This window comes from Embleya sp. AB8, assembly GCF_049739465.1.
Lineage (GTDB): Bacteria > Actinomycetota > Actinomycetes > Streptomycetales > Streptomycetaceae > Embleya.
Window position 1 is genome coordinate 1 of record NZ_JBMHHY010000046.1, and the last position, 57671, is coordinate 57671.

The 57671-nt window shown below is 70.3% G+C and carries 50 protein-coding genes, 1 tRNA gene and 2 pseudogenes; 10 read left to right on the forward strand and 43 right to left on the reverse strand.

What is annotated here, in order from left to right; translation table 11 throughout:
* A pseudogene (locus ABIA38_RS42485) lies at window positions 1-138 on the forward strand (carbohydrate ABC transporter permease); the annotation flags it as partial.
* Window positions 139-225: 87 nt separating this feature from the next.
* On the opposite strand, the gene ABIA38_RS42490 reads toward ABIA38_RS42485, so the two are convergent.
* Window positions 226-1254 carry an NUDIX domain-containing protein gene (locus tag ABIA38_RS42490; protein WP_424644377.1) on the reverse strand — a complete coding sequence of 343 codons (1029 nt, stop codon included), beginning with the start codon at window positions 1252-1254 and terminating at the stop codon, window positions 226-228.
* Between the two features lie 168 nt (window positions 1255-1422).
* Here ABIA38_RS42490 and ABIA38_RS42495 point away from each other — a divergent pair, with 168 nt between their 5' ends.
* Window positions 1423-1821 carry a hypothetical protein gene (locus ABIA38_RS42495; RefSeq protein WP_424644378.1) on the forward strand — a complete coding sequence of 133 codons (399 nt, stop codon included), beginning with the start codon at window positions 1423-1425 and terminating at the stop codon, window positions 1819-1821.
* Window positions 1822-1967: 146 nt separating this feature from the next.
* Here ABIA38_RS42495 and ABIA38_RS42500 read toward each other — a convergent pair.
* Window positions 1968-2050, reverse strand: a tRNA-Tyr gene (locus tag ABIA38_RS42500).
* A gap of 175 nt (window positions 2051-2225) precedes the next feature.
* Here ABIA38_RS42500 and ABIA38_RS42505 point away from each other — a divergent pair.
* Window positions 2226-2714, forward strand: a complete 489-nt coding sequence (locus ABIA38_RS42505) for a YajQ family cyclic di-GMP-binding protein (protein WP_424644379.1) — start codon at window positions 2226-2228, stop codon at window positions 2712-2714.
* A gap of 299 nt (window positions 2715-3013) precedes the next feature.
* Here the strand turns inward: ABIA38_RS42505 and ABIA38_RS42510 are convergent, their stop codons facing one another.
* From ABIA38_RS42510 to ABIA38_RS42570, 13 genes are all read right to left on the reverse strand, one after another.
* On the reverse strand, window positions 3014-4012 hold the full coding sequence (locus ABIA38_RS42510; RefSeq protein ID WP_424644380.1) for a glycosyltransferase family 2 protein: 999 nt from the start codon (window positions 4010-4012) through the stop codon (window positions 3014-3016).
* A 151-nt stretch (window positions 4013-4163) separates the two neighbouring features.
* On the reverse strand, window positions 4164-4568 hold the full coding sequence (locus tag ABIA38_RS42515; RefSeq protein WP_424644381.1) for a YccF domain-containing protein: 405 nt from the start codon (window positions 4566-4568) through the stop codon (window positions 4164-4166).
* A gap of 562 nt (window positions 4569-5130) precedes the next feature.
* A complete protein-coding gene (htpX, locus tag ABIA38_RS42520; RefSeq protein WP_424644382.1) occupies window positions 5131-5991 on the reverse strand; it encodes a zinc metalloprotease HtpX in 861 nt (286 codons plus the stop codon).
* Between the two features lie 181 nt (window positions 5992-6172).
* A complete protein-coding gene (locus ABIA38_RS42525; protein WP_424644383.1) occupies window positions 6173-7693 on the reverse strand; it encodes an NADH-quinone oxidoreductase subunit N in 1521 nt (506 codons plus the stop codon).
* Window position 7694: 1 nt separating this feature from the next.
* Window positions 7695-9194: a complex I subunit 4 family protein gene (locus ABIA38_RS42530; RefSeq protein WP_424644384.1), complete on the reverse strand. Its 1500-nt coding sequence runs from the start codon at window positions 9192-9194 to the stop codon at window positions 7695-7697.
* 55 nt (window positions 9195-9249) lie between these two features.
* Window positions 9250-11139, reverse strand: a complete 1890-nt coding sequence (locus ABIA38_RS42535) for an NADH-quinone oxidoreductase subunit L (protein WP_424644385.1) — start codon at window positions 11137-11139, stop codon at window positions 9250-9252.
* Window positions 11136-11459 (reverse strand): NADH-quinone oxidoreductase subunit NuoK, encoded by a 324-nt coding sequence (nuoK, locus tag ABIA38_RS42540; RefSeq protein ID WP_424644386.1) that lies wholly within the window; start codon window positions 11457-11459, stop codon window positions 11136-11138. The genes ABIA38_RS42535 and nuoK (ABIA38_RS42540) overlap by 4 nt, the downstream gene beginning before the upstream one ends.
* 7 nt (window positions 11460-11466) lie before the next feature.
* Entirely contained in the window at window positions 11467-12069 is a 603-nt protein-coding gene (locus tag ABIA38_RS42545; RefSeq protein WP_424644387.1) for an NADH-quinone oxidoreductase subunit J, read from the reverse strand.
* Complete coding sequence (locus ABIA38_RS42550; RefSeq protein WP_424644388.1) at window positions 12066-12641, reverse strand: NuoI/complex I 23 kDa subunit family protein; 576 nt, start codon at window positions 12639-12641, stop codon at window positions 12066-12068. The genes ABIA38_RS42545 and ABIA38_RS42550 overlap by 4 nt, the downstream gene beginning before the upstream one ends.
* Window positions 12641-13597: a complex I subunit 1/NuoH family protein gene (locus ABIA38_RS42555; protein WP_424644389.1), complete on the reverse strand. Its 957-nt coding sequence runs from the start codon at window positions 13595-13597 to the stop codon at window positions 12641-12643. The genes ABIA38_RS42550 and ABIA38_RS42555 overlap by 1 nt, the downstream gene beginning before the upstream one ends.
* Window positions 13594-15099 (reverse strand): NADH-quinone oxidoreductase subunit C, encoded by a 1506-nt coding sequence (locus ABIA38_RS42560; RefSeq protein ID WP_424644390.1) that lies wholly within the window; start codon window positions 15097-15099, stop codon window positions 13594-13596. The genes ABIA38_RS42555 and ABIA38_RS42560 overlap by 4 nt, the downstream gene beginning before the upstream one ends.
* Window positions 15096-15683: an NADH-quinone oxidoreductase subunit B gene (locus ABIA38_RS42565; RefSeq protein ID WP_424644391.1), complete on the reverse strand. Its 588-nt coding sequence runs from the start codon at window positions 15681-15683 to the stop codon at window positions 15096-15098. Before ABIA38_RS42565 ends, ABIA38_RS42560 begins: the two co-directional genes overlap by 4 nt.
* Window positions 15674-16045 (reverse strand): NADH-quinone oxidoreductase subunit A, encoded by a 372-nt coding sequence (locus ABIA38_RS42570; RefSeq protein WP_424644392.1) that lies wholly within the window; start codon window positions 16043-16045, stop codon window positions 15674-15676. Before ABIA38_RS42570 ends, ABIA38_RS42565 begins: the two co-directional genes overlap by 10 nt.
* A 269-nt stretch (window positions 16046-16314) precedes the next feature.
* On the opposite strand from ABIA38_RS42570, the gene ABIA38_RS42575 reads away from it, so the two are divergent.
* From ABIA38_RS42575 to ABIA38_RS42595, 5 genes and pseudogenes are all read left to right on the forward strand, one after another.
* Complete coding sequence (locus tag ABIA38_RS42575) at window positions 16315-17652, forward strand: sensor histidine kinase (RefSeq protein WP_424644430.1); 1338 nt, start codon at window positions 16315-16317, stop codon at window positions 17650-17652.
* Window positions 17653-17781: 129 nt separating this feature from the next.
* Entirely contained in the window at window positions 17782-18426 is a 645-nt protein-coding gene (locus ABIA38_RS42580; RefSeq protein ID WP_424644393.1) for a response regulator, read from the forward strand.
* Window positions 18427-18704: 278 nt separating this feature from the next.
* Window positions 18705-20567, forward strand: coding sequence for a 2-oxoacid:acceptor oxidoreductase subunit alpha (locus ABIA38_RS42585; protein WP_424644394.1), 1863 nt, complete (start codon window positions 18705-18707; stop codon window positions 20565-20567).
* A gap of 67 nt (window positions 20568-20634) precedes the next feature.
* On the forward strand, window positions 20635-21633 hold the full coding sequence (locus ABIA38_RS42590; protein WP_424644431.1) for a 2-oxoacid:ferredoxin oxidoreductase subunit beta: 999 nt from the start codon (window positions 20635-20637) through the stop codon (window positions 21631-21633).
* A 123-nt stretch (window positions 21634-21756) separates the two neighbouring features.
* Window positions 21757-23712 (forward strand): annotated as a pseudogene (locus ABIA38_RS42595) (APC family permease); the annotation flags it as partial.
* Between the two features lie 427 nt (window positions 23713-24139).
* Here the strand turns inward: ABIA38_RS42595 and ABIA38_RS42600 are convergent.
* From ABIA38_RS42600 to ABIA38_RS42710, 23 genes are all read right to left on the reverse strand, one after another.
* Window positions 24140-24664: an ArsR family transcriptional regulator gene (locus ABIA38_RS42600; protein ID WP_424644395.1), complete on the reverse strand. Its 525-nt coding sequence runs from the start codon at window positions 24662-24664 to the stop codon at window positions 24140-24142.
* Window positions 24665-24743: 79 nt separating this feature from the next.
* On the reverse strand, window positions 24744-25013 hold the full coding sequence (locus ABIA38_RS42605) for a hypothetical protein (RefSeq protein WP_424644396.1): 270 nt from the start codon (window positions 25011-25013) through the stop codon (window positions 24744-24746).
* Between the two features lie 19 nt (window positions 25014-25032).
* The gene (locus tag ABIA38_RS42610) at window positions 25033-25578 is read right to left on the reverse strand and encodes a Uma2 family endonuclease (protein WP_424644397.1); all 546 of its coding nucleotides are present in this window, start codon (window positions 25576-25578) and stop codon (window positions 25033-25035) included.
* Between the two features lie 137 nt (window positions 25579-25715).
* The gene (locus tag ABIA38_RS42615; protein ID WP_424644398.1) at window positions 25716-26198 is read right to left on the reverse strand and encodes a hypothetical protein; all 483 of its coding nucleotides are present in this window, start codon (window positions 26196-26198) and stop codon (window positions 25716-25718) included.
* Window positions 26199-26319: 121 nt separating this feature from the next.
* Window positions 26320-27729 (reverse strand): S8 family serine peptidase, encoded by a 1410-nt coding sequence (locus tag ABIA38_RS42620; RefSeq protein ID WP_424644399.1) that lies wholly within the window; start codon window positions 27727-27729, stop codon window positions 26320-26322.
* Between the two features lie 65 nt (window positions 27730-27794).
* Window positions 27795-28730 (reverse strand): ABC transporter permease, encoded by a 936-nt coding sequence (locus ABIA38_RS42625; RefSeq protein WP_424644400.1) that lies wholly within the window; start codon window positions 28728-28730, stop codon window positions 27795-27797.
* Window positions 28717-29670 carry an ATP-binding cassette domain-containing protein gene (locus ABIA38_RS42630; RefSeq protein WP_424644401.1) on the reverse strand — a complete coding sequence of 318 codons (954 nt, stop codon included), beginning with the start codon at window positions 29668-29670 and terminating at the stop codon, window positions 28717-28719. The genes ABIA38_RS42625 and ABIA38_RS42630 overlap by 14 nt, the downstream gene beginning before the upstream one ends.
* Window positions 29667-30728, reverse strand: coding sequence for a DUF2092 domain-containing protein (locus ABIA38_RS42635; protein WP_424644402.1), 1062 nt, complete (start codon window positions 30726-30728; stop codon window positions 29667-29669). The genes ABIA38_RS42630 and ABIA38_RS42635 overlap by 4 nt, the downstream gene beginning before the upstream one ends.
* Window positions 30729-31072: 344 nt before the next feature.
* Window positions 31073-32083 carry a polyprenyl synthetase family protein gene (locus ABIA38_RS42640; RefSeq protein WP_424644403.1) on the reverse strand — a complete coding sequence of 337 codons (1011 nt, stop codon included), beginning with the start codon at window positions 32081-32083 and terminating at the stop codon, window positions 31073-31075.
* A 43-nt stretch (window positions 32084-32126) separates the two neighbouring features.
* Window positions 32127-33713 carry an NADH-quinone oxidoreductase subunit NuoN gene (gene nuoN / locus ABIA38_RS42645; protein WP_424644432.1) on the reverse strand — a complete coding sequence of 529 codons (1587 nt, stop codon included), beginning with the start codon at window positions 33711-33713 and terminating at the stop codon, window positions 32127-32129.
* 2 nt (window positions 33714-33715) lie between these two features.
* Entirely contained in the window at window positions 33716-35353 is a 1638-nt protein-coding gene (locus ABIA38_RS42650) for an NADH-quinone oxidoreductase subunit M (RefSeq protein ID WP_424644404.1), read from the reverse strand.
* Window positions 35354-35417: 64 nt separating this feature from the next.
* The gene (gene nuoL, locus ABIA38_RS42655) at window positions 35418-37412 is read right to left on the reverse strand and encodes an NADH-quinone oxidoreductase subunit L (protein WP_424644405.1); all 1995 of its coding nucleotides are present in this window, start codon (window positions 37410-37412) and stop codon (window positions 35418-35420) included.
* 10 nt (window positions 37413-37422) lie between these two features.
* The gene (gene nuoK, locus ABIA38_RS42660) at window positions 37423-37722 is read right to left on the reverse strand and encodes an NADH-quinone oxidoreductase subunit NuoK (protein WP_020549317.1); all 300 of its coding nucleotides are present in this window, start codon (window positions 37720-37722) and stop codon (window positions 37423-37425) included.
* Window positions 37719-38723 (reverse strand): NADH-quinone oxidoreductase subunit J, encoded by a 1005-nt coding sequence (locus ABIA38_RS42665; protein ID WP_424644406.1) that lies wholly within the window; start codon window positions 38721-38723, stop codon window positions 37719-37721. The genes nuoK (ABIA38_RS42660) and ABIA38_RS42665 overlap by 4 nt, the downstream gene beginning before the upstream one ends.
* Entirely contained in the window at window positions 38720-39310 is a 591-nt protein-coding gene (nuoI, locus tag ABIA38_RS42670) for an NADH-quinone oxidoreductase subunit NuoI (RefSeq protein ID WP_424644407.1), read from the reverse strand. The genes ABIA38_RS42665 and nuoI overlap by 4 nt, the downstream gene beginning before the upstream one ends.
* Window positions 39311-39314: 4 nt before the next feature.
* The gene (gene nuoH / locus ABIA38_RS42675) at window positions 39315-40649 is read right to left on the reverse strand and encodes an NADH-quinone oxidoreductase subunit NuoH (protein ID WP_424644433.1); all 1335 of its coding nucleotides are present in this window, start codon (window positions 40647-40649) and stop codon (window positions 39315-39317) included.
* A gap of 11 nt (window positions 40650-40660) precedes the next feature.
* Window positions 40661-43216, reverse strand: a complete 2556-nt coding sequence (locus ABIA38_RS42680; protein WP_424644408.1) for an NADH-quinone oxidoreductase subunit G — start codon at window positions 43214-43216, stop codon at window positions 40661-40663.
* Window position 43217: 1 nt separating this feature from the next.
* The gene (nuoF, locus tag ABIA38_RS42685) at window positions 43218-44555 is read right to left on the reverse strand and encodes an NADH-quinone oxidoreductase subunit NuoF (protein ID WP_424644409.1); all 1338 of its coding nucleotides are present in this window, start codon (window positions 44553-44555) and stop codon (window positions 43218-43220) included.
* Window positions 44552-45337 (reverse strand): NADH-quinone oxidoreductase subunit NuoE, encoded by a 786-nt coding sequence (gene nuoE, locus ABIA38_RS42690; protein ID WP_424644410.1) that lies wholly within the window; start codon window positions 45335-45337, stop codon window positions 44552-44554. Before nuoE ends, nuoF begins: the two co-directional genes overlap by 4 nt.
* Window positions 45334-46671, reverse strand: a complete 1338-nt coding sequence (locus ABIA38_RS42695) for an NADH-quinone oxidoreductase subunit D (protein ID WP_424644411.1) — start codon at window positions 46669-46671, stop codon at window positions 45334-45336. The genes nuoE and ABIA38_RS42695 overlap by 4 nt, the downstream gene beginning before the upstream one ends.
* Entirely contained in the window at window positions 46671-47414 is a 744-nt protein-coding gene (locus tag ABIA38_RS42700; RefSeq protein ID WP_424644434.1) for an NADH-quinone oxidoreductase subunit C, read from the reverse strand. Before ABIA38_RS42700 ends, ABIA38_RS42695 begins: the two co-directional genes overlap by 1 nt.
* A gap of 110 nt (window positions 47415-47524) precedes the next feature.
* Window positions 47525-48154, reverse strand: coding sequence for a NuoB/complex I 20 kDa subunit family protein (locus ABIA38_RS42705; RefSeq protein ID WP_424644412.1), 630 nt, complete (start codon window positions 48152-48154; stop codon window positions 47525-47527).
* 125 nt (window positions 48155-48279) lie between these two features.
* Complete coding sequence (locus ABIA38_RS42710) at window positions 48280-48639, reverse strand: NADH-quinone oxidoreductase subunit A (protein ID WP_424644413.1); 360 nt, start codon at window positions 48637-48639, stop codon at window positions 48280-48282.
* 723 nt (window positions 48640-49362) lie between these two features.
* Between ABIA38_RS42710 and ABIA38_RS42715 the strand changes: the two genes are divergently transcribed.
* On the forward strand, window positions 49363-49719 hold the full coding sequence (locus ABIA38_RS42715) for a hypothetical protein (protein WP_424644414.1): 357 nt from the start codon (window positions 49363-49365) through the stop codon (window positions 49717-49719).
* Window positions 49720-52099: 2380 nt separating this feature from the next.
* On the opposite strand, the gene ABIA38_RS42720 is transcribed toward ABIA38_RS42715, so the two are convergent.
* From ABIA38_RS42720 to ABIA38_RS42730, 3 genes are all read right to left on the reverse strand, one after another.
* Entirely contained in the window at window positions 52100-52576 is a 477-nt protein-coding gene (locus ABIA38_RS42720; protein WP_424644415.1) for a phosphotransferase family protein, read from the reverse strand.
* Window positions 52577-53490: 914 nt separating this feature from the next.
* Window positions 53491-53682, reverse strand: coding sequence for a DUF397 domain-containing protein (locus ABIA38_RS42725; protein WP_424644416.1), 192 nt, complete (start codon window positions 53680-53682; stop codon window positions 53491-53493).
* A complete protein-coding gene (locus tag ABIA38_RS42730) occupies window positions 53679-54521 on the reverse strand; it encodes a helix-turn-helix domain-containing protein (protein ID WP_424644417.1) in 843 nt (280 codons plus the stop codon). The genes ABIA38_RS42725 and ABIA38_RS42730 overlap by 4 nt, the downstream gene beginning before the upstream one ends.
* Window positions 54522-54748: 227 nt before the next feature.
* Between ABIA38_RS42730 and ABIA38_RS42735 the strand changes: the two genes are divergently transcribed.
* Window positions 54749-55342 (forward strand): ATP-binding protein, encoded by a 594-nt coding sequence (locus ABIA38_RS42735; RefSeq protein ID WP_424644418.1) that lies wholly within the window; start codon window positions 54749-54751, stop codon window positions 55340-55342.
* Window positions 55343-55863: 521 nt separating this feature from the next.
* Here ABIA38_RS42735 and ABIA38_RS42740 read toward each other — a convergent pair.
* Both ABIA38_RS42740 and ABIA38_RS42745 read right to left on the reverse strand, forming a co-directional pair.
* Window positions 55864-57036: a hypothetical protein gene (locus ABIA38_RS42740; protein WP_424644419.1), complete on the reverse strand. Its 1173-nt coding sequence runs from the start codon at window positions 57034-57036 to the stop codon at window positions 55864-55866.
* 16 nt (window positions 57037-57052) lie between these two features.
* A complete protein-coding gene (locus tag ABIA38_RS42745) occupies window positions 57053-57364 on the reverse strand; it encodes a hypothetical protein (protein WP_424644420.1) in 312 nt (103 codons plus the stop codon).
* Between the last annotated feature and the right edge of the window lie 307 nt (window positions 57365-57671).

Sequence of the window (57671 nt, forward strand, 5' to 3'; positions counted from 1 at the left end):
GTGTTCTTCAAACCGGACCAGAACGACTGGGGCGGCATCATGGCCGCCTCCACCCTGATGACCATCCCGGTCCTGATCTTCTTCGTGTTCGTTCAACGGCACCTGGTATCGGGGCTCGGCGGAGCGGTAAAGGACTGAATCGACTGTGGTTACCTCTGCTGTTGCCGGCGGAGGCGTTCCGGCCCGGGCGGATGCGGGCCGGTGGGCCGGGGCCCGCGTCGGGGGTCATTCGGGGTCGTAGACGACGCCTTCCGCGGGGATGTCGACTCGGCTGTCGTCGTCGAGGATCGGGATGCCGAGGCGTTCGTGGGCGATGCGTTGGGCGGCGAGGGCCTGGGGCAGTTTCGTGTCGTAGCCGCCGCCGAGCAGTTCGACGGCGCGGCGGGGCGGGACCAGGACTCGGCTCCAGGACCAGCCGGTGGCCGGGTCGGGAGCGAGTGGGCCGAGTGCGGCTATTCGGGCGGCGCTGCGGGAGCGGACGTTGCCGCCGTCGGGGTCGGCCAGGTAACCCACGTGGGTGACCCGGCCGAGCACCGCGTTGGCCTCCTCGGCCACTTCGCGGGCCAGCGTCGCGAGCGCGTCCACGTCCTGCGGCTCGGCGCCGCCGCCGGGCAGCGCGTACCCGCCGTCCGGGTCACCCACCAGGAGCACCCGGCCGTCGGGATCGAACAGCCAGCCCGCCGCGCGGAGCACCGGCACCCCGTCCGGGACGGCCTGGTCCTCGTGCCACACCCGCTGCTTCGGCGGCCGATACTCGCGCCCGTCGACCACGTACAGACAGGCGCCCGACGCGTGCGCCTCCAGTGCGACCGAGACCCGCCGCCGGGTGCGCGGCGGGATCCGCGGCAGCGCCTCGTCGGGGGTGAGCACGTACACCGCGGTCAACTCGGCATCGGCCGGCGCGAGTTCGGTGACCTGCTCGTCGGTGAGGGTCGGCCCGTCGAAGAGGAAGTCCAGGATGACCCGCCCGTACACCTCGGCCGAGGTGGTACACACCGCGAGCAACCGGCCGACGGGGACGTCGAGCCCGAGTTCCTCCCGCACCTCGCGCCCGGCGGCCTGGTGCGGGGCCTCCCCCGGCTCGGCCATCCCACCGGGCAGATCCAGGCCGGGCTTGTAGTTCGGCTCCACCACGACCAGCCCGCCGTGCCGGTCCCGGAGCAACACCGAGGTACCCACGACCACGCCCGGCAGGCCCGCGCAGTAGTCGATCAGCTCCCGCGAGGCCGGCTCGTCGATACCATCCGCGCTCATCCGCTCCCCCGTCCACGTGCGCCGTCGTCCCGGCCCCATAGTGGCCGACCACTCGACCGCCCCGAACACACGGGGGCAGCGGAATCGCCACCCGAAATCGCAACCTTTCGGGCTCTGCGACAGATATAGGGAGTGTCAGGCCCCACCCACGCAACCCGAGGAAGCACGATGTCGCACATCCATCCGCGTCGGCTCGCCCAGGCGGCCCTGCTCACCGCCGTCGGCGTCATCCCGCTGTTCTCCGCCGGCTCCGCCGTGGCCGCCGGCCCGCCCACCCCGCCCGGCCTGGCCGGCATCACCCAGCCGGACACGGAGCACTACGGCCTCCCGACCGTCCCCAACGTCCTGGAGGAACCCGCCACCGACACGATCGTGGCCCCGCTCAAGCAGAGCCTGGCACCCGGCGTGCTCGGCGCGGCCCCCGCCGCGGACCAAGGCCTCAACGCCCCGATGGCCGCCGCGGACACCTCCATCGGCCAGGGCACCCACCACCACATGGCCACCAACGCCGCCGACGCGATCCAGGGCGCCACCACCCCACTACGCGAACTCCCGGCCCAGTTCTGACCCACCGACACCGACCCACGGACCCAACCCCGAACAGCCCTCGAGCCAGGCCCCCACCCGGGGGCTGTTCACCCCTGCGGCCCCACTAGGGCAACAAAAAACAGCCCCTGACCAAATTCCCTGGTCAGGGGCTGTCCTTCATGGTGTGGCGGGTGTTGGGTTCGAACCAACGTAGGCATACACCGGCAGATTTACAGTCTGCTCCCTTTGGCCGCTCGGGCAACCCGCCTTGTGCGCCTTGCGGCGCGACGGGACAACAATAGCGGACCACCCCGGGTGCTTCGCCACTCGGTATCGGGAGTGGTGGGGCGGGGCGCGGTCGGGGGCTCGGTGGCGGGGGACGCTCTAGGCTGGAGGGGTTGCCTTTTCTCCCACTCAGATCCCACAGAAAGCGATACCGAGCCTTGGCTGACTCCTCTTTCGACATCGTGTCCAAGGTCGACCGTCAGGAGGTCGACAACGCGCTGAACCAGACCTCGAAGGAGATCGCGCAGCGGTTCGACTTCAAGAACGTCGGCGCGCACATCGGCTGGACCGGCGAGCAGATCGAGATGCGCGCCAACTCCGAGGAGCGTGTGAATGCGATCCTCGACGTGTTCCAGGGCAAGCTGATCAAGCGCAGCATCTCGCTCAAGTCGCTCGACGCCGGTGAGCCGAAGGCGTCCGGCAAGGAGTACAAGATCTTCGCGACGATCCAGGAGGGCATCTCCCAGGACAACGCGAAGAAGGTCTCCAAGATCATCCGCGACGAGGGCCCCAAGGGTGTCAAGGCGCAGATCCAGGGCGAGGAGCTGCGGGTCTCGTCCAAGAACCGGGATGACCTCCAGGAGGTCATCGCGCTGCTCAAGGGCAAGGACCTGGAGTTCGCGCTGCAGTTCGTGAACTACCGCTAGCCACGGTCGGTCTGCGGGGTCGAGGGCACGACGAGGGTTCTCGTCGTGCCCTCGCTGCTGCACGCCGGCCGGGTGGACGCGGATGTGGACGATGCGCGGTTGGTGGCGGGGTTGCGGCGCGGGCGGGTGGCGGACCGGGCCCGGGTGCGGGAGTCGGTCGGGTCGGGGGACGTGCGGGCTGCGACGGCGCTGGGCGCGGGGGGAACGGTTCGGCGACGGGTTGGTCTCCGTGGCGGTCCGGGACGGGACGCTGCACGCCGTCCCGGCCTTGTTGCTCGTCTGGTACGACGCGGGTCGACCTACTGCTGGACCCGCTCCACCAGCGGCCCGCACGCGTCGATGGCCGGCGTCCCCGCGCCGGTCAGTACGGCGGACAGGTGGGCCGCCACCGTGTCCTCCTCCAAGCGCCCCGTGAAGCCCGCGTGCAGCACTCGCAGCGCGTCCTCGTAGGCGAAGGGGGCCAACGGCGCGCCCGTGGCCAACTGCTCCCGGGCGATCGCGAACATGGTCAGCGCGTGTCGGCGGAAGCGGGCCACCCGGCCGGTGGGCGGGACCGGCCAGCGGGCCACGATCGTGCGGTAGGCGTCCTCGTACCGGTCCAGCCAGTCCAGCCGCGCCGCCACGCCACCCGCGGTGCCGCCACCCGCCGGACCCGCGTCGGCCGGCGTCCGGTGGCAGACCACGCCGGGCCCGGCCAGTCGGGCGAAGGACCAGCCCCGGTCGTGCACGAGGCGCAGCCACAACGACCACTCGACCAGCAGCGGCAGTTCGGGGTCGAAGCGGAACCAGGACGCGGGCGCGGTGTGCGCGGGGTTGCGCGCGACCACCGCCGTGGTCGGCACGAAATTGGCCACGGACAACATGTCCGGGTCGTAGGGGAAGTCGTAGCGGTCCGGGCCGGCCACGGGGATCTCGCCCGGCTTCGCGCGCACACCGGTGAGCACGCCGTCCGCGTAGACCGCGTCCGCCCCGGTGCGCTCCAGCGCGGTCAGGGCCCGGTCGAGATGGCCGGGCAGGTACAGGTCGTCGTCGTCGAGGAAGGCGACGAAGCGGCCCGTGGCGATCTCCAGGCCGGCGTTGCGCGCCGCCGCGGGGCCGCGGGAGCGCGGGAAGGACAGGAGCCTTACCGTCATGCCCCGGACGCCGAGAGGCAGTACGCCCGCGACGTCCGCCCCGCCGTCGTTGACCACGACCACCTCGATGCCCCGCAGGCCCTGGAGCGCCACGCTGCGCAGCGCCTCGGCCAGCAGGGCCGTACGGTCGCGGGTCGGAACGATGACACTGACCGTCGCCGCCACGGCAACCTCCGCGCTTCCCGGTGTGGGGTCCCACAACGTGATTCGGGTTGTGGTTCGGGTTGTTCGACGGATATCGACACACCGGGGGCGCGGCTACAGCGATCGGCGCGAGTCTCCCTCGTACGAGATCTCGCGATTGGCCTGTCCGGGCTCAGACGCCGACGTACCTCGAATCGTCGGTCGAGACGATCTCGCGGCCCAGCGGGGTGAGCGAGACCGGGATCATCTTGAAGTTGGCCAGGCCCAGCGGGATGCCGATCACGGTGATGCACAGGAGGAGGCCGGTGAACAGGTGCGCGAGCGCCAGCCACCAGCCGAACAGCACGATCCACAGGATGTTGCCGAGCATCGACCCGGCGCCGGCGTCGCGCCGCCACTCCACGCGCCGACCGAACGGCCACAGCGCGTAGGCCGCGATCCGCCACGCGGCGATGCCGAGCGGGATGGTCACCACCAGGAAGAAGAGGAGGAAGCAGACGAGGCCGGCGATCGCGTAGCCGATGGCCAACCAAAGACCGGAAAACACGAGCCAAATGAGGTTCAGGACAGTTTTCACGGACCTGTTCTACCCTCGCGCGGCACCGACCGACGTCCCCCACAGGACTGATCGAAAGCTGATCGCAGGGATGATTCACCCGCACGGGGCGGCGGGAGGCGGCGCGGGGCGCGGGCGCGGGGCGGCGCGGGCGCGGGGCAGGCGCGCCGGGGGCAGGCGCGGGAGAACGCAAGGCGGGACGCAGCGCGGGACGTGGGGTGAAGCGCGGGCGAAGCAGCGCGGTGCGAGGGGCGCAGCGAGGCGGGGCGAGGCCAAGCAGGACGCGAGACGACGCAACGCGCGGGGCAGCGCGCAGCGCGAAGCGCGGGACGCAGGGCAGGGCGCGGCATGGTCGCGGGTAGCGCGAGACGCGGCGGAGCGACACGGGGTGGCACAGGACGCGAGGCGAGGCAGGACGCGGCACGGCACGGCGCGGAGCGGGACGGTGCGGAGCGGCACGGCATGGCACGGCGCGGGGAGGCACAGCGCACGACACGAGGCGGCACAGTCCAAGGCGGCACAGCCCAAGGCGGCACAGTCCAAGGCGCGAGGCGCTGCGGCGCGCCTCACCACCCCCGTGCCGTCAGCGCCCCGCCATCGCCTCCAGCCGCGCGATTCGGTCGGCCATCGGGGGGTGGGTGGAGAAGAGTTTGCTCATGCCGCCTGCGCCTCGGCGGAAGGGGTTGGCGATCATCAGGGAGCTGGTGGTCTGGAGCTTCGGCTCGGGGGGCAGCGGGAGCGCCTGCGTGCCGGCATCCAGTTTGCGCAGGGCGTTGGCCAGTGCCAAGGGGTCGCCGGTGAGTCGGGCTCCGGAGGCGTCCGCCTGATATTCACGCGAACGACTGACCGCCAACTGGATGACGCCGGCCGCGAGCGGGCCCAGGATCATGATCGCCAACATGCCGAACAGGCCCGGACCTTCGTCGTCGTCGCTGCGCCCGAACGGGATCAGCCACGCGAAGTTGACCAGGAACATGATCACGCTGGCCAGCGCGCCGGCCACGGACGAGATCAGGATGTCCCGGTTGTACACGTGCGACAGCTCGTGCCCGAGCACCCCGCGCAGCTCGCGCGCGTCCAGGATGCGCAGGATGCCGGTCGTACAACACACCGCCGCGTTGCGCGGGTTGCGGCCGGTGGCGAACGCGTTGGGCGCCTCGGTCGGCGAGATGTACAGCCGCGGCATCGGCTGCCGGGCGTCGTTGGAGAGCTCGCGGACGATCCGGTACAGCTCGGGGTTCTCCGCCTCGCTGACCGGCCGCGCGCGCATCGAGCGCAGCGCGATCTTGTCGCTGTTGAAGTATGCGTAGCCGTTCGTGGCGAGCGCCACGATCAGGGCAATGATCAACCCGGTCCGGCCGAAGAAGCTGCCGATGACGAGGATCAGCGCCGACATTCCGCCGAGCAGGACGGCGGTCTTCAGTCCGTTGTGCTGGCCATGCACGGCAGGGTCCTCTCGCAAGCGTCCCAGGGGTGGCACAGGGATGGCACAGGGATGACATGCGGGTCTTTCCGCCGGCTTGTCGCCCTCTGCCCGTTGTCTCTTCTTTCGCAACGGAACAACGGCACGCAGAGTTCCCTCCCCGCGCCGGGGTAACCCCCCGCCCGGGAACCGGAACCGCAGGTCAGCCGAGCAGGCCCGGCACGGTGAGGACGTGCAGCACCAGTTGCGGCGCGACCGAGAGCAGCACCCCGAGCGCGCCCGTGACGGCCAGCGCGGCGACCAGCGCGGCGGGCATCCGGGCGGTACCGGTCCCGCCGCCGAGCGTGGGCAGCCCCGGGGCCTCGGGAGCGAACAGCTGCGCGGTCCAGACCAGGTAGTAGTACAGGCCGATCACCACGTTGACCGCCATCACCACCGCGAGCCACCCGGTGCCGGACCCGATCACCGCCTGAAACACCGTCACCTTGGCGAACAGCCCGGCCAGCCCGGGCGGGATGCCCGCCAGGCACAGCAGGAAGAAGGCCAGCCCCGCCGCCGCAATCGGATGCGCCCGGAACAGTCCCCGGTGGTCGGCGACCAGGCCGCCGCGCTCCCGGGCGACCAGCGTCACGACGGCGAACGCGCCCAGGTTCATCACCGCGTAGACCGCGAGATAGGCGACCGCCGCGGGCAGCGTGTCGGCGAGGTCCTCGCCGTGCCCGGCGGCGGTGCCGAACGGGACCAGCACGTAGCCCGACTGGGCGATCGAGGACCACGCGAGCAGCCGCACCGCGTCGGTCTGGCGCAGCGCGGCCACGTTGCCCGCGGTCATCGTCAGGGCGGCCAGTACCGCGAGGGCCGGGCCCCACAGGTGCGCGTAGGGGCGAAACGCGATGCCCGCGACCAGGAGCAGCCCGGCGAAGCCCGCCGTCTTGGACACCACCGACAGGTACGCGGCGACCGGGATCGGCGCACCGCGATAGGTGTCCGGCACCCAGAAGTGGAACGGCACCGCCGCCACCTTGAACGCGAAGCCGACCATGGTCAGCACCGCGCCGGTCGCGGCCACCGTGGTCAATTTCGGGTCGAGCCGGTCCAAGTCGCCCGCGATCCGGGCCAGATGCACACTGCCCGTGGTCCCGTAGACCAGGCTCACCCCGAACAGCAGCACCGCGGTGGCGGCCACCGACATCAGGAAGAACTTCAGCGCGGCCTCCCCGCCCGGCCCGTCCCGGCGCAGCCCGACCAGCGCGAACGCGGGCAGCGAGAGCGTCTCCAGGGCGACCACCAGGGTGAGCAGGTCGCGCGCGCCGGCCAGGGCGACCGCGCCGGCCACCGAGGACAGCAGCAGGAAGTGGTACTCCCCGCCCGGCACTTCCCCCTCGTCGCCGCCGGCAAGGGCGCGGGTCAGCGGCATCGACATCAGCACGACCACGAACGCCGAGCCGAGCAGCACCAGCTGGAGCACCAGGGTCAGGTCGGTGACCACATACGAGCAGCCCGACGGCGAGCAGAAGGTGCCACGCCCGCCGCCCCCGTCCGTGCGCAGCGGCAGCAGGAGCAGCAGCGCCGCGCCGAGTCCGGCCAGCGTGAGCCAGGGCAGCGCGGCCTTGCGCGCGCCGGTCAGGAACAGGTCGGCGAGCAGTACCACGAGTGCGGCGACCGCGACCGCGACGACCGGCCCGATCGCGAGCCAGTCGATCGACTGGACGTCGAACGGCATCTCAGCTGCCTCCCATGAGGGCCCGCACGGCCGGGTCGGTGATCGCAAGCAGCGTGGCCGGCCACAACCCGGCGAGCAGGGTCAGCGCGACCAGCGGGGTCCACACCACGAGTTCCGGGCCGGTGACGTCCACGCCGCGCGGCCCGTGCGCCGGGCCCATGCACAGCCGGCGGACCAGGCCCAGCATGTACGCGGCGGTCAGCACCGTGCCCAGGCCCGCCAGGGCCAGGAAGGTCCGGTAGCCGCCGGTGGACAACCCGGCGGCCGGTTCGTACGCGCCGTACATCGCGAGCAGTTCGCCCCAGAAGCCGGCCAGACCGGGCAGTCCGAGGCCGGCCACCGCGCCGAACGCGACCAGCGCGCCGAGCCGGGGGGTGCGTCCGTACATCCCGCCGCCGAGTCGGCCGAGCAGCGCGGTGCCGTGCCGGTCCTTGACCGCGCCGGCCAGGAAGAACAGCAGGCCGGTGACCAGGCCGTGGCCGATGTTGACGAACAGCGCGCCGTTGATCCCCTGCGGGGTGAGCGTGGCGATGCCGAGCAGCGCGAAGCCCATGTGGCCCACCGACGAGTAGGCGATGATGCGCTTGAGGTCGCCGTCCGGGTCGCGCAGCAGGGCCAGGCAGACCAGCGAGCCGTACACGATGCCGACCACGCCGAACGCGGCCAGATACGGCGCGAACGTCTCGGCGCCCTCCGGCAACATCGGCACCGCGATCCGGATCAGGCCGTACGTACCCATCTTGAGCAGTACACCGGCCAACAACACCGAACCGGCCGTCGGCGCCGCGGTGTGCGCGTCGGGCAGCCAGGTGTGCAGCGGCCACATCGGCACCTTGACCGCCAGGCCCAGGCCGATCGCCAGGAAGGCGAGCACCTGGACGCCGTGCGACATGCCCGCGCCGTGGCGGTCGGCGAGTTCGACCATGTCGAAGGTGCCGGTCTCGGCCTGGATCAGCAGGAAGCCGAGCAACATCACCGCCGAGCCGAGCAGCGTGTAGAGGATGAACTTGTAGGACGCCGGGCCGCGGTCGCCCGGACTTCCCCAACGGTTGATCAGGAAGTACATCGGGACCAGCACGACCTCGAAGGCCAGGAAGAACAGGATCAGGTCGAGCGCGGCGAAGGTGCCGAGCGTGCCGGTCTCCAGGAGCAGGATGAGCGCGACGAACGCGCGCGAGTCGCCGCCGGGCGGGATGTTCCACAGGCTGTGGACGGCGACCAGGAGGGTGAGCAGCGCGGTGAGCCCGAGCAGGGGCAGTGAGATGCCGTCGATGCCCAGGTGGAAGCGCAGGCCGAGGGAGGGCGCCCAGGACACGTCGGTCTCGAATTGCATGCCGCGGCCGCGCTCGAAGCCGCACGCGAGGACGACGGCGCCGAGCAGGACGGCGGCGGTGGCGCCGACGCCGATCAGTCGGGCGCCGCGATCACCGACGCCGGGGAGCAGGAGGGTGGCGGCGCCGAGGAGTGGCGCGAGCACGACGAGGATCAGTACGACGCTCACCGCGAGGTCTCCTGGGCGTGAGGGGTCGTCGGGGGATGCGCTCGGCGAGGGCGGGTCACGAGCCCACCGCCACCGCGACGGCGAGCACCACGACGCCGGCGAACAGGCCGGTCAGGTAGAGCCGGGTGTTGCCGTTCTGGCCGCGCCGGACCCCGCCGCCGAGCAGCCACGCGCTCTGCGCCGCGCCCTTGACGTAGGTGTCGATCACGGCGCCGTCGGCGAACCGGGCGGCCTTGGCGGCGAGGCGGACGGGGGTGAGCACGAGCACCGCGTACAGCCCGTCGACGTCGAAGCCGCGCAGCGCCGGGCCGCGCAGCGGGCCGAGCAACCGGGCCGGGTCGGCGGCCGGATCGCGCCGCCACAACACGGCCACCGCGCCGGCGCCGAGGACGAGGGCGACCAGGGCGAGGGTGGTGGTCAGGGGGTGTGGGGTCAGTTCGGCGTAGCCGAGATCGCTGCCGAGGGACGGCAGGCCGGGGAAGGCGAGGAGGCCGAACAGGGTGGTGGGGACGGCGAGCACGATCAGGGGCCAGGTCATCACGGCGGGGACCTCACCCACGTGAGTGACCCCCTCGGCCTCCGCAGCCACGTCGCCGGACACCGGCTCCCCCGCCCCCACCCCGCGCGCCGGTCCGAAGAACACCCGCAGCCACACCCGGGTCGCGTAGGCCGCGGTCAGTACGGCCGTCAGCAGCCCCGCCACCAGCACCAACCAGCCCGCCACCGCCGGTACCGACCCGTGTCCGTTCGCGGTGTGCTCGGCCGCGCCGAGCACCGCCTCCTTGCTGAAGAAGCCCGCGAACGGCGGGACCCCGGCGAGTGCGGCCAGGCCGGCCGTCATGGTCCAGAACACGATCGGCGCCCGCCGGCGCAACCCGCCCATCCCGGCCAACGCGCCCGTCCCGGCGACGTGGATGGCCACCCCCGCGCCGAGGAAGAGCAGCGCCTTGAACGCGCCGTGCGCGAGCAGGTGGAACACCGCGGCGTCGCGTCCGCCGACCGCGAGGCCGCCGGTCATATAGGCGAGTTGCCCGACCGTGGACCACGCGAGCACCCGTTTCAGATCGTCCTGGGCGAGCGCGGCCAGCGCCGAGCCGAGCATCGTCACGGCGGCCATCACCGCGAGCACGATCAGCGTCGGGTGCGCGGCCAGGAAGGCCGGGTAGAGCCGGGCCACCAGGTAGGCGCCCGCGGCCACCATCGTGGCCGCGTGGATCAGCGCGGACACCGGCGTGGGGCCGGCCATCGCGTCCGGCAACCAGGTCTGCAGCGGCACCTGCGCGGACTTGCCCGCGACGCCGCCGAGCAGCAGCAGGGTGCCGGCGGTGACCCAGCCGGCGCCGCCCTCGGGCACCGCTGCGAGCACGTCCCGGATCCGGAACGAGTCGGCGCCGGCGGCCAGTACCAGGATCCCGATCAGGAACGGCACATCGCCGAGCTTGGTGACCACGAACGCCTTGATCGACGCGGCGTGGGCGTCCTCCCGTTCCCAGTGGTGGCCGATCAGGAAGTACGAGCAGATGCCCATCACCTCCCAGCCGACCAGCAACACGATCAGATCGCCGGTGTAGACGACGAGCAACATCGCGGCGGTGAACAGCGACACCAGCGCGGCGTAGGACGAGTAGCGCGGGTCCTCGCGCAGGTAGCCGGCGGAGTAGACCTGCACGAGCAGCGCGACCACCGTGACCAGCACGGCGGTCAGCGCGGCCAGGCCGTCCACGCGCAGCCCGAGGGTGATGTCGAGCGCGCCGGTGGGGGTCAGCCGCACCGCCGACTCGCGTACGTCGTCCCCGATCCCGGCGGCCACGGCGATCGCGAGCGCCGTGGCGACCAGGGCGGCGGGTACGGCGATCAGCGCCGGGCGTACCCGGCGGCCGAACAGCAGCCCGAGCAGCGCGGCGAGCGCGGGCAGTCCGGTGGCCGTCGCGGCGGCGACCGTCATACCGATCCCTCCTTGTGCTCGGCGAGCTCGCGCAGTTCGGGGATGTCGGTGGTGGCCCGGTTGCGGAAGACGAGCAGCACGATCGCCAGGCCCAGGCCGATCTCGGCGGCGGCGATGGTGATCACGAACAGGGTCAGCGCCTGGCCGGCGTGCAGCGTGTCGCGCAGGTACATGTCGAACGCGATCAGGTTGATGTTGACCGCGTTGAGCATCAGTTCGACCGACATCAGCACGAGGATCGCGTTGCGCCGGGCCAGCACCCCGTAGAGGCCGATGCCGAACAGCAGTACGGCGAGGACGAGCGGATACACCAGATGCATCGCGGGGTCAGTCCTTCCGGCCCGGGCGTACGTCCGACCCGGAACGGGCGCCGGATCGGGATCGGGAGAGCACGATGGCGCCGATCAACGCGGCCAGGAGCAGCACCGACAACACCTCGAAGGGCAACACCCACACCTTGAACAGGCTCTCCCCGGTGACCCGGGTGCTGCCCACGGTGTCCTCGCCCAGATGCAGGTAGGCGGTCCGGAACGCGTCCACGATCACGGTGAGCAGGGTCGCGGTGGCGCCGAGGGCGACCACCGCGGCCGGGATCCGGGCGGCCCGGTCGGCGGGTTCGGAGTAGCCGATCGGCGCCTTGGTCAACATCAGGCCGAAAAGCAGCAGGACCACCACCGCGCCGACGTAGATCAGTACCTGGACCCAGGCGATGAACTCGGCGGTGAGCAGCAGGTACTCCGCGGCCAGGCCGCCGAGCGTGACCACCAGCCACAGCGCGGCGTGGACGACCTGACGGGTGGTCACCACGAGCAGCGCGGAGCCGAGCACGACCAGGCCGACCAGGACGAAGGCGAGTTCGGCGCCGGTGGGCGACAGGAAGCCGGATTCGGTGGCGGCGAGGTTCGTGGCGGGGTGCACGGCGAGGTTCATGGAGTCCCCTCCCCCGGTCCGGCCTGGGCGTCCCGGGCGGCCTGCGCGGCCTGCGCGGCCTGCGCGGCCTTCTCCGCCTTCTCGACCGCCTTGCGGGCCTGGAGCAGTTCCTTGGGGTCCTCGGCGTGCGGGTCGAGTGCGGGCGGTGGTGGGACCGTCCACATCCACTCGCGCAGCTTGTCCTTCTCGTGCGTGAGTTCGTGGATGTCGTCGGTCGCGTACTCGAACTCGGGCGACCAGAACAGCGCGTCGAACGGGCATACCTCGACGCAGATCCCGCAGTACATGCACAGCGCGAAGTCGATCGCGAAGCGGTCGAGCACATTGCGGGTGCGGTCGCGCGCGCCGGGTTCGCGGGCGGGCACGACCTCCTTGTGCGAGTCGATGTAGATGCACCAGTCGGGGCATTCGCGCGCGCACAACATGCAGACCGTGCAGTTCTCCTCGAACAGCGCGATCACCCCGCGCGAGCGGGGCGGCAGTTCGGGGAGGACCTCCGGGTAGGACTGTGTGACGGACCTCTTGGTGAGCGTCTTGAGGGTCACCGCGAGGCCCTTGGCCAGGCCCTTCATCAGGTCGCCACCTTTACCACGCCGGTCAGGACGAGTTGGCCGAGCGCCAGCGGGACGAGCACCGTCCACGCGAGCTTTTGCAGCTGGTCCTCGCGCAGTCGCGGAAAGCTGACCCGCAGCCAGATCACCACGAACGCGAGCGCGCCGGTCTTGAGCAGGGTCCACAACCAGCCGACCGAGTCCGACCACGGCCCGTGCCAACCACCCAGGAAGAGCACCGTGGTCAGCGCGCAGACGATCAGGATCCCGGCGTATTCGGACAGCAGGAAGAAGGCGAAGCGCAGGCCGGAGTATTCGGTGTAGGCGCCGAAGATGATCTCCGAGTCGGCGACCGGCATGTCGAACGGCGGGCGCTGGATCTCGGCCAGGCCGGCGGTGAAGAACACCACGCCACCGATCGCCTGCCAGGGCAACCACCACCAGTGGAAGCCCTCGACGATCCCGGGCAGCGACACGGTGCCGGCGGCCATCGCGACGGAGGCCGCGGCGAGCAACATCGGCAGTTCGTACGCCATCAGCTGGGCGGCGGAGCGAATGCCGCCGAGGAGGGAGTACTTGTTGGCCGAGGCCCAGCCGCCCATCAGCGAGCCGAGCACGCCGACGCCCATCACCGCGAGGACGAACACGATGCCGGCGTCGACGGTCCGCCCGACCAGGCCGTGCGGCCCGATCGGGATGGCGATCAGCACCACGAAGTAGGGGATCAGCGCGACGGCCGGCGCGAGCTTGAACACCCGCCGATCGGCGCCGGCCGGGACGATGTCCTCCTTCTGCGCGAACTTGACGCCGTCGGCCACGAGTTGCGCCCACCCGTGGAACGCCCCGGCATAGATCGGCCCGACCCGGGCCTGCATGTGCGCCATCACCTTGTGCTCGGTCTGCCCGATCAGCAGCGGCAGCAGCAAAAACGCCCCCAGCACGAGCGCGAGCCGGAGACACACATCGAGGACACTCACGGGGCGTCCCCTTCACTGGGTGAACCGGATGGAGCCGACGGATCGTTCTTGCGCGACGTGGGCGCGGGCGCCTCCGGCGAGGAGGCGGGCTCGGGTGGGGTGACGGGCTCGGGCGGGGTGGCCGACTCGGGCGACGCAGCGGGCGCGGGCGCCTCCGGCGAGGTGACGGGCTCCGGCGGGGTGACGGGCTCGGGCGAGGAGGTGGGCTCGAGTGGGGTGACGGGCTCGGGTGCCGGAGCCGAGTCGCGCGCGGGCCTGGGCGCGGGCGCCTCCGGCGAGGTGACGGGCTCGGCCCGGGTGGCCGACTCGGGCGACGCAGCGGGCGCGGGCGCCTCCGGCGGGGTGACGGGCTCGGGCGAGGAGGTGGGCTCGAGTGGGGTGACGGGCTCGGGTGCCGGAGCCGAGTCGCGCGTGGGCGCGGGCGCTTCGGGCCGCGTTGCGGGCTCGGGTGGTGCGGCGGCCGGCGGGGGTGCGACAGGCGAGTTGCCCGGCTCGGGCTTCGCCGCAGGCGCGGGCGCGGGCGGCCCGGGATCGGCCGGAGGCGTCGGCGTTGCCGGCTCGATCGGCGACGCCGAAGCTGTCGCGGGGGATCCCGGCCCGCCGGTCCGACCGGTGGATCCCTCTGACGCGCTGCGCGAACGGCGCGCGGGCGGGGCGCCCCCGGTGGACTGGCTCGCGGAACCCTCGGATGCGCTGCGGGTACGCCGGGCCGGAGGCGGCCCCTCGGCGGACTGACTCGCGGAGCCCTCGGATGCGCTGCGGGTACGCCGGGCGGGAGGCGGTGCCTCGCCGGACTGGCCGGCCGAGCCCTCGGATGTGCTGCGGGTGCGGCGGGGCGGTGAGGTGGCCTCGCCCGATTGGCTTGCCGAGCCGGCGGCAGCGCTGCGGGTGCGGCGGGGGCGGTCCTCGGGGGTGGGCTCGGCCGGTGTCTCCTCCTTGTGGGGGCCCCACGTGGCCGGGTCGGGGACGCCCGGCGGCAGGGTGCGGCGGCGGCCCGGGGCGCGGCCGGGGGCGGCGGCGTGGTCGGATTCGCCCGGTTCCTTGGCGCCCGGCCAGGCCTTGGCGACCCGCGAGGCCAGGATGAACTCCTTGCGCAACGGGTGGCCCTCGAAGCCGTCGGGGAGGAGCAGCGGGTCCAGGCCGGGGTGGTCGGTGAAGTCGATGCCGAACATTTCGTGGGTTTCGCGTTCGTGCCAGCGGGCGCCGGCGTACACCCCCGTCGCGGTTCCGAGTACCGGGGCCGCGCGCGGGACGCGGGTGCGCAGCAGCAGCCGAGGGCCGGTCGGGATCGCCGCCACGTGCGCGACCACGCCGAATCCGTCGGCGAGTTCGTCCACACCGGTGAGCCAGTCGAAGAACGCGCAGCCCAGACCGTCGCGCGCGGCGGTCAGCGCCGGCACCCAGTTCTCGGCCGCGACATCGACGGTGACCAGCCCGTACGCGTCCGACACCGCGAGGATCAGGTCTTCACCCAGGCCGGCGCGGATTTCGTCCGGAGTCATTCGGTGCCCCCGGGCGCGGCGGTGGGCGGTGCGACCAGCGGGCGGCTCAGTGCCGCGGCCGGCAGCTTGCGGCCGTAGCGCGTCGCCGGGTGCTCCACCGCGATCCGCTCCTGGAGCTTGAGGATGCCCTGGAGCAGCGCCTCGGGGCGCGGCGGGCAGCCGGGGACGTAGACGTCGACCGGGACGAGCTGGTCCACGCCCTTGGTGACGCAGTACGAATCCCAGTACGGCCCGCCGCAGTTGGCGCAGGACCCGAACGAGATGACGTACTTCGGCTCCGGCATCTGCTCGTAGAGCCGCTTGATCGCCGGTGCCATCTTGTCGCTGACCGTGCCCGACACGACCATCAGATCGGCCTGCCGCGGGCCCGGCGCAAACGGGATCACGCCCAGCCGGATGAAGTCGTGGCGGGCCATCGAGGACGCGATGAACTCGATCGCGCAACACGCGAGCCCGAAGTTGAATACCCAGAGGGAGTAGCGCCGCCCCCAGTTGAGCACCAGCCGGACCGGATCCGGCGCGAGCCGGGAGAGGATCCCGAGCCGCGGCTGCGGCAGGTCCACCGGTGCAGGTGTCAGGTCCATGCGAGGACGCCCTTCCGCCACGCGTACAACAGTCCGGTGGCCAGGAAGCCGACGAACACGAACATCTCCACCAGGGTGGTGGCACCGAAACCGGGCGCGTCGAACACCGTCGCCCAGGGGAACAGGTAGATCACGTCGACCGCGAAGATCACGTAGAGATAGGCGTAGAGGTAGTAGCGGATGTGCACCTGTGCCCACCCCGCGCCCACCGGGTCGACGCCGCACTCGTACGTGGTGAGTTTCTCGTACGTGGGTACGCTCGGTCGCAACAGTCGGCCGCCGGCGAACGCCGCGGCAACGAAGGCGGACGCGACGAGCAGCACCAGACCCACGAGCGCGTACGTTCCGTAGTAGCCCTCCACCCGGCGTTCGCCTCCCGATCGACATTGCCCGAACGTTGCGTGGTCGTTGCGTATCTTTGTGGCACGGGAGTCTAGGGGGGTTGCGCCGGACCTGTCCCCGGTGTCCAGTCCGGGCGACCCGCCGGATCGGCGATACCGATCGGACCGCGAAGGTGGTAGGGACAACCCCACCCCCAAGACACCGACCCGCGCCATGGGACCCGCCCGGGTCACCCGGCAGAGTTGACCCAACGGATCGGCTTCTCTCCCAGCGAGGCACCTCCATGTCCATGCCCTCACCCGCGACCGCCTACGACGGGTCCACAGGTGATGCCCCGGCGCGCGCACGGCCGGGCATCCTGCGCGCGCCGTTCACGGTGCGCACGTGGACCGACACGATCCATCTGGTGCTGAACCTGCCCGTCGGCATCATCGGATTCACCTATGCCGTGACGTTCGTCGCGCTCGGTATCGGTCTGGCTCCGCTGTTCCTGCTCGGGTTGCCGATGCTCGCGGTGACGCTGCTCGGCAGTCGGGGGCTCGGGCGCATGGAGCGGGCCCGAGCGAGCGCGCTGCTCGACGAACATGTGCGCGCGCCCGCGCCGCGCGTTCGGCAGCCGGGGTTCACCGGGTGGGTCAAGTCCGGGCTGACCGACACCACGGGGTGGCGGGCCACCCTCTATCTGTTCCTGCAACTGCCCTGGGGGGCCTTCACCTTCGTGGTCGGCACCGCGCTGTGGGCGGCCTCGCTGGGCATGCTGACCTATCCGCTCACCCAGCCGCTCTACCGTCGGGCCGACATGCCGGGCGCGATGCTTTGGGGCGACGGGCCGAACATGCCCGGCAAGGACTACTACGTGGCCGGTCCGGGTCCGGTGACGTTGACCGTGGTGCTCGGTGTGCTGCTGTTCTTCGCCACGCCGTGGCTGATCCGCGGGATGGCCAATGTGGACCGGGTGATGGTGCGCGGGCTGCTCGGCCCGGCGTTCCTGTCCGAGCAGGTGCGCGACCTGACCGTGTCCCGGGGGGCCGCGGTCGACACCGCCGCCTCCGATCTGCGCCGAATCGAGCGTGATCTGCACGACGGCGCGCAAGCCCGGTTGGTCGCGCTCGCGATGGACCTGGGCATGGCGAAGGAGAACCTGAACGCGGGTCAGGACACCGAGACCGCGCGGATGGTCTCCTCGGCGCACGACGAGGTCAAGCTCGCCCTGCAGGAGTTGCGCGACCTGGCCCGGGGCATCCACCCCGCGGTGCTCACCGACCGCGGCCTGGACGCGGCGCTGTCCTCGATCGCGGCCCGCTGCACGGTGCCGGTTCGGGTGGAGGTGGATCTGCCGGACCGCCCGCCCGCCCCGATCGAGTCGGTCGCCTACTTCTGCGCGTCGGAACTGCTGACCAACGTCTCCAAGCACGCGCGCGCCACCCACGCGTGGGTGACCGTCGGGCACGAGCACGACCGGATGTTCCTGATCGTCGCCGACGACGGCGCGGGCGGCGCGGCCACCGGCAAGGGCTCGGGCCTTGCCGGCCTGACCGAACGGGTGCGCGGCGTGGCCGGCACGCTGCACGTGGACAGCCCCGAGGGTGGTCCGACCCGGATCACCGTGTGGTTGCCGCTGGGCTGATCCGCCGCGGCCGAGCCGGCGTCCGACTGCCGGGCCGCCCGAGGTACGCCGCATCCGCCCGAATCCGGAAGACTGTAGCCGCGCCCGGTTCCCGGGTGCGGCTACCCGGATTTGGGGGATGTGAACGCTGTGCGCGTCGTCATCGCTGAGGATTCCGTACTACTGAGAGACGGTTTGTCACGCTTGCTGACCGCTCGCGGCCATCAGGTCGTGGGCGAGGTCGGCGACGCCGAGCAGTTGGTCGCCGTCGCGGCCGAGCTGCTCCCGGACGTGTGTGTCGTGGACGTCCGGATGCCGCCCACGCATACGGATGAGGGCATCCGGGCGGCAGTGCAAATGCGGGCAAGTCTGCCCAAGGTCGGCGTACTTGTCCTGTCACAGTACGTCGAGGAGCAGTACGCGACGGAGTTGCTCGCGGGCAACACCAGCGGGGTCGGCTACCTGCTCAAGGACCGGGTCGCCGACGTCGGCGAGTTCGTCGCCGCGGTCGAGCGGGTCGCGGCCGGCGGCACCGCGCTCGACCCCGAGGTGGTCTCCCAGCTGCTCGGCCGCTCGCGCAGGCGCGACGTGGTGGAAAAGCTCACCCCGCGCGAGCGCGAGGTACTCGGGCTGATGGCCGAGGGGCGCACCAACGCGGCGGTGGCGCAGGCCCTGGTGGTGTCCGACGGAGCGGTGGAGAAGCACGTCAGCAACATCTTCGGCAAGCTCGGCCTCGCACCCAGTGACACCGATCACAGACGAGTGCTCGCAGTACTCGCGTATCTCGGATCCTGACATCGTAGGGATCGAATTACTGGACCCATGCAATCATCCGGTCGATCGGAACCGCCGTCCCGTATCGGGGCGGTCTATCGGTTTGCTCGGATACCGCCGGATATGTCCGCCCTGCGGGCCATGTCCGAAGCGTGACGCCGCTCACGTCACGCACCAGGGCGAATCCTCGCCCGTTCCGGGGGGTGCCACGGCCCCCGGCTGTGCCGCCGTACGATGAAAACTGCGACATCCGCGCGGTGCGCGGACCAACCGCCGCAGCGCCGAGGAGGTCCTTCCCCGTGACCAAGCAGGTCAAGCAGCTCGACCGGGTAGTGATCCGGTTCGCCGGCGATTCCGGTGACGGAATGCAGCTGACGGGCGACCGTTTCACGTCCGAGACGGCGACGTTCGGAAACGATCTGTCGACCCTTCCCAACTTCCCCGCCGAGATCCGGGCACCCGCAGGCACCCTGCCGGGTGTGTCGAGCTTCCAGCTCCACTTCGCCGACCACGACATCCTGACCCCGGGCGACGCGCCGACCGTGCTGGTCGCGATGAACCCGGCCGCGCTCAAGGCCAACCTGCGCGACCTGCCGCGCGGGGCCGAGATCATCGTCAACACCGACGAGTTCTCCAAGCGCGCGATGGCCAAGGTCGGCTACGCGAACAATCCGCTGGAGGACGGCTCGCTGGACGCGTACAACGTGCACGCGATCCCGCTGACCACGCTGACCGTCGGCTCGCTGGCCGAGTTCGAGATCTCCAAGAAGGACGCCGAGCGGGCGAAGAACATGTTCGCGCTCGGGCTGCTGTCCTGGCTCTACCACCGCCCGACCGAGGCGACGATCGGCTTCCTGCGCAAGAAGTTCGCCAAGCTGCCGGTGATCGCCGAGGCCAACGTGGCGGCGTTCAAGGCGGGTTGGAACTTCGGCGAGACCACGGACGACTTCGCGGTCTCCTACGAGGTGGCACCGGCGAAGCTGCCGAGCGGGACCTACCGCAACATCACCGGCAACCTCGCGCTGTCCTACGGCCTGGTGGCCGCCGGGCAACTCGCCGAACTGCCGGTCTACCTGGGTTCGTACCCGATCACGCCGGCCTCGGACATCCTGCACGAGCTGGCCAAGCACAAGAACTTCGGCGTGCGCACCTTCCAGGCCGAGGACGAGATCGCGGGCATCGGCGCGGCGCTCGGCGCGGCGTTCGGCGGCGCGCTCGGGGTGACCACCACGTCCGGCCCCGGGGTCGCGCTCAAGTCCGAGACGATCGGCCTCGCGGTCTCCCTGGAGCTGCCGCTGCTGATCGTCGACGTGCAGCGCGGCGGCCCCTCGACCGGACTGCCCACCAAGACCGAGCAGTCCGACCTGCTCCAGGCGATGTTCGGGCGCAACGGCGAGGCCCCGGTGCCGATCGTGGCCCCGCAGACCCCGTCCGACTGCTTCGCCGCCGCGATCGAGGCGGCCCGGATCGCGCTGAAGTACCGCACCCCGGTCTTCCTGCTCTCGGACGGCTACCTGGCCAACGGCTCGGAGCCGTGGCGCCTCCCGGAGACTGCCGAGCTGCCGGACCTGCGGGTCGAGTTCGCCACCGAGCCGAACCACGAGAAGACGGACGGGACCAAGGAGTTCTGGCCGTACAAGCGCGACCCCGAGACGCTGGCCCGCCCGTGGGCGGTGCCCGGCACGCCGGGTCTCGAACACCGGATCGGCGGCATCGAGAAGGCCGACGGGATCGGGTCGATCTCCTACGACCCGGCCAACCACGACCTGATGGTGCGCACCCGGCAGGCCAAGATCGACGGCATCGCGAAGGACATCGACCCGCTGTGGGTGGACGACGCGACCGGCGACGCGAAGGTGCTCGTGATCGGGTGGGGGTCCACCTACGGCCCGATCGCCGCGGCGGTGCGCCGGGTGCGGGCGGCGGGCGGCAAGGTCGCGCAGGCCCACCTGCGCCACCTCAACCCGTTCCCGGCCAACACGGCCGAGGTGCTGAGGTCGTACGACAAGGTGATCGTCCCGGAGATGAACCTGGGTCAGCTCGCCCTGCTCCTGCGCGGCCGGTTCCTCGTCGACGCCATGTCGTACAACCAGGTGCGCGGTCTGCCGTTCAAGTCCGAGGAACTGGCGCACGTGATCCAGGAAGTGATCGAAAGTGTCTGAGTCTGCGAACGGCGCCGGCGGCTTCCCCTCGCTGTCGCTGATCCCGAAGGCCGACGGCAAGCAGTCCATGAAGGACTTCAAGTCGGACCAGGAGGTGCGCTGGTGCCCGGGCTGCGGGGACTACGCGATCCTGGCCGCGGTGCAGGGCTTCCTGCCGGAGCTGGGCCTGGCCAAGGAGAACGTGGTGTGGATCTCGGGCATCGGCTGCTCCAGCCGATTCCCGTACTACCTGAACACCTACGGCATGCACTCGATCCACGGCCGCGCGCCGGCCATCGCGACCGGCCTGGCCACCTCGCGCGAGGACCTGTCGGTGTGGGTGGTCACCGGTGACGGCGACGCGCTGTCCATCGGCGGAAACCACCTGATCCACGCGCTGCGCCGGAACGTCAACCTGAAGATCCTGCTGTTCAACAACCGGATCTACGGGCTGACCAAGGGTCAGTACTCGCCGACCTCCGAGACCGGCAAGATCACCAAGTCCACCCCGATGGGCTCGCTCGACCACCCGTTCAACCCGCTGTCCGTGGCGATCGGCGCCGAGGCGTCGTTCGTGGCCCGGTCGATCGACTCGGATCGTAAGCACCTGACCTCGGTGCTGCGCGCGGCGGCGGCGCACGAGGGTACCGCCCTGGTGGAGATCTACCAGAACTGCAACATCTTCAACGACGGCGCGTTCGAGCAGCTCAAGGACCCGGCGCGGCGCGACGACGTGACCATCCGCCTGGAGCACGGGCAGCCGATCCGGTTCGGCGCGGAGGGCCAGTTCGGCGTCATCCGCGGCGCGCGCGGGTCGCTGGACGTGGCCGAGGTGGCCGAGGTCGGCGAGGACGCGTTGCTCGTGCACGACGCGCACGCGGAAAACCCGGAGCTGGCCTTCGCGCTGACCCGGCTGGGCGATCTGACCAGCAACACGCACACCCCGATCGGCGTCTTCCGGGACATCGAGCGGCCGGTCTACGACCGGTTGATGTCGGCGCAGATGGCCGAGGCGGCGACCAAGCAGGGTCCGGGCGACCTGACCTCGCTGATCCGGGGCAACGACACCTGGACGATCAACCAGTAATACCGCTGTTCCCACCGCCGAGCGGGCCCGGTGGCTTTCGCCGCCGGGCCCGCTCGCGCGTGCTCCACCCCTGTTCGGCCGAGCGTGGGCATGTGCCGCGAGGACCGGGGGCAGCCGAGCGGGATGCAGTCACCCCCCGGCGCGCCCGCTCCGCTCAGCGTGGACATCCGGATTCCCGAGACGGTCGGATATCGGCTCAAGAAACGGCTGCTCGGCCCACCCCTGGTGAGCGCGCGGCTGCGCGGCGAGAAGTTGTCCAACCCGACCGCGCTCGGGGTGCTCGCGTCCGACTGCATCTCGTCCTCGGCCTACGGCACCGAGCAGATGTTGCGCGCCCTGGTGCCCTATGTCGGCGTCGCCGCGTTCACCCTGGTGTTGCCCGTCACCTACGCGATCCTCGCGGTATTGCTGCTGCTCACGCTGTCCTACTGGGACGTGGTGAGCCTGTACAGCAAGGCCGGCGGCTCCTACATCGTGGCCCGCGACAACTTCGGGCCGCGCGTCGCGCAGATCGCCTCGGTCGCGCTGCTGATCGACTACGTGGTCACCGTGGCGGTACAGACCGCGGCCGGGACGGACGCGATCGCCTCGCTGCTGCACCTGGTGTGGCACGCCGACATCAGCGGATGGAAGCCGGAGTTGTGCGTGGGCGTGGTCGCCGTGCTCTTCTACGGCAATCTGCGCGGGGTCCGCGAGGCCGGGCGCGCATTCGCGCTGCCCGCGTATCTGTTCATCGGCGCGATGGCGATGGTGTTCGCCGTCGCGCTGGTCCGCCGGCTCACCGACGGCTCGCTGCCGCAGGCGGACGTACACGCCGCCGGCGCCGTATCGCTGGGCCAGTCGGGCAGCGGACTGCTGTACGGCGCCTCGCTGTTCGTGGTGCTGCGGGCCTTCGCCAACGGCGGCTCCTCGCTGACCGGGCTCGAGGCGCTCTCGAACAGCGTGTCCACCTTCCGCGAACCGCAGGGCCGCAACGCGCGCAAGACGCTGGTGGCGATGTCGCTGGTGCTGGCCGTACTCGTGCTCGGCATCTCGCTGCTCGCCAAGCTCACCCACGCGATCCCCTATGTGGACGGCGACCCCACGGTGATCGCCCAGGAGGCGCACCTGGTACTCGGCGAGGGCACACTCGGGCGGGCCGGGTTGATCCTGGTGCAACTGGCCACCGCGCTGATCCTGTACACCGGCGCGAACACGCCGTTCAACGGCTTCCCGTTCCTGGCCGACTTCGTCGCCGAGGACGCGTTCCTGCCCAAGATGTTGCGCAAGCGCGGTCACCGCTTGGCCTTCTCCAACGGGATCATCCTGCTCGCGGTGCCGGCCGTGGCCCTGCTCCTGGTCACCCAGGCCAGCGTGGACTCGCTGGTCGCGCTGTACGCGATCGGCGTGTTCACGGGGTTCATGATGGCCGGCGCCGGCTTGACCAAACATCACTGGACCCGGCGCAGCGGCCACTGGCGGGCCGGGGTCGTGGTGAACGCGCTCGCGGCCGGGGTGTCGGCGGCGGTGGTGCTGATCTTCGCGGTCACCAAGTTCACCGAGGGCGCGTGGCTGGTGGTGGTGCTCTTCCCGCTGGGCGTATGGGCGTTGATCCGGGTCAACCGGCGCTACCGCGAGGAGGCGGCGGCGCTCGCGGCGGCGCCGGCCACGGCCGACTTCGGGATCCGGGACCGGTCGGTGGTGGTGGTCCTGGTCGACTCGCTCGACGTCGCGGTGCTCCAGGCGGTGCGCTACGCCCGTTCGTTGCGCGCCGACGATCTGCGCGCCGCGCACTTCGTGTTGGACAGCCGGCATGCGCGGGTGTTGCGCACCCGCTGGGAGGCCAGTCGCGCGGCGGACATCCCGCTGGAGCTGATCGAGTGCCCGGACCGGCGGTTGGCCCGCGCGGTGCTCGAACTGGCCGCGCGCGAGGTCGCGGACGGCGCGTCGGGGATCACCCTGCTGCTGCCCCGACGCACCTATCCGCCGGTGATCGGCCGACTGCTGCACGGGCGGACCACCGAGTCGATCGCCTCCGCGTTGACCCGGATGCCCCACGCGGTGGCCACCATCGTGCCGTTCGACGTGGGCGCGGCGATGGCACACCGACCACCGGCACCCGGCGAGCCGGCCGCGAAGTGTGTGCCCCGGCTGCTGCCCACGGTGGACGCGGAGCCGGCCGGGCGGGCGCCGGTCGCCACTCCCGTCGCGTCCGTCGCCGAGCTCAAGTGGCGGCAACGGGCCGAGGTGGTCGGCCGGATCCGGTCGGTGTCACCGGCGCCGGAGACCGCGCGGCCCGCTCTGGAGGTGGACCTGTACGACGACACCGGCGGCCTCAAACTGCTCTTCCACGGCCGCCGGCAACTCGCCGGCGTGGAACCGGGCCGCCGAATGCGGGTCCGCGGCGTGGTCGGCGAGGCGGAGGGCCACCTGGCGATGTCCGACCCCGGCTACGAACTGCTGCCCGAGGAGGGTGAGGACTAGTGCCGCGCACTGGGCCGTGGGGTGCCGCGTGGCCCGGCGGTGCTCACGGGCGGGCGGCGAACAGCACGACCAGGAGCGGTACGACGCGGATCGCCGGCACCTCGTAGTGGCCGCGGCCGACCGTGCGCAGCCAGCCGGCGGCGACCAGTTGACGCAGGTGGTGGTAGATCTGGCCGCTGGACCCCATGCCGTCGAGGGCGCCGAGTTCGGCCGCGGTGTCCGTACCGCGCAGGACCTCGCGCAGCAGGGACAGCCGTACGGGATGCCCGAGCGCGGCCAGGTGCTCCGCGAACGGCGCCCAGTCCTCGGCGAGCAACGCGTCGGCGTCGGCGGCCAGTTGCCACTCGACCGGCGGCCCCTGAGGCAGTTGTAGCGCGCCGGTGTACAACAGCGAACCGCTCCCGTAGTGCTCCTTGAGCCCGTCCAGCGCCCAGAAGGTCTCGTCGTCCCGAGCCGGGGCGGGCGCGGTGGGCGGCGGCGGGCCGGCCGCGGCTTCGAGCGCCGCGACGCGCTCGGTCAACGCGGCCAGCGCGGCCCGCGTGTCGTCGTCGTCCGCTCGATTCGCCACATCGCGAATCCTACGCAGTTACGTAATCCGGGTAATCGATCCGCGTAGTCGATCCGCGTATTCAAGCCGCGTGATCGCCTCAGTCCACCGACGAGTCGTCGGCCCGCACGGGTATCGCGTGGTATTCGACCTCGACGTAGAACTGACCGTTGGGCCGCTTCAGCCGGCGCACCGTGCGATGCCCGGTCGCACCCAGCTCGCGCAGCGCCTTCTGCACCCGATAGGGCCCCTCGGGCAACACGTCGGCGACATCCTTGCCGGTGAACTTGATCCCCTCCGGCACCGCCAACATGCACGCGAGCACCCGCCGAGCGAGGGGGCTGAGCCCACTGTCCGAGACATCCGACACGGGATCACGTCCCTACGGCTCAGTCGACCAGATCGGCCGTGTCGATGGTCATCGAGAACGGCTCCGGCAGTACCAACTCCTTGCCGAACGCCACCTCGTTGCTGCCCGCGTACGCGTCCCGCTCGGGGTCGGAGTAAAGGATCACCTTGCCGTATTGGCGATCGATCAACAGGTAAAACGGGATGCCGGCGAGCGCGTACGACCGGTACTTCTGCATTCGATCGCGGGTCGGGTCGGAGGACGTCACCTCGACCACGAGCAGGACGTCGTCCGGTGGCATCCACGGCCGTGCGTGTCTGAGGCTGCCGTCCGGCGCGTAGGTCGCGTCCGGCACGACGCGGTCGCCGTTGGGCAACTGCAGGCCCTTGTTGCCGGAGGCACTCAGCGCGATCGCGGAGCGCACCATCTGCAACCGGAGCCGGTCGATGATCGTCTCGTGGTCTCCGTCCGGAGGTGGTGCCACGTTGATGTTCCCGTCGATGAACTCCACCCGATCATTCTTCAGCTGCTCGGACAGCGCGAAGAATTCGGACAGCAGCGGCGTCGACTCCTCATCAGTTTCCACACGATGGGGATACACCGATCCGATGGTCGTCACACCCAGCCCTCCCCTCTCCGAGGCAACATCTGCAGACTAGTTTCCGGGCGTTGCGGACAGTAGCCCTACGAATCCGGTTCACCCGATCGGGAAAGGCGGGTCGGTCAGGCTGCGGTGACCACCGCTTCGCGGGCCGGCGGAGGGCGGATTGCCTTCGGAGCCTTCGGGGTCTTGTGCGCGAAGATCACCAGGCGCATGAAGGCGAAGCGGCCGATGCCGGCCAGGCCGGACGCGGAGAGGTAGACCGCCTGTTCGGCCAGGAAGCCGGCGTTCGGAGCGAGCGCCCGGAAGGTGAGCATCGCGGCCGTGGTGAACAGGTAGCAGACCAGTACGGTCAGCCCCGCCTTGACGTGGTCCGCCCGGCCGGGCCGGTTCCCGCCGAAGGTGAATCGGCTGTGCAGCTCGGTCGCGACCAGCGTCGAGCCCACCGTCACCAGCGCGTTGGCCACCGCGAACGGCACCTGGCCGGCGAGCAGAATCAGCGTCGCGCTGCTCGCCAGGCCGACACCACCGCCGCAGCCGACGAAGCGGGCGAAGGAGCCGACCACTCCGGGCGTCCTGGTGGTGGCGGTGCTCGTGGTGTCCATGCCGAGGAGCTTGGCGGGCAACGCTGACAGCCCCCGCACAGCCCGCTGACCGCCGCCGCCGGCCGCTGTCAGCGCCGGGGCCTGAGCCGGTTCGGTATCCCGGGGCGCGCACCACCGCCGCTCAGGGCCGTCCGGGGTCGGGTCGATCCGCCGGCTCCACCGCGCGCAGCGCGTCGACCAGGCCGTGGCCGTGGTACGAGTCCACGTTGCCCGATGTGGTGCATGGGGCCGCGCAGGGCAGGGGGTCGGCGGTGGCGTACAGGCGGGCGGTGATCTCGGCGGGGGTCCAGGTCGGGTGCCGGGCGGCGAGCAGCGCGGCCACGCCGGATACCGCCGGAGTGGCCATCGAGGTACCGGACTTGATCGCCCAGCCGCCGTCCCGGGCGGTGGACAACACACCCTCGCCCGCACCGCCGCCCGGGGCGGTCAGGTCGATCACCCCGAGGCCCGTGTTCGAGTAGCTCGCCCGGCGGCCGTCCGCGCCGAGCGCCGCGACGGTGATCACGCCCGGGAGTTCGGCGGGCAACATGCGGCACGCGGCGGTCACCGGGCGCGGGCGATCCGGCGCCCGGCCCGCGTCGTTCGGGCTGCGCCGGTCCACCGTCTTGTGCGCGAGGTCGTAGTCGTCGTTGCCCGCCGCGGCGATCGACAGGACGCCGTGGGCCGCCGCGTACGCCGCCGCCCGGCGTACCGCCTCCTGGATCACCGCCTGGTCCTCGTCGTCCGGACACAGCAGCCACCACGGGTCGTCGTAGTAGCTGTGGTTGGCGATCCGCAACCCCCGGTCCGCGTGTTCGGCCAGCCACACGAACCCGCACACGCTCGCCTCGCCGTGGAACAACGAGTCCGCGTCGCCCAGCCGCACGGCCGCGATCCGGGTCCGCGGCGCCACCCCCACCACGCCGCTCCCGTTGCGCGCCGCGGCGATCGTGCCCGCCACGTGCGTCCCGTGATCCGAGCGCGGCGCCCGCCACGCCGCGCCCGCCCGGATCGGCCGCCCGGTCGAACAGTCCACGGACAGCGCCGCGTCGAAGTTCGGCGCCAGATCGGGATGCCGGTCGTCGACCCCCGCGTCCACCACCGCCACCACCACGTCGGGGCTGCCCTCGGTGATCCGCTGCGCCTCGTAGGCGTGCACCATGGCCAGATTCCACTGCGGCGCCTCGCCCGGATCCGCCGCCGGCGCCGCCCCGACCGCCGGCGGGACCGGCGCCGTCGCCCGGATCGGCACCGTACGGGTGGCCCCCACCCGGGCCACCCCCGGCCGCCCCCGCAGCGCCGCCGCGAACCCGGGCCCACCGTGCGCCACGACCACCCCGACCGGCGCGTACGCCTGGACCACGACCCCGCCGGCCTGCCGCACCGCCGACTCGGCGAGCAGCGTCCCGGCCGCGCCGACCGACCGGGTCAACACCAGGTACGAATAGGTGTCCTGGGGCCCGTCCGCCCGCGCCGCCGGCACCGTCGTCCCGACCAACACCACCGCCGACACCACCGCCGACACCATCGCGATCGCCGCGCGCATCCTCATGTCGCCGTACATGCACCCGGCGCACCCGGGCCAACCGAGGCTTCACCCGTACGGGCAACCCGCGCTCACGTGGTGATGTCGCGCTCCGTCAGCCGGGCCCACGCCGCCGCGCCGAAGATCGCCGCATACGCCGCCTGGATGCCCAGGTTGCGCAGGATCTCGCCGGTGGGGATCGGATTCCGCAGCAGATCGCCGAAGCTCATCCACGCGTCGGTGAACAACCACGGATGGAGCGTGGACAGTTGCGGAATGTTGCTCAGGATCGAGGTCACGATCACCACGCCCACCGTGGTGGCCATCGCCGCCACCGGCACCGTGGTCAGCGTGGAGACGAACAACCCGATCGCGGCGAGCCCGACCAGCGAGGCCGCCACACACAGCGCGATCAACAACGCCCGCCAGGACGCCTCGGCCATCGAGATGTTGTCCCCGGTAAGCAGCGGCACATCACCCATCGGGAACAGCGCCGCGCCCACCACCAACGCGGACAGCGCCACGGTCAGCGTCGCGGCCAGGCAGAACGCCAGCACCCCCGCGAACTTCACCAGCAACAGCCGGGTCCGCCCGGCGGGCGCGACCAGCAGATAGCGCAACGTCCCGCCGTGCGCCTCACCGGCGATCGAATCCCCCGCGACCACCCCCACCGTCATCGGCAGGAAGAACGGCAGCGCGGCGGCCAGCGACGCGAAGACCAGGAACAGCCCATTGCCCGTCACCTGGTTGACGAAGTCGATCGGCCCACCGCCCCCACCGCCACCCCCCTTCGAGGGGTGACCGTCGTGGAAGTAGCGCAGCGCGACCCCGAGCATGATCGGTACGAAGGCCAAAAAGCCCAGCATGGCCGCCGAGCGCGGGCGCAGGAAGACCAACCGCAGCTCGCTGCGCATCAGTCCGCGCAGGCGCGGCAACCGCTCGGACCCGAACGCCTCGGTCTGCGCCGTCGAGTGCCCGAACGCGGGTGACAGGACACCGGTCTTGGGCAGTGCGTCAGTCGGTGACATCGAAGCCTTCTCCGGTCAGGGCGACGAACGCGTCCTCCAGGGACGGCCGCGCGAGGGTGAACGAACGGACCCGTACATCGGCGCGCACCAGCGCCGCGCAGATCTCGTCGGGCTCCAGCGGAGCCGGATCCGCCTCGACCCCGTCGGGTGTCGTGACGATGTCGGTCGCGCCGAGCCGGCCGAGCACCACGACTGCCGCCCCCGCGTCGGGAGTCGTGACGACCAGGCGGGCCCGGGTGCCGGCCCGCAACGATTCGACGGTGCCCTGGGTGATCAGCTTGCCGTGGCTCATCACCGCGACGTCCGTGCACACCTGCTCGATCTCGTCCAGGAGATGCGAGGACAGGAACACCGTGGTGCCGTCGGCGGCCAGCGTGCGGATCAGTGCCCGGATCTCCCGCATCCCCTGCGGGTCCAGCCCGTTGGTCGGCTCGTCCAGGACCAGCAGATCGCGCGGGCGCAGCAGTGCGGACGCGATGCCGAGGCGTTGCTTCATGCCCAGCGAGTAGGCCCGCGCCTTGCGGCCGGCCACCGCGCTCAGCCCGACCTTGGCCAGCGCCTCGTCCACCCGGGCGTTGCGCGTCCTGGGGTCGGAGCTGGGATCGGCGGCGTCCAGCCGATCCAGGTTCTGTCGACCCGTCAGGAAGCCGTAGTGCGCCGGGCCTTCGATCAGCGCGCCGACCCGGGGCAACACCTGCCCGACGGCCCCGGGCATGGGACCGTCGAGCAGGGTGACCGTGCCACCGGTCGGCCGGATCAGGCCGAGCAACATCCGGATGGTCGTGGTCTTGCCGGAACCGTTGGGCCCGAGGAACCCGAAGACGGAACCGGCGGGTACGGTCAGATCCAGTCCGTCCACGGCGAGCCGGTCCCGGCCGTAGCGCTTGGACAGCCCCTCGGTACGGATCGCCGCGGCACCGACCGCCGTGGACGCGCTCATCGCTGCGCCGCGATCCGCTGGAGCGTGTCGGCGTCGACCGCGCCGGCGAAGACCCGGCCCGTGTCGGTGGTCAACACGTTCAGCAGCCGGGTGTTGAGCAGCGTCCCGCCCGGCACCGGCTTGCCCAGCTTGCCGAGCAGACCGGTGGCGTCCTTGCCGCCGCCGCGGGGCAGTTCGACGACGGTGGACCAACCCTCACCCAGCAGACCCGGGGTCGCGTGGTCGCCGGTCGGCGCCGCAGGATCCCGTTTCGCCGCCGCCGGCTTCGCCTCGTCCGGCTTGACCTCCTTGACGGTGGCCCCGGCCAGCGTCTTGAAGTCGAACGTGCCGGCCGCCGGCTTGTCGTACGAGATGGTCTCGAAGGCGATGTCGATGGCCGGCTTGCCGCCCTTGACGCTGTCCACGGTGACCCGCAGCGGGACCCCGGTTCGGCCGTCCACGAACACCGTCGCGCCGGCGATCAGGCTGCCCTGGGTCTTGGGCGCGAAGCGCAGCTTGTACGCGTCGTGCCCGGCGACCCGGCCGGTGCCGTCCACCTTGACGTCGGTGGTCGGGCCGACCAGGTCGAGCAGTTGCCGGGCCGCGTCCTGCGGGGTGGTCGGCACGAGCGAGGCGACGTCGGGTCGACTCGTGTCCACCGTGCCGTGCGTCACGGCGTGCGCGCGGCTGTCGTAGGTCCACACGTCGCGACCGTTGTGGATGACGTTGTACTCGGCGAGATCGGACATGATGCCGATCCGTTGGCGGTCCGGGCCGTCCAGGGCCACCTGGATCCGGTTGGTGCCGGAGAGCAGCGCCTGCGGGCCGCCGCCGGCCGCCTTGCCCGGCAGGGTGGGCAGGCCGAGGTCGGTATCGATGCGGATGGTGCCGGTCAGCGCGTCGGCCCGGGCGGCGGCGACCTTGGCCGTCAACTGCTCCACGGTCTGGTCCGGCAGCCCCGGATGCGCGTCGTCGGCGAACGCGGCCGGCCCGAAGGTGACGGCGCCGACGGTGGCCGCGGCGATCGCGGCCGGTACGGCGTAGCGCCACGGTACGGATCGGCGGGTGGTGCGTGTCATTGCGGATGCCCCCTGATGCGAGTGTCCAGTGCGACACCCCAAGGGGACCATCGGAGGCGGGCCTTCGGCGTCGGCCGTACGTCAGTCGAAAACATCACCCTGTAGGGGCGCAACACCCCTCGCCGCACAGACTTGATGCTGACCCGAACCCCCCGCCGTACTCCCCCGGGAGCAGCCCCCACACCCCTCGCACGGGTGATCCCCGGGCCGACCCGCCACCCACACCCGGACAACGCGCCCCGAAACCGCCGGCCGAGCCCTCCAACCGCGCCCGATCACTCCCCGGGGTTCAAACCGCAGCGTGTCCACCCGACGCAACGGGTGGGCGGGCGGGCAAAAACCGACTACGCACTACGCTCCACGACCAACTCGCACAGCGACGACAACGCCCGCTTCGCACTGCAATCCGGCAGCGGCGCCAACACCTCGCGAGCCTCTTCGGCATAACGCCGAGTGTCCTCCCGCGCCTTCGTGAGCGCCGGATGCCCCCGCAACAACGAGAGCGCCTCCGCGTGCTCGTCGTCGTCGGTGATCGGCCCGTCCAGCAGATCGAGCAGTCGCCGGTCCGCCGACGCCGACGCCCCCGCCACCCCCGCGCGCAGGTGCAACACCGGCAGCGTGGGCACCCCTTCGCGCAGGTCCGTCCCCGGCGTCTTGCCGGACTCGGTGGCCTCGCTCGCGATGTCGAGCACGTCGTCCGCGAGTTGGAACGCGACCCCGAACCGCTCGCCGTACCGGGTCAGGATGTCCACCACGTGCTCGTCGGCGCCCGCGAACATCGCGCCGAACTGCCCGGACGCGGCGATCAGCGAGCCGGTCTTGTCCGCCATCACCGACAGGTAGTGCTCGACCGGGTCGTCGCCCGGGCCGGGGCCGACCGTCTCCCGGATCTGCCCGGTGACCAGCCGCGCGAACGCCCGCGCCTGGATCCGTACCGCCTCGTTGCCCAGGTCGGCGACGATCTCCGAGGCGCGGGCGAACAGGAAGTCGCCGGTCAGGATCGCCACCGAGTTGTCCCACCGGGAGTTCGCGCTGGGCGCGCCGCGCCGCAGCGGCGCCTCGTCCATCACGTCGTCGTGGTAGAGCGTGGCCAGGTGGGTCAGTTCGCACACCACCGCCGCGGGCACCACGCCCGGCGCCTGCCAGTCGCCGAACTGGGCGGCGAGCAGCACCAGCAGCGGCCGGAACCGCTTGCCGCCCGCCTCGACGAGGTGGCGCGAGGTCTGCGTCAGGTAGGGGAACTCGCTCTTGGTGGCCGCCAGGAGCTCCTGCTCCACGGCGGCCATCCCCGCCCGGATATCGGCGTCGAGAGTCTCGTCCGTGACGCTCAGCCCGAAGGGCCCCACGATCGCCATGACGGTTCTCTCCTGTCGATCACGCAGAGTCTCTGCGTCGTGCTCAATGGACGAACAAGGCTGCCTTGTCCGCGAGGTCCAGTACCGGCTGCGGCAGGATGCCAAGGACCACGGTAACGGCTACCCCGAGCGCGATGGCAGCGGTGGTCATCACGCTCGGTACCACCACGGTCGGACCGTCCACCTTGGGCTCCGAGAAGAACATCAACACGATGACCCGTACGTAGAAGAACGCGGCGATCGCACTGCACAGCACACCGACCACCACCAGGCTGCCCGCACCGCCGCGCGCCGCCGCCTGGAAGACCGCGAACTTTCCGGCGAAACCGCTGGTCAGCGGGATGCCCGCGAAGGCGAGCAGGAACAGTGCGAACACTCCTGAGACCAGCGGGGAACGCCTGCCCAGACCCGCCCAGTGGGACAGATGGGTCGCCTCGCCGCGCGCGTCCCGTACCAGTGTGACGACCGCGAACGCACCCAGAGTGACGAACCCATAGGCCACAAGGTAGAACATCGTGGACGACACGCCCGCATCGTTCATCGCGATCATTCCGGTCAGGATGAAACCGGCGTGCGCGATCGAGGAGTAGGCGAGCAGTCGCTTCACGTCGGTCTGGGTGATCGCGACGATCGCGCCGGCCACCATGGTCGCGATCGCGACGCCGATCATCACCGGCCGCCAGTCCCAGCGCATCCCGGGCATCGCGACGTAGAAGAAGCGCATCATCGCGCCGAACGCGGCCACCTTGGTGGCCGCCGCCATAAACCCCGTGATCGGGGTCGGCGCGCCCTGGTAGACGTCCGGCGTCCAGGAGTGGAACGGCACCGCGCCGACCTTGAACAGCAGGCCGACCGCGACCATCGCGAGCCCGATCAGCAACAATGCGTCGTTGTCCATCGCGCCGCCGGAGGCGACCGCGATCTTGTCCAGCGACACGCTGCCCGAGTAGCCGTAGAGCATGGCCACGCCGAACAGGAAGAACGCCGAGGAGAACGCGCCGAGCAGGAAGTACTTGAGCGCGGCCTCCTGGGACAACAACCGGTTGCGCCGGGCCAGGCCGCACAGCAGGTAGAGCGGCAGGGAGAGGATCTCCAACGCGACGAACATCATCAACAGGTCGTTGGCCGCCGGGAAGAGCAGCATGCCCACCAGCGAGAACATGGTCAGCGGGTAGACCTCGGTCTGCGTCCACCCGGCCGCCGTCGCGTCCTTCTCCTGCTGGCTGCCCGGCGCCGCCGCGGCCTGCGGGGCGAACGCATCGCCCCCGGCCGGTTCCAGCTTGCGCTCGGCGATCAGCAGCACCGAGGCGATGCCGATCAGCAGCAGGGTGCCCTGGAGGAACAGCGACGGGCCGTCCACCGCGACGGCGCCCATCGCGGTGATGCTGCCCCGGTGGTCGGCCGGGAGCTCGCGGGCCTGCCACACGACCGCGCCGAAGGCGCCGATCATGCCGACCAGGGCCACCGTGAGCTGGGCGCGGTAGCGGGCCGCTCGGGGCAGGAACGCCTCGATCAGCACGCCGACCACGGCGACGCCCGCGATGATCAGGATCGGCGACAACTTGCCGTACTCGATGGTGGGCGCGTCCACCTTCGTCACGGCGAGCGTTGCCGCCTCGGCGGTGCTCATGCTCACTTGGAGCCTCCAGTGGTGTGCGCCTCGGTGCCCGCGGCCTGTTCGATGGGCTTGGTGGGCGCCGGGTCCTTCTGCTCCACCCGGCTGAGTGTGTGGTCCACGGCCGGATTCACCGCGTCGAGCACCGGCTTCGGGTAGACGCCGAGCACGAGCAGGAACGCGATCAGCGGTACCACCACCGCCAGTTCGCGCGGCACCAGGTCGCGAAGCTTCTCGTTGCCCGGCCGCAGCGGGCCGGTCATGGTGCGTTGGTAGAGCACCAGTACGTACAGGGCGGCGAGCACGATGCCGGTGGTGGCGAAGATCGCGGCCACCTTGTACTTCGTGAACGCGCCCACCAGCACCAGGAATTCGCTCACGAACGGGGCGAGTCCCGGCATCGAGAGGGTCGCGAGTCCGGCCACCAGGAACGTACCCGCGAGAATGGGGGCGACCTTTTGCACGCCGCCGAAGTCGGCGATCGTCTTGCTGCCGCGCCGGGTGATCAGGAAGCCCGCGATCAGCAGGAGCGCCGCGGTGGAGAAGCCGTGGTTGACCATGTAGAGCGTGGCGCCCGACTGGCCCTGACTGGTCATCACGAAGATGCCCAGGATGATGAAGCCGAAGTGCGAGATGGACGTGTACGCGATCAGCCGCTTGATGTCGGTCTGACCGACCGCGAGCAGTGCGCCGTAGATGATCCCGATCACCGCGAGGGTGATCACCACGGGGGCGAAGAACTTCGACGCGCTCGGGAAGATCTCCAGGCAGAACCGCAACATCGCGAACGTGCCGACCTTGTCCACCATCGCGGTGACCAACACCGCGATGCCGGGGGTCGCTTCGGTCATGGTGTCCGGCAACCACGTGTGGAACGGCCAGAGCGGGGCCTTGACCGCGAACGCGAACATGAAGCCGAGGAACATCGCCTTCTCGGCGGTGGGATCGAGGTCCAGCTGACCGGTGGCCACCGCCTGCGAGATCTTCACGAAGTCGAAGGTGCCGTGCCCGTCGATCCCGATGCCCTGGTTGGCCGTCGCCACGTACAGGCCGACCACCGCGGCCAGCATGACCAGGCCGCCGAGCAGGTTGTACAGCAGGAACTTGACCGCCGCGTAGGAGCGTTGCGCGCCGCCGTAGCCGCCGATCAGGAAGTACATCGGGATCAGCATGGCTTCGAAGAAGACGTAGAACATGAACACGTCGGTGGCCGCGAAGGACACCACCACCATCGCCTCGACGAGCAACATCAGCGCGAAGAACGCGTGCGTGCTGCGCGGCGCGGGCCGCCCGGTGCCGGCCGAGCCGTCGGCGTTCACCGGCGCCTCGTCCGCGTCGTGCCACGAGGCCAGGATCAACAGTGGCATCAGCACCGCGGTGAGCAGGATCAGCACCAGGCCGATCCCGTCCACGCCCAGCGACCAGTGCACGCCGAACGAGGAGATCCAGCTGTAGCTCTCGGTGATCTGGAACCGGCCACCGTGGTTGTCGAACTTCGTCGCCACCACGATCGCGACGACGAGGGTGAGCAGGCTGAACAGCAGCGCCACGTTCTTGGCGAGCCTGCGCTTGCCGGCCGGCACGGCGGCGACGCACAGGCCGCCGACGAACGGCAGCGCCGCGAGCGTCGTCAGCCAGGGAAAGTGGCCGTTCATCGAAGTCCCTCCGCCTGGACGCCTACGGTGTGGGCGATCCGAGTTCGTGTCGGCATCGTCGTCATCACGCCATCCGAGCCATCAGCGTGCAGGCCACCACGAGCAGCGTGCCGCCGAACATGGACAGCGCGTACGAGCGGACGAACCCGGTCTGCACCTTGCGCACGCGCGCCGAGGTGCCGCCGAAGAAGGCCGCGAGTCCGCCCACGAATCCGTCCACGCCCCGGTTGTCGAACCAGACGAGCAGCCGGGTCAGGTATTGCCCGGGCCGCATCACCAGACCCTCGTTGACGGTGTCCTGGAACAGGTCCCGGCGGGCCGCCACGGTAACGAGGCCCGCGGCCGGCGCCACCGCCGGCACATCCCGGCGGGCGTACTGCACGTACGCCACCGCCGTGCCGGCCGCCACCATCGCGATCGCCATCCCGGTGACCGCCCACTCGCTCATCGGCAGGTCACCGTGCGAAAAGCCGGTGACCGGCGTCAGCCATTTGACGAACGACTCGTTGATCGCGAACAGGCCGCCCGCGAACACCGATCCGAAGGCGAGCAGGATCATCGGCCCGGTCATCGAGATCGGCGACTCGTGCGGGTGCGGCGCGTGCCAGTCGGCCGGGGCGCCCGCCGGCGCCTCCTTCCAGCGTTCCTTGCCGAAGAAGGTCAGCAACATCACGCGCGTCATGTAGTAGGCGGTGAGTCCGGCCGCGAGCAGCGTGACCGCGCCCAGGATCCAGCCGGACGTACCGCCCTTGGCGAACGCCGCCTCGATGATCTTGTCCTTGGAGAAGAACCCGGACAGCAGCGGGAAGCCGATGATCGCCAGGTAGCCCAGGCCGAAGGTGACGAAGGTGATCGGCATGTACCTGCGCAGGCCGCCGTAGCGGCGCATGTCCACCTCGTCGTTCATCCCGTGCATCACCGAACCCGCGCCCAGGAACAGCCCGGCCTTGAAGAAGCCGTGGGTGACCAGGTGCATGATCGCGAACGCGTAGCCGATCGGACCCAGGCCCGCGGCCAGGATCATGTAGCCGATCTGGCTCATCGTCGAGGCGGCCAGCGCCTTCTTGATGTCGTCCTTCGCGCAGCCGACGATCGCGCCGAACAACACGGTGATCGCGCCGACGATGGTGACCGCGAGCTGGGCGTCCGGCGAGGCGTTGAAGATCTCCGCCGAGCGGGTGATCAGGTAGACGCCGGCGGTGACCATGGTCGCCGCGTGGATCAGCGCGGAGACCGGGGTCGGGCCCTCCATCGCGTCGCCGAGCCAGGCCTGCAGCGGGAACTGCGCCGACTTGCCGCAGGCCGCGAGCAGCAACATCAGGCCGATCGCGGTCATCGTGCCGTCACTCGCACTCGCCGAGCCGCCGAGCACGTCGGCGAAGGAGAAGGTGCCGAACGTGGTGAACATCAGGAAGATCGCCACGGCCAGACCGAAGTCGCCGACGCGGTTCATGATGAACGCCTTCTTGGCGGCGGTCGCGGCACTGGGCTTGTGCTGCCAGAACCCGATCAGCAGGTAGGAGGCAAGCCCCACGCCCTCCCAACCGACGTAGAGCAGCAGGTAGTTGTTCGCCAGGACCAGCAGCAACATCGCGGCGACGAACAGGTTCAGGTAGGCGAAGAAGCGCCGACGGTTCTCGTCGTACGCCATGTAGCCGATCGAGTAGATGTGGATCAGCGAACCCACACCGGTGATCAACAACACGAAGACCATGGACAGTTGGTCGAGATGCAGGCCGATGTCGGCCTGGAACTCGTTGACCGGCGCCCAGGTCCACAGGTGCTGGTCGACCGAGCGACCCGCGCCGTCCTTGTCGAGCATGGTCGCGAACAACACCACGCCGACCACGAACGAACCGAGGGCCAGCGCGGTGGCCAGGATGTGGCCGAAGGCGTTGGTGCGTTTGCCGCCGACGAGCAGGAGCACCGCGCCGAGCAGCGGCAGGCCCACGACCAGCCACAGCGCGGAGAACGCGCCACTTGCCGCGACGGAGTGCAGCCCGCCGCCGCCCTCGTTGGCGAGCATCACGCCGGAGGCCAGGGAGGAGGTTTCGATCACCGGTTCCGACCTACCACTTCATGAGGCTGGCGTCGTCGACCGAGGCCGACCGGCGGCTGCGGAAGATGGCGATGATGATGGACAGTCCGACCACGACCTCGCACGCGGCGACGACCATCGTGAAGAACGCGATGATCTGGCCGTCGAGGTTGTCGTGCATCCGGCCGAAGGTGACGAACGCGAGGTTGCACGCGTTCAACATCAGTTCGACGCACATGAACACGACGATCGCGTTGCGCCTGAGCAGCACCCCGGCGGCGCCGATGGTGAACAACAGCGCGGACAGGTACAGGTAGTTCACCGGGTTCACGGGCGCCCCTCCTTGGAGCCTGCGCCGGCGGCAACCTCATTGCCCGGCCCGTCGCCTGACGAAGCGTCGGCTTCCCCGCGCTCCTGCCGGGCGGTGGGCACCGGCGCCGCCGAGGGCGCGTCCGACTCGTCCGGCCACGCCTCGTCGTCGATATCCGCGCCGGTGCTCTCCAACTCGGCGACGCTGTGCACCGCCTCGGCACTGACATCGCGGATCTGGCCGCGCGCGCGGAGCGTGTCGTTGATGGACAGTTGCGAAACGCTGCCGTCCGGGAGCAGGGCGCCCACGTCCACCGCGTTGTGCCGGGCGTAGACCCCGGGCGTGGGCAGCGGCGCGACCTGCTTGTTGTCCCGAATCCGCGCCTCGGACAGCTCACGTTGCGTCTTGCGCGGCACCAGGCGTTCGCGGTGGGCGAGCACCATCGCGCCGACCGCCGCGGTGATCAGCAGCGCGCTGGTCATCTCGAACGCCCAGATGTACTTGGTGAAGATCTGGTGCGCCAGGCCCTGCACATTGCCCTGCGAAGCGGCGCGCAGTGCGTCGTCGTTGGTCTCCGCCGGATAGACCGGGCGGCTGCCCGGCGTCTTGGTGGCAAGGGCGGTGAAGTGGGTGATGGACGCGTTGGCGATGCCTGCGGTCAGCAGGATGCCGAAGCCCAGGCCGAGCCCGGCGGCGGCGATCCGCTGACCCTTGAGGGTCTCCTTGAGCGAGTCCACCGACGAGACGCCGACCAGCATCAGCACGAACAGGAACAACATCATGATCGCGCCGGTGTAGACCACGATCTGCACGATGCCCAGGAACACCGCGCCCTGGGCCAGATAGAAGATGGCCAGGCACATCATCGTGGTGGCCAGGGCGAGCGCGCTGTGCACCGCCTTCTTCATGAAGACCGTGCCCAGCGCGCCGATCAGCGCGACGGTCGCGAGCACCCAGAACTGCAGGGCCTCGCCGGTGGAGGTCTTGGTGACCTCGGCCGCCAGGTCGATTCCGGGACTCATCGGCCCGCCTCCGTCCCCTGCTTGCCGTGGCCGGCGTCCACCACGGCCGGGGCCCGAACCTGGGTCACCGTCCCGGGCGCGGCCTCGGTGATCTTGCCCAGGTAGTAGTCGGTGTCGGTGGTACCCGGGTACATCTCGTGCGGCGCCGGGACCATGCCCTCGTGCAGCGGCGCGAGCAACTGCTCCTTGGTGAAGATCAGGCTCGCCCGGCTGGTGTCGGCCAGCTCGAACTCGTTGGTCATGGTCAGCGCCCGGGTCGGGCAGGCCTCGATGCACAGGCCGCAGAAGATGCAGCGCAGGTAGTTGATCTGGTAGTTGCGGCCGTACCGCTCACCGGGCGAGTAGCGCTCCTCGGCGGTGTTGTCGGCACCCTCCACGAAGATCGCGTCGGCGGGACACGCCCACGCGCACAGTTCGCAGCCGATGCACTTCTCCAGGCCGTCGGCATAGCGGTTGAGCTGGTGCCGGCCGTGGAATCGCGGTGCGGTGACCTTCTTCTCGTACGGGTAGTACTCGGTGTTCGCCTTCTTGAACATCGTCGCGAAGGTGACACCGAACCCCGCGACCGGTCCGAGGAACTTGGGCACGGGTCTATGCCTCTCCTTCAGTGCGGTCGTCGCGGTCGTCCGGGAGCTGCGCCGCGGGCGCCCCGACCGGCTCGGGTCTGCGCACGTTGCGGCGCGGCACCGGCGGGAGTTGTTGTCCCGGCATCGGCGGTACGGGGAACCCGCCCGCCATCGGGTCGAACGGTTCGGGGCCGGCCGCCTGCGCGTCGGCCTCCTCGTCCCGGTTCGGGGTGACCGCGTCCCACAGGATCGACAGCAGCAGCAGGGCGACCACGCCGCCCGCCACCCACAGCACGATCCGGGACTGCTCGTAGCCCTCGTTCCGGAGCGCGCGCACGGTGGCCACCAGCATCAGCCACACCAGCGAGAGCGGGATCAGCACCTTCCAGCCGATCTTCATGAACTGGTCGTAGCGGAACCGCGGCAGCGTGCCGCGCAGCCAGATGAAGACGAAGATGAAGGCCTGGACCTTGAGGAAGTACCAAAGGAAGGGCCACCAGCCGGAGTTGGCGCCCTCCCAGACCGCGGTGACCGGCCACGGCGCGAGGTAGCCGCCGAGGAAGAGGGTGGTCGCCAGCGAGCTGACCACCACCATGTTCACGTATTCGGCCAGGAAGAACAGCGCGAACTTCAGCGACGAGTATTCGGTGTGGAACCCGCCGACCAGCTCGCCCTCGGCCTCGGGCAGGTCGAACGGCGCCCGGTTGGTCTCGCCGATCATCGCGACGACGTAGATGATGAACGAGACCGGCAGCAGGATCGCGTACCAGGTGTCGTGCTGCGCGGCGACGATCTCCGAGGTGGACATCGAGCCGGAGTAGAGGAACACCGCGGCGAACGACAGGCCCATCGCGATCTCGTAGGAGATCATCTGCGCCGAGCTGCGCAACCCGCCGAGCAGCGGGTAGGTCGAGCCGGAGGACCAGCCCGCGAGCACGATGCCGTAGATGCCCACGGATGCGACCGCGAGGATGTAGAGGACCGCGACCGGCAGATCGGTCAGTTGCAGGTGGGTGCGGTGCCCGAAGATGGAGACCTCGGGCCCGAACGGGATCACCGCGAACGCCATGAAGGCCGGCACCATCGCCACGATCGGCGCGATGATGTAGACCGCCTTGTCGGCGCCCTTGACCGTGATGTCCTCCTTGAGCGCCAACTTGACGCCGTCCGCGAGGGACTGGAGCAGGCCCTGCGGGCCGGTGTACTTGGGCCCGATGCGCATCTGCATCCAGGCCACGACCTTACGTTCCCACCAGATCGCGAACAGCGTCATGACGACGCAGAACGCGAAGATGAGCACCGCCTTGAGCAGGATCAGCCACCAGACGTCGGTGCCGAACCCGACCGCGGCGAGCTGCATGCCGCTGTCCGTCACCGCTCCTCCTCATGGACATAGGCGGAACGGCCATTACGGCCCGTTCCGTTGGGTGGGCCGTCAGCCTCGGCAAGGGTCACCGTGGCCGGCCGGATCCTGACCAACTCACCCGCGCCGACCCGCAGTGCGCGACGCACCGAGGAGCCGGGCGAGTTGGCGGGCAGGAAGACCACCCGCTCGGTCATGTCGGTGATGCGCAGCGGCAACGTGACCTCCCCGTGCAACGAGGTCACGGTGACGCCGCCCCCGTCCTCGGCGCCGATCTCGGCCGCCGTGGACGCAGACAGTCGGACCACCGGCGCCCGCCGGGTGCCCGCCAGATGAGGCTCCCCGTCCTGGCCGCGCCCCTCGTCCAGGAGCAGCCGCCAGGTGGCCAGTACGGCCTCGCCCGGGCCGGGGCGCGGGAGTTCGCGGGCGTGGCCCTCGGGCGCCGGGCCCCGGTCGCCGGTCCACCGGCCGAGCCGGCGCAGTTCGCGCCGGGCGGCGGTGAGCGAGGGCAGGTCGATCGGGGTGCCCTCGCGCTGGTCGGCCATCGCCTCGGCGATCGCGTCGAGCACCCGCAGGTCGGACATTATCGCGGCCAGGTCGCCGGTCAGCTGATCCTTCTTCAACACGGTGGCGAACGGGCGTTCCCGGCCCTCCCAGTCCACGAAGGTGCCGGGCTTCTCGGCCGGCGCGGCGACCGGGAAGACCACATCGGCGCGTTCGGTGACCGCGCTGTGCCGCAGCTCCAGGCTGACCACGAAGCGGGCCGCGTCGAGTGCGGCCAGCGCACCGGCCGGGTCGGGCAGGTCGTCCACCTCGACGCCGCCGACCACGAGCGCGGCCAGGCGCTGCTCCCGGACGGCGGTGAGCATCGCGGTGGTGTCCAGGCCGTAGCCGCCGGGCAGATCGGCGACCCGCCAGACGGCGGCCACCTCGGCGCGGGCGGCGGGGTCGCTGACCGGTCGCCCGCCGGGGAGCAGGTTGTACAGGGCACCCGCGTCTGCCGCGCCGCGTTCGCCGGCCCGGCGCGGGATCCAGGCGAGCCGGGCGCCGGTTCGCGCGGCCAGCGCGGTGACCTCGGACAGCGCGCCGGGGACACCCGCGAGCCGTTCGCCGACCAATACGATCGCGCCCGGCGTACGCAACATCTCGGCCGCGGCGCGGGCGAATTCGCCTTCGACGGCCGGGTCGCCGAGCGCGGACAACCACTCGGTCTCGGTGCCGGGGGCGGCGCGCAGCAGAGTGCCGCTCATCCGGTCCAGGCCCGCCGAGGCGAACGGCGCGATGCCGTAGATCTTGAGCCCCTTGCGTGCCGCCTTGCGCAGCCGCAGGAAGACGATCGGCGACTCGTCCTCGGGCTCGAACCCGACCAGCAGCACCCCGGACGCCTTCTCCAGGTCGGCGTAGGTGACCCCGAGTCCGGTCCCGGCCACCCGCGCGGCCAGGAACTCGCCCTCCTCGGCGCTGTGTTCACGGGCCCGGAAGTCGATGTCGTTGCTGTCCAGCGCGACCCGGGCGAACTTCCCGTAGGCGTAGGCGTCTTCGAGGGTGGCCCGACCGCCGACCAAAACGCCGGCGTTGCCTCGTGCGGCGGCGAGTCCGCGCGCGGCCACGCCGAGCGCCTCGGACCAGGACGCGGGAACCAGTTCGCCGGTCTCCTCGTCCCGAATCAGTGGGGAGGTGAGCCGATCCTGTCGAGTGGCGTAGTTGAACGCGAAGCGGCCCTTGTCGCAGTTCCATTCCTCGTTGACCTCGGGCTCGTCGCCCGCGAGCCGGCGCAACACCTTGCCCCGGCGGTGGTCGGCGCGCAACGAGCACCCGGAGGCGCAGTGCTCGCACGTGGTCGGCGAGGACACCAGGTCGAACGGCCGGGCCCGGAACCGGTAGGCGGCCGAGGTGAGCGCACCTACCGGGCAGATCTGGATGGTGTTGCCGGAGAAGTAGGACTCGAACGGCTGCTTCTCGTAGATGCCGACCTGCTGCAGTGCGCCGCGCTCGATCAGCGCGATGAACGGGTCGCCGGCGACCTGCTCGGAGAACCGGGTACAGCGCGCGCACAACACACAACGTTCCCGATCCAGAAGCACCTCGGAGGAGATCCGCAGCGGCTTGGGGAAGGTGCGCTTGACCTCGGCGAAGCGCGACGCGGAGCGGCCCGCGCCCATCGCCTGGTTCTGCAGCGGGCATTCGCCGCCCTTGTCGCAGACGGGGCAGTCCAGGGGGTGGTTGATCAGCAGCAGCTCCATCACCCCGTCCTGCGACTTCTTGGCGATCGGGGAGGTGAGCTGGGTGCGCACCACCATGCCGTCGGTGACGGTGGTGGTGCAGGACGCGAGCGGTTTGCGCTGGCCCTCGACGTCGACCAGGCACTGCCGGCAGGCGCCGACCGGATCGAGCAGGGGGTGGTCGCAGAACCTGGGGATCTGGATGCCGATCAGCTCGGCGGCCCGGATCACCAGGGTGCCCTTGGGCACGGAGACGTCGATCCCGTCCACCGAGATGGTGACGAGATCCTCCGGCTTGGGCGCCGGCGGCCCACCCGCGGGGGTGTTGGTCGTGACTGTCATGTCAGCTGTGCGCTCCTGCCCCGGTAGACGCGGGGGCTGTGCTCGCCCACGCGGTGGATGCCGCGGTGTCGAACGGACAGCCGCCGTGCTCGAAGTGCGCCAGGTATTCGTCGCGGAAGTACTTGAGCGAGGACTGGATCGGGCTGGCCGCACCGTCGCCGAGCGCGCAGAAGGACTTGCCGAGGATGTTGTCGGCGACGTCGAGCAGCGTCTCCAGGTCCTCCTCGGTGCCCTCGCCGTTTTCCAGGCGGGTGAGCAACTGGGTGAGCCAGTAGGTGCCTTCGCGACACGGGGTGCACTTGCCGCAGGACTCGTGCTCGTAGAACTCGGTCCAGCGCAACACCGCGCGCACCACGCAGACGGTCTCGTCGAAGATCTGCAGCGCCTTGGTGCCCAGCATCGAACCGGCCGCGCCGACGCCCTCGTAGTCGAGCGGCACGTCCAGGTGCTCGTCGGTGAACATCGGCGTGGACGAGCCGCCGGGGGTCCAGAACTTGATCCGGTGCCCCTCGCGCACCCCGCCCGCCAGGTCCAGGAGTTGCCGCAGCGTCACCCCCAGCGGGGCCTCGTACTGGCCGGGCCGCTTGACGTGTCCGGACAGCGAGTAGAGCGTGAAGCCGGGCGACTTCTCCGAGCCCATCGAGCGGAACCACTCGACGCCCCGGCTCAGGATCGGCGGCACCGAGGCGATCGACTCGACGTTGTTGACGCAGGTCGGGGACGCGTACAGACCGGCCACCGCCGGAAACGGCGGGCGCAGTCGGGGCTGGCCGCGACGACCCTCCAGCGAGTCGAGCAGCGCGGTCTCCTCGCCGCAGATGTACGCCCCGGCCCCGGCATGCACGGTGAGTTCGAGGTCGAAGCCGGAGCCCTGCACGTTCTTCCCGAGGTAGCCGGCGGCGTACGCCTCGCGGACCGCGTTGTGCAGCCGGCGCAGGATCGGCACCACCTCGCCGCGCACGTAGATGAAGGCGTGCTCGGAGCGGATCGCGTAGGCCGCGATGACCACACCCTCGATCAACACATGCGGGTTGGCGTACATGAGCGGGATGTCCTTGCAGGTTCCCGGCTCGGATTCGTCCGCGTTGACCACCAGGTAGTGCGGCTTGCCGTCGTTCTGCGGGATGAAGCCCCACTTCATGCCGGTGGGGAAACCCGCGCCGCCGCGGCCCCGCAGGCCGGAGTCCTTGACGGTCTGGATCACCTGGTCGGGGTGCATCGCCAGGGCCTTGCGCAGGCCGTCGTAGCCACCGTCGCGGCGATAGGTCTCCAGCGACCAGGGCCGGCTCTCGTCCCAGTTGGCGGAGAGCACGGGGGTGAGGAGGGAGGGGTCGGTCACGGTGCTTGCTCCCCGTCCTGGTCTGCGGCTTCGGCTGCGGCTTTGCCTTCGGCGGCGCGGGCCGGGGTGTCGGTGGCGCGGGGCGGCGCGTCGGTGTACGTGCCGTTGGCGATCCGCAGGCCGACCAGGCTCGGTACACCGCCGGCGCCACCCTCGTCGACCGCGCCCGGTCGTTCGTCCGGGAAGCCGGCCAGGATGCGCGAGGTGTCCCGGAAGGTGCACAGCCGGGCGCCGCGGGTGGGCACCGCGGCCTTGCCCGCGCGCAGGTCGTCGACCAGTTCCTTGGCGGACTGCGGGGTCGCGTCGTCGAAGAACTCCCAGTTGACCATCACCACGGGCGCGTAGTCGCAGGCCGCGTTGCACTCGATGTGTTCGAGCGTGATCACCCCGTCGGCGGTGGTCTCCTTGTTGCCGATGCCGAGGTGGTCCTTCAGGCTCGCGAAGATCTCGTCGCCGCCCATCACCGCGCACAGCGTGTTGGTACAGACGCCGACCTGGAAATCGCCGCCCTGCCGGCGTCGATACATCGTGTAGAAGGTGACCACCGCGGTCACCTCGGCGGTGGTCAGGCCCAGCACGTCGGCGCAGAACTCGATGCCGGTCCCGGTCACGTAGCCCTCTTCGGCCTGCACCAGGTGCAGCAGCGGCAACAGCGCCGAACGGGCTTGCGGGTAGCGGCCGATCACCTCCTTCGCATCCACCTCCAGGCGCGCGCGCACCTCGGGCGGGAACGGCGGAGCGGGCCGCGCCGGGGGCATCGGCATGCCCAGGTCCGTACTCATCGGTCGACACCTCCCATGACGGGGTCGATCCCCGCCACTGCCACGATCACGTCGGCCACCTGGCCGCCCTCGCACATCGCGGCCATGGCCTGCAGGTTGTTGAACGAGGGGTCGCGGAAGTGCACGCGGTAGGGGCGGGTGCCGCCGTCGCTGACCGCGTGTACGCCCAGTTCGCCCCGAGGCGATTCGATCGCGCTGTAGACCTGTCCGGGCGGCACCCGAAAGCCCTCGGTGACCAGCTTGAAGTGGTGGATGAGGGACTCCATCGAGGTGCCCATGATGGTCTTGATGTGGTCGAGCGAGTTGCCGAGACCGTCCGGGCCGAGCGCGAGTTGCGCGGGCCAGGCGATCTTCTTGTCGCCGACCATCACCGGGCCTGGGGCCAGCCGGTCCAGGCACTGCTCGACGATCCGCAGCGACTGCTTCATCTCCTCGATCCGGATCAGGTACCGGCCCCAGGAGTCGCAGGAGTCCGAAGTGGCCACGTCGAACTCGTAGTTCTCGTAGCCGCAGTAGGGCTGCGTCTTGCGCAGGTCGTGCGGCAGGCCGGTGGAGCGCAACACCGGACCGGTCAGCCCGAGCGCCATGCAGCCGGCCAGGTCGAGGTAGCCGATGCCCTGGGTGCGACCCTTGAAGATGGCGTTGTCGTTGAGCAGCAGCTCGTACTCGTGGATCCGGCCGGGCAGGATGTTGAGCAGCTCGCGAACCTTGTCCACCGCGCCGGGGGGCAGGTCCTGGGCCAGGCCGCCGGGGCGGATGTAGGCGTGGTTCATCCGCAGGCCGGTGATCATCTCGAAGACGTCGAGGATCAGTTCGCGATCGCGGAACCCGAAGGTCATCACGGTCAGCGCGCCGATCTCCATACCGCCGGTGGCCAGGCAGACCATGTGCGAGGAGATCCGGTTGAGTTCCATCAGCAGGACCCGGATCACCTGGGCGCGCTCGGGGATGTCGTCGGTGATGCCGAGCAACTTCTCCACCGCGAGGCAGTACGCCGTCTCGTTGTGCAGCGGCATCAGGTAGTCCATGCGCGTCACGAAGGTGACGCCCTGGGTCCAGTTGCGAAACTCCAGGTTCTTCTCGATGCCGGTGTGCAGGTAGCCGATCCCGCATCGGGCCTCGGTGACGCTCTCCCCGTCGATCTCCAGGATCAGCCGCAACACACCGTGGGTGGACGGGTGTTGCGGGCCCATGTTGACGACGATGCGTTCCTCGGCGTCGGCCGCGGCCTGGACCACCTCGTCCCAGTCGGAGCCGGTGACCGTGTAGACCCGGCCCTCGGTGGTCTCCCGCGCGTGCGCGGCGGATGGGGGTGTCGTTGTCTGATCGGTCATCAGTTGTACGACCTCCGCTGGTCGGGCGGCGGGATCTGGGCGCCCTTGTACTCGACGGGCACGCCGCCGAGCGGGTAGTCCTTCCGCTGCGGGTGGCCGGGCCAGTCGTCCGGCATGAGGATGCGCGTGAGCGCGGGGTGGCCGTCGAAGACGATGCCGAAGAAGTCGTAGGTCTCCCGCTCGTGCCAGTCGAGCGCCGGGTACACGCCGACCAGCGACGGCAGGTGCGGATCCGCGTCGGGGACGCTGACTTCGAGCCGGACGGCACGATTGTGGGTGATCGAGCGCAGGTGGTAGACCGCGTGCAGCTCGCGGCCGGTCTCCTGCGGATAGTGCGTACCGGAGACCCCGGTGCACAACTCGAAGCGCAGCGCCGGATCGTTGCGCAGGGTCAGCGCGATCCGGGGCAACGACTCGCGGCGCACATGGAAGGTGATCTCGCCGCGGTCGACCACGACCTTCTCGATCGCCTCGTCGAACTCGATTCCGGCTTCCGCGAGGGCGCCGGAGAGTTCGTCGGCGACCAGGTCGAACTCGCCCTCACCGTCGGCGGTTCCGCGCGGGCCGCCGTAGGGGCGGGGGGCGGCGCCGGGGAAGGCGACGGTGCGCACCAGCTTGCCGTAGCCGGAGGTGTCGCCCGAGCCACTGGCGCCGAACATGCCGTGGCGGACCTCGATGGGTTCGCCGTGCGCGTCGCGGGGGGTGGGGAGTTCGGGGTCGGGGGTCGGGGTTCCGTCGGGAATCGGATTCCCGTTGGGGGGCGGGGTTCCGTTGGGGGGCGGGGTTCCCTTGGGAGTCGGGTTTCCGTTGGGAGTCGGGTTTCCGTTGGGAGCCGGGTTTCCGTTGGGAGTCGTCACCGGAGGCCCCCCTCGTGTGCGTGGCCGACCGGGATGCCGGGGGCGCCCGGGTCGAGTTCGTGGGCGCCGCGGCGGGCGCTCGCGGGGAGCATCTCGATGGTGGGCAGCGCCTTCATGGCGGCCTGTTCGGCGGCGCGGGCCGCCTTCTCGCGGTTGACGCCCAGCGGCATCGCCTGGATCTCCTCGCGGAGCTTGATGATCGCGTCCATCAGCATCTCGGGCCGGGGCGGGCAACCGGGGAGGTAGATGTCCACCGGCACCACGTGGTCGACGCCCTGGACGATCGCGTAGTTGTTGAACATGCCGCCGGAGGACGCGCAGACGCCCATCGACAGCACCCACTTGGGATTGGGCATCTGGTCGTAGATCTGCCGCAGCACCGGCGCCATCTTCTGGCTGACCCGACCGGCCACGATCATCAGGTCGGCCTGGCGCGGCGAGGCCCGGAAGACCTCCATGCCGAAGCGGGCCAGGTCGTAGCGGCCGGCGCCGGTGGCCATCATCTCGATCGCGCAGCACGCGAGTCCGAACGTGGCCGGCCAGAACGATCCCTTGCGGAAGTAGCCGGCCAGCCCTTCCACGGTGCTCAACAGGAAGCCGCTGGGCAGCTTCTCCTCGATACCCACGCGGATGCCCTCTCTCCGTCAGTCGTTGGGGGAAGCCTGGGCGTCTTGGCTCATCGGGCCCACGGTGTGCGTCGGTCCCGCGTCCTCGGTGTCCTCGGTGTCCTCGGTGTCCTCGGTGTCCCCGGTCAGTCCCACTCGAGGCCGCCGCGGCGCCAGAGGTAGGCGTAGGCGACGAAGACCGCGCCCACGAACATGGCCATCTCGACGAGACCGAACATCCCGAGCGAGTCGAAGTAGACGGCCCACGGGTAGAGGAAGACGATCTCGATGTCGAAGACGATGAAGAGCATCGCCGTCAGGTAGTACTTGACCGGGAATCGCCCGCCGCCGATCGGCTGCGGGGTGGGCTCGATGCCACATTCGTAGGCTTCGAGCTTGGCCCGGTTGTAACGCTTGGGCCCGGTGAGCGCCCCCATCACGAGGGAGACCAGTCCGAAGGCCAGGGCAATGCCCCCGAGCACGAGGATCGGCGCGTACAGGTTCACCGCGCTCCCATCTCCCTTCTCAGTCCCCCGAAATCACGCATGTGACCGGGTTCACAAGCTGCCGGAACGGCGCCCATCCTAGGCCCCTGGCGATGTGATCTGCGACACGGGTAGAGAACGATCATGGTGTGATCTTCACCACCTGATGATCGATCAGAAACGGTTGCGTGCAGCCAAAAATCACACAGGGTAAAAAATCCGGCCGGCTAAACGATCCGCCACTCACGGACCATGTTGATCATGGGATGCGCCTATACCACCCGATCTGAAGGCTCATCAAATTTGGCGACCATGATCAGTTGTGATAAACGGTCCAGCTGGTTGCCCACGGAGCGTGATGGACCGCAGCCGCGCTCCGCGCGGCCCCTCTTGTTGCCGCGCTTCGCGCGGGGGCGGCTTCGCCGCCGGCGGCCTCCGGCCGCTCTCCTCGCTGCGCTCGTCGATCATGGGCCGCGATGAAGTCGTGGGCGCTGACGCGCCGGGGGTCCGCCGCGTCCGCAGCAGCCCGATTCGGGGGCGGCCTGGGTCGTGGCGGGGGCGGCACGCGCCGACCGGAGTCGCGGGGGGCACCCCGCCGGCCGCCCGGTTACCGTCGCCTTGCAGAGCAACTGCCCCATCAGCCACGCCCGATCGCGCCACCACGAGCGTCCCGGCAGTACTCAGCAGCCAACTGAGTACCGACGCCCATGCCCGCACAGCCGGCCCGTCCCTACCGTCGACCCCATGCCTCAAGCCACGTACGGAGACCACAAGCCCGGCCACGGCCCGATCATCACCTTCGTAATCGTGGTCCTCTGCGCGATCCCGGTCCTGGCGGTAGTCGACTTCTTCGCGCTCGTGAACCTGCAAGTCATCACCGGCAACTGCGACTCTCCGTGCCCGATCGACGTGGAAGGCCGCAGCAACCGGCTGATCCTCCTGGCCAAGCTCAGCGGCGCGGTAGCCCTCGCCGGCCTGCTCCTGACCACGACCCTGCCGCGCCGGATCCGCCGGCACGTGGGCCTCACGACGCTGGCCGGCGCCGTCGCACTCCAAGTCGCGGCTCTGGACGCCGCGTCCGTATCGATGCCGGGTACGTAGCGAAGAAGCGGACCATCCCGACACGCACAACCAACCAGCCGCGCAACGGACATGGTGGCACGGCGGCCATCACCACCCGGATCGGCTTGCCTGATTCGTGGTCGGGGGCGGTTGTCGGGTGGGCATCGTGGTGTTGGGCTGGGTGGGGGGTGGCCCTGGGTCCGTTCGGCGGGGCCGGGTCGTGGTGGTGGCCGCCGTCTCGTCGTTGCTCGTCCCCTCCGGGGCCGGGGTCTCTGCTTGGTGCTCCGCATCCGTGCTGCCCGTCCACTACGTGGCCGCTGCCGACCGGGACGGCCTTGCTGGCTCGTGGTCGGGGGCGGTTGGCCGCTTGGCGTCGTGGTGGTGGGCTGGTGGGTGGTGGCCCCGGGTCCGTTCGGCGGAGCCGGGTCGTGGCGACTGCCCGCGTCTCGTCGCTGCACGTCCCCTCCGGGGCCGGGGTCTGTGCTTGGTGCTCCGCATCCGTGCTGCCCGTCCACTACGTGGCCGTCACTGCCCGGGACGACTGCCCCGACTCGCGGTCGGGGGCCGTTGTCCGCTTGGCGGCCCCGGTGGCTGGCGGCCATGCCGCGTTTCGCAGCCCCTCACGGCTCCCGCTCTCTCCTCGGGCCCGAAACCGGATCCCGACGAGACTCCCAAGGCTTGGGGCGATGCGTGACCTGCGGTTTCACCCGGCACCCGGGCCCGCACAGGCCGGCGAGTGCGGGTTTCGTGCATCCCGGGCCGAATCCGAGGCACGACAAGGCAGAAAAGGCCGCGCCCCGAAGGAAAACCGAGCACAGGACGGACACACCGCCGAAGAACAAGGCCGGCAGTCCGCACGCAGACCGCAACACGCGCCGCCCAACCCCACCAGGCCCGAAACGCCTGCGCAGCGACCGAACCACACGACGCCCACCGGACAACGGCCCCCGACCGCGACTCGGGGAAGCCGCCTCGGGCAGTGACGGCCACGTAGTGGACGGGCAACACGGATGCGAAGCACCGGACCAAAACCCCGGCCCCGGAGGGGACGAGCAACGACGAGACGCGGGCCACCACCACGACCCCGCCCCGCCGAACCAACCCGGGGCCACCACCCACCAGCCCCACACCACGACGCCAAGCGGCCAACCGCCCCCGACCACGAGCCAGGGAAGCCGCCTTGGTCGGCAGCGGCCACGTAGTGGACGGGCAGCACGGATGCGGAGCACCAAGCAGAGACCCCGGCCCCGGAGGGGACGAGCAACGACGACACGCGGGCCACCACCACGACCCGGCCCCGCCGAACGGACCCGGGGCCACCACCCACCAGCCCACCACCACGACCCCAAGCGGCCAACCGCCCCCGACCACGAGCCAGCAAAGCCGTCCCGGTCGGCAACGGCCACGCAGCAGACGCAAAACCGGCTGCGGAGCAAACGCGCACCCAATCGCCCGCGCCCCGCCGACCACACCGACACGTCGAAGCCCGCCACCTCGCGCCCACAAGCCTGCGCACCTACCGGATCGGCCAAGCAGCCCTTCACCTCGGCTGTCCCCACCACCTCCGGAGCGAACTACCGATAGCTGGGCCCGAGTCCGAGCCCGAGCCGGAATCCGCCCAGGCCACCCGAGCATCGATCAGCCGGGTCGGCTCGTCGTGGGCCGGCGCATCCCCCGCCCTCGCCGATACGCATCGCTGACCAGGTTCGCGAACGACCACACTCGGCCCCACACTCCGCGCAGCCCCGGTCGCCCCGGCCGCCGCCCCCACCGCCGCAGCAGCGCACGCAGCCACGCCGACAGACGCGACCACGTGCGCCGGGGCGGAGAGAGGGGCGAGGGTTCGGTAGGGGCGGCTCCCTCCCCGTCGACCCACTCCCGAACCAGCAGACCCAACCGCTCGTCCTGAACCCGATCCAGAGCCGACGTGCGTGCGGAAACACCGCGCGTCCACCCGAATTGATATGTCATCGTGCGCGGGCGTCCTTCCTGTTGGGGGCACGCAGGGGTGAAGGTGGGGTCCACTGTCCAAGGTCGGGTCCCACCCCCAGGCCCACCACCGAGGCCACGGGCCGCATCAACTCCCTTGCCACGCACCGGTCCCTGGTGGTCACGACCAATGCGAGTGGCCCAGTGGCCCAGTGGCTCAAGGCATCGCCGCCGTCGCGACCAAGACAAATCGCAGACCGGCCGCAGTGCGCGCGGCCCTATCGGGCGCGACCGAACGCCGGCACTTCAACCAGCACGAAAGGGAACGCCCGCCGCCGCCCGTCGCGGTCCTCCACCGTGACCAGACATCCCAGCACGTCCACGGCCACTACGTGCCCCGACCCGATCTGGTCACCGTCGGAATGGAAGGTCCATACGAAGTCCCCAACACCACAAGGGACTTCTGCCTCCCCATCGGAAGCGCACCCGCTCATCGCCCCGCCTCGCCACACCGGACCGGCGCATCCGCCAGGTCGAGCCACCACACGGCCTCACCCGCCGTATGACCCACCATCGCCTCCGCCAGCGCCCGCCGAGCCGAATGCGGCGTCCGACGCCACTCCGGAAACCGCCACATCCACCGCCGCACCTCGCCGAGCTCGTGCCCGGCGCCCACCAGATGCGACCCGAGAAACCCCACCTCCGCCCACCGAGGCCCGATCGCCGCCTGGCCCCAATCCACCACGGACAACCGCCCATCCGGCCGACGAATCATGTTCGCCGACGTCAAGTCGGTGTGCAGCAACCGATCCCCGTACAACGGCCCCGTACGCCCCGGCCCGACGTGCTCCCGCAACCGCCCCACCAACGTCGGCAACCCGGCACCGCGCCCCGGCCGAATCCGCCCGATCCGATCCACCACCCCCACCACCTGCGCCAGATCCTGCGACCCCAGACGCAACCCCACCGGCCGCCCCCCGACATGCTCGAACACCAACACCCGCCACCCGCCGACACACCCATGCCCAAGCAACCGAGGCGACAGAACACCAGTGACCGCACTCGCCGCGACCTCACACGTCTGCGCCCGAGCCGACAACGGCGCCGAAGCCTCCTCCGCCACCTTCACAAACACCGGCCCGGTATCGGTCGTCACCGTCCCGGCAAAAGAACTGGTGTACGGACCGATCACCGGCGCAACCGACCCGACCGGACCGACCACCGAGGCAACGAACTCCCTGACACTGTCCGGCAGTTCGAGCCACCCATAGCGCGGACACAGCCCACCTCCCACCCGAAGCCGGTGATCCACGGCAGGCCGCAGACAACCCACACCGACCGGACCAGCCGGCTGTGACCGAACCGCGTCGGTCTCCTCCGGCTGATCCGCGTACCCGTTCACGCGCCGAACCCGAGCAACCGAAACGGCCGATGGCCCATCGCCGCCCCGGTATTCTTGACTCTCCATCACTGCCTCACAGTGGTAGATGGAGGCGGCGGCCGGGCTCACGCCTGGAATCGAGACGCCCGGCCGCCGCCGGTTCACAGAGGCGCCACCATCGGCACGCGCCCTGGCCCTTCTTGTCCTGGGTTCAATCGGCTGCCGGCCACGAGCACCGTTCGAATCGTCCTTTTGACACGAACACCCGTTCTTGAAAGCTGCGTTCGAGCGGGTCACCACTGCGCAGGCGAAGACCGGAAAGTGGCCCCTCGGTAGCGAGCCGTACGCATACGGAGAGCGTGCACCCGCAAGCACCATGAGCGCAAGAGAGAGCGCGCACCATCACTCGAAAGTGGCGCGCACCAGTGCGCGCATGAAAAAGCGAGCGCCTCCCGCAGCCTGTGGGGAGGACGCTCGCTTCAACTCATAGGCAGCAGCCGCTACTTGATGGCCCCCAAGAACATCACCCAAGAGTCACCCGGAATGGCGATGTGCCCTCGCTCGCGGTTCTTGGTGTCACGAACCCCGGTGGCCTCCACGGCAAGTGGCGCAACCTCTACACAATCGGTGTTCTGTGAGCCCCCGGAATACGAGGACTTACGCCAAGCCGCTGATGGTGTCTGCTGATTCACAAGTCTTCCAACCTCGTAGCGAGCATCTTCTTCGTCTCTTCCGGCGACAGAGTCGCATCCCGCAGGTGGTTCAGCAGGCGGCGGAACCGCCGAACATCCAACTGGGAATCCTTGGCCTGCATGCCCGCTTCGTACTCCAGGTACACGACGCTCGGGTCTGCCTGATCCGGAAAATCGAACAAGACTATCCCGCCGGTCAGCACGGCCCGTTGGGCACTGAAGGGAATCACACGGATGTCCACGTTCGGTCGTTCCGCGAGGTCGAGCAAGTGCCGGATCTGCTCGCGGAGCACGTCCCGCCCACCAACCTCCGCGTAGAGCAGGGCCGCACTGAAGACACTCGTCAGTTCGACGTCATCCTCATCGAGGATCTTCTGACGGCGAAGGCGGAGTTCCACGAGCGTGTCGGCCATGTCCGGATCCGGAACGTGGGGCACGGAGCGGAAGAGCGCATCCATATATCCCCGCGACTGAATCAGTCCGGGCAGCAGACCCGAGTGTGCCGTGAGGATGCTGGAAGCCTGAGACTCCAAAGCCACGAACTCCTCAAGCATCGCGCCCATGACGTGGCCATAGTCCTGCCACCAGCGAAAGCTGTTCGTCTCCTCCAGCCAGTTCTCGACGTGCCGAGTCTCGGCTTCCGTCGCGTCGTAGAGATTGCACAGCTTCAGGAGGTCATGCCGGGTCAGTGAAACCTTCGCGGCCTCGATACGGATCAGCTTGGTGCGACTCCATTCGTTCGCCTGGACGACCTGATCAACCGTCAGCCCGGCCTTCTCGCGCAGTTGCCTCAGCTCCGCACCGAGCCGTCGCCGGGCATGGCTGGCCTGAACGACCATCGAACACCCCCTTCGCTCGTCATAGTGTGTGCCGGCATCCTGCCGCACGTCACACCCGCTCGCGGGGCCTTGGGGACAACCGACCCCCTTACGAGTGCTCTTTCGCCGAACGAATGGCGCGCACCAGTGCGCGCACCTTATCGTCACTAACAGCAGCCGCGCACGCACCGTGCGGTCCGCTTCGCTATGCGCGCAGTGGCTGTACCGCCTCCCAGCAGGAGCGACGTATGGCCGCAAGAAGATCCGAATCCGCCGACTCGGCCCTCGGTCAAGCACCGATCGGGGACCCGGTTCCCACACTGATCGGCTCTCTGTACGAACAAACCGACTCTCGAACAGTGCGCCTGCTGATCGTAAGCGCGCTGGGCCTCCTGGGCGCCGTCGTGGCGGCTGTAGAAGCCGCCCTCCACTGCGCAACCGAACTACACACAAACGCCGTTGTGCACACCGAAGGCGGGCCGACGTCCGTCGAGGTGTGGCACCTCCCGACCACACGTCGAGCGCTCGTCGTGATCAGCGATAGCAGCCCGACTCCGCCCATCCACCGCATCACTCAAGCCATCGACGACGAGAACGGCCGGGGCCTGACCATCGTCGAAAGCCTGTCTGACGACTGCGGATACGTCCGCCACGACACCGGCAAGCACGTCTGGTTCACCGTGAACCTCAGCCGGGTCGAGACCGCGCAGCTCAGCATCACGCCGGGCAACCGCCACACCCGCGACCAGCGCCACCACCTCCCGAACAGCGAAGTGGAAGGCAGTCGCCCCGAAGCATCCGATACTTACCACCCGCCAACCCTTCGAAGGACGGCGCCATAGGCCACACCGCGATCTCCACGTCGTCGTGAGACCTCCTGGTACTCAGCACCCCAAGACCAGTCAACGGTGCCCGGAAGCATCGACCGCGCTGAACCGAACCGGACCAACCGACACTTCCGCGCTCCCCGTTGCGGGGCCACGTAAGGAGAGGCGGAGCTACTGGTACCAACCTCCCCCGCCGGTTCCGAACCGGATCGCGATGGAGCCGACCAGGCTCGGGGTCACACACGACCTGCGATTTTTCCCGCTGCGCGGGCGGGCGCAGGCTGGCGAGTACGGGTTTCGTACTTCCCGAATCAAAGATCGTGCCGCCGAGGTCGAACCGGGCACGCTCGGCCGAATCCCAAGGACAGAGAAGCCCGAGGACAGAGAAACCCAGGCAACGGGGGCCTGATCGCCGCCATCCAACCGCAGCCCCGGGCCCGACATCGCCCCCGCCTCGCCGCGACCGACGCTTCGGCCGCAGACACGGCGATGACCGGGCCGTCGCACCACCTGCACCACCTGTACGAACAGCCGTATCAGCCGCGAGCGACCGGCAGCCCCGCCTTGTCGAGGCGGCTCAACAGGGCCGAATTGCGGCCATGTTGGTTGCGCAAGTGGTCCAGGTTCCGGGTGAAGGTGTCCAACGTGCCGGTGCGTACTGCCAGTTCGCCGAGGCAGGTGAGCAGTTCGACGGCTTCCTCGTACTCTCGGGCCCGTTTCGCGGCGATCAGGGTGTCCACCCGCAGCCAGGCTCCGGGCAGGTCCGCGGCGAGGGTGTCGAGCCGGTGTTCGCGGGCTTTGGCGGCCTGTTCGGCGCGATCGGCCTCCTCCGTCGCGCGTCGACGGTCGGTCGCCTCCGTTCGGGAACGGCGACGCTCGGTGGCATCGGCCAGGAGCGCGGCGACCGTTCGGACGGGCGCCTCGGGTTCGGCCGGGCCGCGGAACCGGCGGAGCAGTTCGGCCCGTACCTGCGCATCGCGCCCCTCGGCGACCCTGAGCAGATAGTCGTCCTTGTCGGCCGTGGGCAGGGCCGCGATCCAGGCGGCGAACCGAGGTCCCGTGGCCGTGCGTCGTCCGGTGTCCGGCAGCGGCGGGCTACCCGAGGCGGCTGCGGCAAGGAGATCGCCGTCCAGGCGCAAGAACTCGGCCAGGGCTCGTTGCGCTCCGGTCAAGGCGGAAAGCCCGGCCGGCAGCGGAGGTTCGTACTCGGCGGTGAAGTCGTCGGCGAACTCCTCGCCGTCTCCCCACACACCGACCCCCGCGAGCCAGGCCAGATACAGCCCCCGCAGGTCGCCCGCGGCCAATTCGGCCCGGATCCCGACGATCGACGACAGCGCGTCCTCCGCGTCCTCCTCCCACTCGGCATCCTCGTCCTCGCTGACGAAGCTCAACAGGGTGTTGCCGTCGGCACTCCACGTCTCCACGGCCTCCGGAACGCAGTAGCGCTCGGCAGTGGCCGGGTCGAGCAGACTGCCGGGAAGCTTGAGCAGCACACGCCTGCTGCCCCAGTTCGCGAAATAGAGGTGCGCGTCGTAGTAGCGCTCCACCAACCGGTGCGGATCGCCGCGGAAGTCGCCCCACTCGTAGTCGTTGACGAACCGCGTCCGACTCATCCTGGCCCGGGTCGACATCGCCCGAACCGCCGCGAACTCGTCGTCGTCCAGCGGCCGGTCCACCGCCACGAATTCGTAGTACTGGTACTCGCTCACCAACACCCCCTACGCGCTACCCAACCCACAGTCGATAGGCCGCGATCCACTCCGCGCCCTCCGGCGCCGGATCGGGCAACGGCAGGTCGAGCAGTCCCACCGCTTGCCGGTGCGGCCCCGCGACGCACACCGCGAGGATTCCGCCGTCGTCCCCGGTCACGATCGCCTCGACCATGACCGGTACACCGAGCACCACCGTGGCGAACGGCAACGCAAGATGCTCCTCCACCATGGCGAGCAGCCCGCTTCGCTGCTCGTCGTCGTCCCAGCAGTCCACGACGGCCTCGGCCACCATCGCTCCCAGAATCTTCCGGCTCGGAGTCCGCACGATCCGACGATATCCATCCGCGCGGCGCCGAGATGGCCTTCCCCGCCAAGTAGTGACCGGCCGCTGCCGCGGCCAAGACGACCGCCGCCGCAAGTCCGGCGCCACGTTCGCAACGGAAGCCGCGCCCCGACGGGCCACGCCGCCGAGCAGGGGGCGCGCTCCACGCCCGCCTCAACTCGAGCAGAATGTGGGTGCTGTAGTCGGTGCGCCAGTCGAGCAGGTCGCAAGGGGTTCGCTGGTCTCGTGGAGTTCGCCAAGCACCACGGGTGACCCGCTCCCCTGCCGGCCCCGAGTGACCGGCCCTCGC

What these genes read in the sequence shown, in the direction of transcription:
- ABIA38_RS42490 (WP_424644377.1), bottom strand. Translation starts at nt 1,254, where the DNA reads ATGAGCGCGGATGGTATCGACGAGCCGGCCTCGCGGGAGCTGATCGAC.
- ABIA38_RS42495 (WP_424644378.1), top strand. Translation starts at nt 1,423, where the DNA reads ATGTCGCACATCCATCCGCGTCGGCTCGCCCAGGCGGCCCTGCTCACC.
- ABIA38_RS42525 (WP_424644383.1), bottom strand. Translation starts at nt 7,693, where the DNA reads ATGCCGTTCGACGTCCAGTCGATCGACTGGCTCGCGATCGGGCCGGTC.
- ABIA38_RS42535 (WP_424644385.1), bottom strand. Translation starts at nt 11,139, where the DNA reads ATGACGGTCGCCGCCGCGACGGCCACCGGACTGCCCGCGCTCGCCGCG.
- nuoK (WP_424644386.1), bottom strand. Translation starts at nt 11,459, where the DNA reads ATGCATCTGGTGTATCCGCTCGTCCTCGCCGTACTGCTGTTCGGCATC.
- ABIA38_RS42545 (WP_424644387.1), bottom strand. Translation starts at nt 12,069, where the DNA reads ATGAACCTCGCCGTGCACCCCGCCACGAACCTCGCCGCCACCGAATCC.
- ABIA38_RS42550 (WP_424644388.1), bottom strand. Translation starts at nt 12,641, where the DNA reads ATGAAGGGCCTGGCCAAGGGCCTCGCGGTGACCCTCAAGACGCTCACC.
- ABIA38_RS42560 (WP_424644390.1), bottom strand. Translation starts at nt 15,099, where the DNA reads ATGACTCCGGACGAAATCCGCGCCGGCCTGGGTGAAGACCTGATCCTC.
- ABIA38_RS42565 (WP_424644391.1), bottom strand. Translation starts at nt 15,683, where the DNA reads ATGGACCTGACACCTGCACCGGTGGACCTGCCGCAGCCGCGGCTCGGG.
- ABIA38_RS42575 (WP_424644430.1), top strand. Translation starts at nt 16,315, where the DNA reads ATGCCCTCACCCGCGACCGCCTACGACGGGTCCACAGGTGATGCCCCG.
- ABIA38_RS42590 (WP_424644431.1), top strand. Translation starts at nt 20,635, where the DNA reads ATGAAGGACTTCAAGTCGGACCAGGAGGTGCGCTGGTGCCCGGGCTGC.
- ABIA38_RS42615 (WP_424644398.1), bottom strand. Translation starts at nt 26,198, where the DNA reads ATGGACACCACGAGCACCGCCACCACCAGGACGCCCGGAGTGGTCGGC.
- ABIA38_RS42620 (WP_424644399.1), bottom strand. Translation starts at nt 27,729, where the DNA reads ATGAGGATGCGCGCGGCGATCGCGATGGTGTCGGCGGTGGTGTCGGCG.
- ABIA38_RS42625 (WP_424644400.1), bottom strand. Translation starts at nt 28,730, where the DNA reads ATGTCACCGACTGACGCACTGCCCAAGACCGGTGTCCTGTCACCCGCG.
- ABIA38_RS42630 (WP_424644401.1), bottom strand. Translation starts at nt 29,670, where the DNA reads ATGAGCGCGTCCACGGCGGTCGGTGCCGCGGCGATCCGTACCGAGGGG.
- ABIA38_RS42635 (WP_424644402.1), bottom strand. Translation starts at nt 30,728, where the DNA reads ATGACACGCACCACCCGCCGATCCGTACCGTGGCGCTACGCCGTACCG.
- ABIA38_RS42640 (WP_424644403.1), bottom strand. Translation starts at nt 32,083, where the DNA reads ATGGCGATCGTGGGGCCCTTCGGGCTGAGCGTCACGGACGAGACTCTC.
- nuoN (WP_424644432.1), bottom strand. Translation starts at nt 33,713, where the DNA reads ATGAGCACCGCCGAGGCGGCAACGCTCGCCGTGACGAAGGTGGACGCG.
- ABIA38_RS42650 (WP_424644404.1), bottom strand. Translation starts at nt 35,353, where the DNA reads ATGAACGGCCACTTTCCCTGGCTGACGACGCTCGCGGCGCTGCCGTTC.
- ABIA38_RS42665 (WP_424644406.1), bottom strand. Translation starts at nt 38,723, where the DNA reads ATGAGTCCCGGAATCGACCTGGCGGCCGAGGTCACCAAGACCTCCACC.
- nuoH (WP_424644433.1), bottom strand. Translation starts at nt 40,649, where the DNA reads ATGCAGCTCGCCGCGGTCGGGTTCGGCACCGACGTCTGGTGGCTGATC.
- ABIA38_RS42680 (WP_424644408.1), bottom strand. Translation starts at nt 43,216, where the DNA reads ATGACAGTCACGACCAACACCCCCGCGGGTGGGCCGCCGGCGCCCAAG.
- nuoE (WP_424644410.1), bottom strand. Translation starts at nt 45,337, where the DNA reads ATGAGTACGGACCTGGGCATGCCGATGCCCCCGGCGCGGCCCGCTCCG.
- ABIA38_RS42695 (WP_424644411.1), bottom strand. Translation starts at nt 46,671, where the DNA reads ATGACCGATCAGACAACGACACCCCCATCCGCCGCGCACGCGCGGGAG.
- ABIA38_RS42715 (WP_424644414.1), top strand. Translation starts at nt 49,363, where the DNA reads ATGCCTCAAGCCACGTACGGAGACCACAAGCCCGGCCACGGCCCGATC.
- ABIA38_RS42730 (WP_424644417.1), bottom strand. Translation starts at nt 54,521, where the DNA reads ATGGTCGTTCAGGCCAGCCATGCCCGGCGACGGCTCGGTGCGGAGCTG.
- ABIA38_RS42735 (WP_424644418.1), top strand. Translation starts at nt 54,749, where the DNA reads ATGGCCGCAAGAAGATCCGAATCCGCCGACTCGGCCCTCGGTCAAGCA.